This window comes from Streptomyces sp. NPDC058051 (assembly GCF_042885475.1).
Taxonomy (GTDB): Bacteria; Actinomycetota; Actinomycetes; order Streptomycetales; family Streptomycetaceae; genus Streptomyces.
In genome coordinates this window covers 1-57671 of sequence record NZ_JBHVRW010000014.1, presented here as the reverse complement: position 1 = coordinate 57671, position 57671 = coordinate 1, and the positions used below count along the sequence as shown (strand labels likewise).

Here is a 57671-nt window from a genome sequence, read left to right as displayed (position 1 = left end):
GGCCGTCGCTTTCGGTGGAGGGCTCCGGGGCGTCCCCGCTGTCGCCTCCGGTTCGCGTGCCGCGCTTCTTCTCACTCTCCGCGGGCCCGCCCACGGGCTCGGCCGCCGGCCCCCTCCGCGTGTTCGCGGCCTTCGTCGGCTCCTCACGGGTGGCCGAGGTGCTCGCGGCTCCCCGCTGCGGTGTCGCCGACTCGGTGGGCAGCCGAAGGAAACGTTCCTTGGTAGCGTTCCGGGGGTGCTCCGTGTCCACGGTGACAGGTGTACTTGCCGGAGCCGCGCGGGCGGGCCGCGGCGGATCTGGAGACTTCATGTGCTTCCTTTCGAGGGAGCGCGGATCCGGCCCAGTGCGGCGGATTTCAGCACACCTAAGGGGCTGTCCCGTAATCCCTGGCGGGCGCGCGACGACAGCTACGGCACCTCGCCGCGTTGTCGGAACGTCCTCATACATCCAGTGTGCGGACGTCCCTCCGCCTTGCGACGCACCGCATCCGACGCCGTGCGCTGATCCACCCACGGATGACGGGACAGCCCTTACTTCCGCGTGTGCGTAGCGGATCCGAGTGTCGCAGCGTACAACACGTGTGAATTGTGACTTGCCTGCGGCGGCCCAGCCGTCCTGCGCGGTGTGAACCGGCGGGCGCAGCCGAGCATTTCCCTCGACATCGCAACCGAAGCACGGGCCGGCCCTCAGCCGGATTCGTTGTGAACTCGATCAATGTATTCATACGTATAGTCAGTGGAGGGTTCTGTTGTGCGCGAGGTGTCGCGCGCCGGGCCTGCGACCGTGCCGACGGTCGCCGATCGACGAGCATGCACAGGTGGGAAGTTGTGACTGAGGAGCCCTGGTACAACCCGATCGTGGTCTTCATCGCGGGTATGTCGGTGCCCCTGGGATCATCGGAGCGCATGCATGACGAGGTGCAGGTTCCTCACCTCGAACTGGTGAGGTTCCTGGACGACTTCCAGAACCTGATCGCGCAGGTCACCGGGGGCACCGCCGAGGGTGCGAGCGGTGACTGGCCCGAGGAGTACGTCCGGGCGATGATGACGTTCGTGTCCGGGGACGGTGCGGACTACGTCACTTCGCTCAAGGACACTGCGACTCAACTCGCTGACGAGGCACATGAGTTCGGCTATCAGCTGGACTACACCAACGTGATGATCGCGCTTCAGGTGGCGGTGTTCCTGCTGGAGTGGGCGCTGACCCTGATCACGATGGAGTGGAACCCGATCGGGGCGTTCATCGAGCAGACCTTTCTGAAGGTGCTTTTCAAGTACCTTTTCCGCACCACGCTGAGACGTTTCGCCATGCATGCCGCGATGACCATGGTGACGAACGTCGCGCTGTCGTCCGCGCTTGACGGACTGGCGCGGTGGATCCTGGCGCTGCGCGGGGAGCACACCTCCCAGGGCGCGCAGTACGCCAAGAGCGCGGCTGTCTCCGGTGCCGTTCAGGGTGCGATCGGTACGGTGGTGCCGCTGGTGACAGGTCCGATCAACAAGCTGTTCTCCAAGGCGTTCTCGCCCGGCGCGAGCAAGTCGATACAGGAGTCGGTCGAGGACGCGCTGCACCACGCCACCACCTCCACCTCGGCTCCGGTCAAGTCGGGGACGACCGGCCTGGCCGGGCCCGCCACGACCGCGGGGGCCGGGGCGGAGCGGAATCTGCTGGACACCTTGCCGAACAAGGACCTCGCCGATCTCAGTGGCTGGTTCGGCTCCGGCCTTGCCAACCTGATCGTCCCGATGCGGATCTCCCTCACGCACGACGTGGTCGACGTCGTGGCGCGCAACGACTTCCGCACCGCGGTGAGTGACCAGTTCGAGCGGGCCTTCGCTCCCCGGCTGGGCTCGGACGCGGCACGTGAGATGGGCGCCGACTGGGCCAATGCCTTCATGGCGCACGTCGACAGGCCGGCTCTCTCCGCCGCTCTGAAGGACGCTCTGGGCCCGATGGACAAGCTGGGGGCGTCCCACGACCCGCTCCGCTCGGCTCTGTCGGACGGGGTGGCGAAGGCGATGCCGTCACCGTGGAAGGACAAGCCGGTACATCTGATCGTGGAGACGGCGTTCGGAACGGCGCACCAGAACGTGTCCGAGGCGTTCGTCAACCTTCTGGAGACGGGCGAGTTCACCACGTCCAAGGAGACCACGCTGGGCGGAATCGGCGGCGGGCTGCTCGGCGGCGCCGGACACTACTTCGCGATACCGGTGCACAAGGCCATCCATGGCGCGTTCCACCTGGACCTCAACCTGTCTGACCTGAACCTGACGCCGGGGCAGTACAACACGCTCCCTGCCGATGGCTTCGCCGCGGCGCCCGCCGCGCACAGCGTCGGAATCGGGATCGACGGCGGCTCCACCGGCGCGGGGGAGTTCGTAACCCCGGTCACCTACGGTACTTACGGTGCGGCGCCCGGGAACACGGTGGTGCCGCAGTCGTTCACCTTCCCGTCCGCCGGCCTCTCCTTTGTCGGGAAGTCCGAAGGATTCGACGGGACCGGGGCGCGGCTCGGCCCCGACGGTCTCGCCGGACACATGGCGTCCACGGGTTCGCAGCTGCCCACGACGAGTTCGGGCGCCGGTTCCGGTACGACGTCCGGGACCGGCGGCACGCCTGCCGGTCCCGGCGTGCCGGGTGCGGGTACGAGGGCTTCGGGCGCGGGTACCGGCATGTCGCGTACCGGCTCCGGTACCGGGGTCGAGCAGTCCGCAGCGGGTGGGCCGACACGAGGCTCCGGCGACGCGCGGCCGGCTGACCGGACGTCGCCGTCCACCTCGTCCCGCCTCACCACCACGAGCGCGGCCGGCGGTGGCCGGGCCCCCTCGGAGGCGCCGGGGAACACCGACCGGCCGTCCTTCGGCGCCGCACGCCCGGCGACTCTCGGCGAAGGGTCCGCCCCCACCCAACCCGAGCGCGTGTCCACCGCCTTCAGCGGCACGACGGGAGCCGGGCGCCAGGAGACGGACAGCGCCGCGGCGCACGCGACCGCCGGCCCGCACGAGGACGTCGAGAAGGCGGTTCGCGAGTGGCGGTTGCCGACGGCTCTCCACAGCACGGACATGCGGGGACCGGACAGCGTTACGCCGTTGTCCCACGAGGTCTCGGCGGCGGCGCACGAAGCCGTCGAGCACCTGGAGGCGCTGGCGAGCCGGGCCGGCGTTCCGGAATCGGTACGCCACGATTTCCTGCGCGACGTGGACCGGGCGGTGACGCACGGCGACTGGCCGCGGGTCGCGACCGGTCTTGAGGACTTCCACGACACGCTCCGGTCGTCGGTGAACGCCCACGTGCAGAGCGCTGCCGCGTCCGTCCACTCTCCCGTCCGGACTCGGTCCCCTTCGCCGGTGGCACAGGAGCCGGCCCAGGACGGTTCGGGACGAGCGGACGACACGGCGGCGCCCGCCCCGCTCTCCCACCCGGCGACGACGGGGACGGACACGTCGCGTTCGGTGGACAAGGACAAGGACAAGGACAAGGACAAGGACAAGGACAAGGACAAGGACAAGGGCAAGGGCAAGGACAAGGGCAAGGGCCGAGAGGTCGGGCCCGAGAGGGTGTTGTCGCAGGCGGCGGCTGTTTCGGGTGATGGTGTGAGGTTGTTGTCGCCGGAGCAGGCGGATCAGGTGCATGCGCAGTTGGAGGAGACACTCGACAGGGACACGTACCGTCGGATCGTTACGCAGGCGTCCGGGATTGTCGGTTCTGTGATTGACGTGCCACTGCGGATCGGCGGGTCCTTGTCCGACATCGATCCTGCCGCCTACTCGGTTTTGACCGATGTGGTGGAGCTTCTTGCTCACCACAGCGATCCCGCTGCCGCGGCCGGTCAGGCATGGGCCCATGCCGTTGCGGTCCGTGACGAGTTGGACCTGCCTCACGCTCCTGCGAAGGGTCTGGCCGGTGGTCCGGTCGATGAGGGAGACGACGGTGTTGTCGCTGGGGTCGGTGCTGGGGGGACCGGGGATCAGGTGGGACCTTCGCGCGCGGCGGTGCAGCGGCAGAGTGTCCAGGATGAGGTGGCCGCCTCGCTGGTGGGGCCGGATCCCGGTGAAGAACCGGGCGGGCCGGCTGTGTTGTCGGAGATGGTGGGGGAGGGGGATGTGTGGCGGATTTACGTCCCTGCGAGTCAACACGATGCTGTGTATGCGAGGTGGTATCGGGGAGGGAGGCAGGGTGATCCGGGTGATCACTATCACGACGTGCCCGGTTATAAGCAGCGCATGCTGGATGTTTACGCTGAGGTGCTGGAGGAGCCGGAGGCTGTGGCCAGGCCTCTGGATTTCGGGGAGTACGCCCGGCTTTACTCGCTCGTCATGGGCCTGGGTGACAAAGACCGGATTCCGTGGTCCGAGCAGGGCGTGGACAGCCGGCCTCTGCAGTCGGGCCATGTGAGTTCCGATCTTCTGGAAGAGACGCTGCTGGGACGGCAGCTGATCACCAGGACAACGGGTTCGGCTTCGTCCGACACGATTGATTCTCTTCTGAGGGTTGTCAGTACCGGGGAGGGGACTTTCGCTGTTTCTCATTATCGTCGCGATGAGATTCCGGGCCTGGTTGACGCGGTCTTTGCCCGGCACTATCAGGAGATTCAGGCTGCCACCGCAAAGCAGGATGATTTCGGGGTTCTGGCGGCGGTAGCCCGTACGGTGCGGGCACTTACCGTTCTCGGTCTCACCCAGGAGACCGAGACTCTTCATAACCATCTTGTTCTGCCCAAGCTTCTGCTTGAACAGGGGTTCCCGCCGACTGCGTCGGTGGAACTGGAAGGTATGTTCCGTGGTGACCACACGGTGGCGGAGATCACTCGGGCGATCGTCAGGGATCTGGGCGACGGTGAAGAGCAGGGAACCGATTCTTCCGAATCCGGGATGGAAGTGAAGCCGGTACTGCTGTCCGATCACATGCCGGAAAAGGACTGGTGGCGGCTCTATATCGACCCGGCATCGCACGATGGCGCGTTGCGTGCCGCTCGCGAGAACCCGAAACTCCTAGGCGATCCCGGCCTGTATTTCGACATGGGTTCCGAATCCATGAAGGGATCCCCGGGCTATCAGCGGAACATGATTCGCGCCTATCGGGAGGTTCTGGGGGACAGGGGATCTCTTGACAGGCGCATGGACGCCAATGAGCAGCTCAGGCTCCATGGAATTCTCACCAGAGGAATTGAAGGAAAATTCAAATGGTCATTGAATAAAACGCGGTTCCCTCTGCGGCAAATTATCCGCGACGAGAAGGGCCGGAACAAGGGGTTCGGCGATCTCAGTGCGGACATACGTGACGAGGAGTTGCTCGGTCGGCGGTTGGCCGAACCGTTCAATGCGGATGTGAGCCCGCATGACCAGGCCATCACCGTTTATTTCAAGGGTGATGGGACACTGAATACAAATCATAAGGTGGGGAGAGTACCGGAGCTGGTCGACGCCATCTACGACCGGTACTACAGCGAGATCGAGCAGGTCGGAAATGACCGGATCGGTACTCTCAAAGCCATCGCACGCACTGTTCGCGCCCTTATGGTGATCCACGCTTTCACCGATGCCAACAGCCGGTTGAACATCCGCCTTGTTCTGCCGAAACTTCTCCTCCAACGTGGCCTGCCGCCCGTCTACCACGAAGAATTCCATGTTCTCTTCCAGGGCGGGTACTCGGTAGAAACCATCAGTCAGACCCTTGACACCCTCATCAACGAAAGACTCGGCCACTCCACCCCCCAGCCACACACGGAAACACCCCACCCCACGGACCAGGACAAGGGCCGAGAGGTCGGGCCCGACAGGGTGTTGCCGCAGATGGAAGCGCTGGCCCCTGGCCCGGCTGACGCGCTTTCGGTACCCGAGCACGCCGAGACGGTTCACGAGCAAGCGCGGGGGGATCTCGGAGGCAGCCTCGCTGCCACGGCGCTGACGCAGAGCCGGACCGGGGTGATCGAAGCAGCCGGCAACCATCACGCTGGTCCCTCACCCGCCACACCGGGCGCCGACACCGACCTGTCGGCACATTCCATGCGTGATGTCGGTACGGGTGGCGCAGCCGAACATGGCGGCCCTCAAGCGGTCGACGATGAAGCGTCGACCGGTACCCCTGCAGCGATGACCAGCGACCCGGCCGACGAAGAAGTGTCTCTCGGACCGCTGATGCTCGCGGAGCAGGACTGGTGGAAGTTCTATATCGATATCGGTGACCACAGGGCTGCGGAGGCTGCGCCGACCGATGGCACACCGAAACGTGATCCCGGACGACATTACGAGGACCGTTACCCCGGCTATCAAGCGGGCATGATGGAGGTCTACAGGGAAGCCTTGAACAGCGAGTCTGCTCTCGCGCAACGCCTGGACGCCCGTGAGTACGAGCGTCTTTACGGAATTATTACGGCACGCATGCGCGGAACTTTCGAATGGTCGGATCATACCGCGGATCCCTCTCGCGTCGATTCGTTCCGCTTCGACTCCGAATTGTTCAAGGAAAGGCTGCTCGGCCGCAGGCTCGTCGCGCCATGGGCTGACGAGCAGGCGTTGGCCAACAAGAACAATCTGCCGATCATGATTTTCGACAATTCTGCAGGCCCTATAGACACCAGGAGAGTCTATAGTCGTAACGACGCACCAGTGCTGGTAGATGCCGCATTCAGCCGCTACTACCGGACCATCGACAACCTGGACGCCAGTGACGAGCGCCGGATCCTTGAGGCCATCGTCCGGACCGTGCGCACCCTTGTGGTCATCCAGCCGTTCAGCAGCGGCAACGACTGGATAAACGTTCGGGTGGTCTTGTTCAGGCTGCTGCTTGAGCGGGGATTTCCGCCTGTTCTCTCACCGAAACTGGCCGAGCTATTTAGCGGCGCGAACTCCGTGCAGACAATGGTGAGTAAGATGGAGGAGTCTCTCGTCACATACTGGGGATTCGAGTTCCTCGAATCAGAACCCGTACCTTCGGCTGATCTGCTGGAGCGCCCGACACGGATGGCGGCGGACCTGGCGGCAGTACGCTATTCCGAAGCGGCCGCCATTTTCGAAAAGAAACTGGGCATCTACCTGCTCCAACGCCCCGAGTCGCTTGAGGCGACCCGAAATGTGGCACTGGCCGTCTGGGATTTCCTGGCCGAAAAGGCCCCCAGGCGACTGTCCGAACTGGGAGTCGAGGGCCCCGGATTGGCCGGCGGCGTCGGAAGCAACCCGAACGTCCTGCATAAAATTGCGCAATCCGGCAATATTCGTGAACTGGGCGCGCTGCTTTTCAACGCTTCCGCCAACCAAGTATTGCGCGGTTACATCGAACCGCCCACTTACAGAGACTTCCCGGCGATCAAGCACGAACGTCCCTGGCGGCGAGAATTTCCGTCCTACAGTATCTCGATGCGCCCCGAGGACCTGGTGCCGCCGCTCAGTGAGGCAGAGCGAGCCTTCTCGGTGAAGCGCGACAAGTCCGGCCGTGAGTTCGTGCAGTGGCTCAGGGCCGTCGACAAGAACCACCTGCCCGTCGAGGCGCCCTTGCACATGGAGGGTCAGGGCACGGGAGCCCTCGTTACCACAGGTACCTCCGGTTCGATGGCCTTGATCCTGGAAACGGCCTGGCGCCTTGGGCAGGTGACCAACCAGACCTTCGACCTGGACGGACTGCGTCTCGGGCTACTGGGACACAACCTCTTGCTGGAGCACCACACGCTGCACGAGCTCATGAGATCAGCCGAGATATGGGACGCGGCACACGACGCCCCTCTCGGCATCCGTTACGAGGACGGGTGGAGCAGGTACCGGCATCTCGCGCCGCTGACCGAGCAGGAACTGCGCGAGCACGTCGCCGAGAACGGCCTGTTCCCCGACGAGATCGCCCTGGGCGTACGCGATCCCCGCGTCGACGACCCATCCATCGCCGACGGCGAGGCGATCCTCCACGCACTCAAGATCGACTCACAGCGGTGGGCCACCGAACTCGAACTCGACGGAGACGGCAACCGGTTGCCCGCGTGGCATCCGGAAACCGTCGACGCGCAGACCACGCGTCTGGGCACCTGGTCGCAGTACCTGCGTGCGCGACATGCCTTGGATATCGCCGTGGAGCAGGAGAACATCCTGCGTTCCCACGGACAGGATGCCACCGCCGAGGCCGCTTCGGACGGCCGGGGCGGGCAGGAATGGCAGCAGGCTGCCGCCCTGGTGGAGGAGTACGTCCACCAGCTGGAGTCGTTTGAGCAGGCACTGAAGGCCACGGGCCATGACCCCGAAGAACTCAAGACACGCTTCTCCGCATGGCTTCCCCAACACCTGGGGAAGACGGGCACGCCACCATCCGATCCAGCCATCCACGGAGCACAGGACGACCTGAACGAAGCCACGTCCGATCCTGTGCGGGAAACGCGTGAGACGCATCAGGGCTTCGCCGGAACGCTCGGCAACGACGCCACCGGGCCGGTGCAGCAGCAGAGAGTCCAGAATGCGGTGGCCGCCTCGCTGGTGGGGTCGGATCCCGGTGAGGTGCTGGGTGGGCCGGCCGCGTTGCCCGAGAGGGATTCTGAGCTGTCCCGTGATTTTCTGGACCCGGGTACCGATCTGAAGTCGGCATACGCCGCTGAGGGCAAAGGCCGGGCGGGCGAGCCCGAGGTGCCGTCGCCGCGCGGGGACACCGAACTGCTGTCCCCGGACGAGGTGGAAGCGATCCACGAACGCCTCAGACAGGCGCTGGGCGACGAAGACTACAAGGAAATCGTTCGGCAGGCCGTCAGCATCGGCGGCTCCGTCATCGACATGCCGCTGAGCCTGGACGGCGGAGTGGCCGAGACCAACCCTGCCGCGGCTACCGCCCTGACCGACGTGGCACTCCTTCTTGCGCGCGGCAAAGGCGACCGCGCGGTGGCGGTCGACCTGGCCCGCGCTCACGTCGAAGCCCTGCGCGAGCGACTGGACCTGCCCCGGGCAGAGCCGAAGTCCCGTGACGGCGACCCCGCGCACCTCGGACACGACACCAGCCCCGACACAACCAGTCAGGCCGGGCCCTCCCGCACGGCCGCCCAGCCTCAGATCGCGCCGCCCGCCGGCACGGTGGGCCGGGGCATCAGCGATTCGGTCTTCTCCGCCCTCACTCTGGAGGGTCACACCTCCCACGCCGGTGCCCGCCCCGCCGAGGACGTGGCAGACGGTAGTGTGCGGCCGCCCCGAAGCACGTCCGAGGCGGTGACGGATGGCGGCGCCGGGCCAGTCCGGCCCCAACTCGTCTGATCCCTGGGCCCGTACGGCCAACAGGAACCGGCTTTGACGGCACCGGCACCGGCTTTGACGGCACCGGCACCGGCTTTGACGGCACCGGCACCGGCTTTGACGGCACCGGCACCGGCTTTGACGGCACCGGCACACACGAGCGAAGGGCTCGTCCCGGCGTCGGCAGGCGCCGATGTCGTCATCGGTGCGACACAGTCGCCCACTGCCGACGACGCCTCCGCCGACTTCTTCCGGACCGCGACAGCCAACCTCCTCACCGCGGCCGAGGCGGCCGGTGTCCAGCACGCGGTTCTGCTGTCCATCGTCGGCGTGGACCAGGTGCCCGACCTCGGCCACTACCGGGCCAAGGTCCTCCAGGAGGAGCTGTTCAAGGCCGGACCGGTCCCCTGCTCCATCGTCCGGGCCACCCAGTTCTTCGAGTACCTCGAAGTCATCATGTCCTGGACCACTGAGGGTGACACCGTTCGGCTGCCCACCACCGCGCTGCAGCCCATCGCCGCCACCGGTATCCCCCTCGACGTCGTCGCCGAATCGGGCCGTGTGCTCGACGAGGTCCGGCGCAGGCCCGGCGGTCGCCGCCGTCGCCCCGGGCCTTGGCGATGGGTGGTCCTCCTCAGGCGGCGCCGAGCCGGTTGATGTCCGGGGTGCGAAGGACGAAGGGGCCGCCGTCGTCCAGCAGGACGGCGGCGAGCATCGCGCGGCCCACCGTGTCGGTCGTGGTGACGTAACCGGGCGCGATGCGGCGCAAGGCCGGATACAGCCATGCCGTGACCCCGTAGATCACCCGATACAGCCGTGTCCTGGGGGCGGCTCCGTTCACGGGCTGGATGTAGGCGGGGCGGAACATGTACGCGCGAAACGGCATGGCCAGCAGTTCGTTCTCGGTACGGCCCTTGACCCGCGCCCACATGGCCCGGCCCTGTTCTGTGCTGTCGGTGCCCTCCCCGGACACGTAGAGGAAGGCCGGCGAAGCGCCGGCGGCGCTCACCGCCCGGGCGGCGGCGAGCGTGTAGTCGTGGGTGATCCGGGTGTACTCCTCTTCGCTGTGCCCAGCAGCGGAAACGCCCAGACAGAAGAAGCAGGCGTCCAGACCCTTCAACTCGTCCAGGATCGCCGTGTACTCGGTGAAGTCCGTGTGGATGATCTCCCGAACCTTCGGATGGTCTACGTTCAGGGGCCTGCGGGTGACGACCAGGACCTCCTCGACCCGCTCGTCGAGGAGGCAGGCGCGCAGCGCACCGTGCCCCACCATGCCTGACGCACCGAAGATGACCACGCGCATGACCGCTCCAGTCGAAGAAGGAAAGGTACAGGGAAGATGGGTACCGTGGTCAGGGCGCGGTGCGAGTGAAGGTATCGGCGACGTGGGTCGCCGGCGCCTCGACCCACGTAGGGACGAATCTTATACTACGACCTAAATATGTATGGACACGTATGTCTTCATGCGGTGGCTTTCGACGTCATCGACGGCTGCGGGCGACTGGGGCGCCTACGCCGCCATGGATGCGAGCGCGGTGTCCACGGAGGCGACGAGGCGCCGCGGGTCAGGGTCTGCCTTCACCAGCACCTGTAGCCCTTCCAGCAACATCGTCAGCATGACCGCGCACGAGGGCAGGGCCAGATCGTCGGAGATCTCTCCGTTTCGGGCTGCTGCTCGTAGGCCCTGAAGGAATCCGTTGATCCGCGCACTCGGCTACCCGGCGGACCGGAGTACGTCTCGCGCCGCCTGCCGCCCGCACCTCTCGCGCCGGCCTGTACGAGCTCGTACCCGGCCTCCGCACCACCCGCGCCGCTCGATGGCCGGCCGCCGGGTCGGAAAACTCGCCCTTCTCGTCGGCCTGTTCGCGCTGCTGCTCGGCGGGCTCACCGCGTGCGAGGCGAGAGTGACCGGGACGCCCCACAGCGGGATCACGGCGCCCGAGGTGTTCTACCTGAGCCCGCACGGCGACAAGAGCGGCCCGGCGAACAAGGCGCCGTTCCACCTGGTGGCCAAAGACATCCGGGTGCGCGACAACACCGGATCGGGCGATCACCGGCTGACGATCGACCTGCGCGGGGCCGGCGGATCGGTACGGCTGTGGATCAAGAGCGGGCGGAACTGCGAGGGCACCGACACCCACGTCGTGTGCCGCCTCCAGGGGTGGTACGACAGCTGGGTCCAGTCGGACCGCGTGTACCCGACGGCCACGAAGAAGGGCAAGGCCGGTGACTCGGCGACGGTCGACTTCACCTTCTCCGCGAAGGACGGGAAGAAGATCACCGGCCACACCCGGGTCGTGGTCGGCGAACCCGTCGTGCAACTACAGGTCCAGAAGGCCATCAAGGGCGCGGAGCCCGGGGCCGGCGTCAGTACGGCCGTGGCCGTGCGCAACACCGGCGAGGTCCCGGTGCGCGGGCTCGGCCTCCTGATCCACGCCGGCGACTCCAGCTTCCGGCAGCGCTACTCCAACTGCCGCTACCCGCCCCAGATGAAGGGCCGCGAAGCCATCTGCGCCTTCCCCGACCTGCGCATCGAACCGGGTGAGACGGTCCTGGTCAGACCCACGCTGCCGCTGCGCACGGGGAAGGTCAAGATCTTCAGCGAAATACGGCAGGAGGCCTGGCCGCTGGACGTGGGACCGGCGAAGGACAGCGCGGTCCCGGACAACGGCGACAAGGGGGCCGGACCGGCGCTGGAGGCGACGGCGGCGCCGAAGGGCACGGGCGGCACCTTCGCCGGAGGCGTCCAGCGCGTGCCCGTGAGCCTGGACCTCCGCTCCGACTACCAGGTGACCGCGAGCGAACTGCACGTCGGCGAGAAGCGCGAACTGCACCTGACGGTCCGCGACAACGGCCCCGGCGACCCTGGCGGCATCGGGCACCTGCTGTTCACCCCGCCGCCCGGCGCCGTGGTGCGCGAGCAGCCGATGGAGGAGATCGACGACGGCGTCTACGAGCCCGGCTGCGATCTGAAGGACGGCACCTACGAGTGCGACCGCGTCCTGAGCTATGTCTCCCCGGGAAACAGCCGCGTCCTCGACTTCACCTTGGACCTGCCCCAGCCGGGCACAGGCCATGTCGCTTTCCGGATGGAGACATTGGAGACCGGCGGCCTGGACCCGAACCTGGACGACAACTCGGCCGAGGTGATCGTCCTGCCGTGACCGTCGACCGGATCGGACAGGTGGCCGGTTGCAGCTCCGGGAACCTGATGGGCTCTGCTGGGGTGATCCTGCGGGGAGAGATCACAGATCCGGCGGACCCGGGACGACCGGTCAACCTGTACATGCCGCTGGAGGAAGCCGGGCAGCGGGCAGCGACGGTGATCCGGGATGCGAACACAGCGGGGGCTCGCGGCCACCGCGGACCAGTCGAATGACGTAGACGTCCTGTCGAGGTGTTCGCCCGCACGGCCGCGTACGGCAAAACGTCTGCTGGGCGGGGCGCTTCGGGTCGTTTCGTACATCTGGACGACCCGAGGCAGGTGGGTATGTCCCACCGTCATCTGACGGATGTGCGGCGGTGGCGGGCGGATGAGAGTGGCACTGTCGTCCCCACGCCACGGAAGGGCAAGCCTCATGAGTAGCAGCACATCCGGAGCGCAGGCTCACCATGCCACGTCGCGCGGCGAGGTGGTACTGAGCCTGGACATCGATCGGATCCTGGAGGACGGGGGTGCCCGGCAGACGGTCCCGGCCGAGTTCCGGTACACCCCGGACTCCCCTCTCGTGGTGACGGTTGTGTTCCTCGTCGAAGGCATTTCGGACATCGTCTGGCGTATCGGCCGCGACCTGCTGCACCAGGGCATGTCGTCGCTGAGCGGTGTCGGGGACGTGCAGATGTGGCCCGCTCGCCTGGAGGCGCGGCCGACAGCCTGGCTACGGTTGGCGTCGCCCGGCATGGTGGCTCTGTTCGCGCTGCCCGTACTGCCGCTGACCAGGTGGCTCGAAGACACGTATGGGCTCGTGCCCGCCGGGACGGAGACGCACGGGCTGGACTGGGACGCCGTCACGACGGGTCTGCTCAAGGGCCCCGAAATGCCGTCCAATTGATGCCGGCTGTCACGAAACTGTCATGGATGTGTGCAGCGGTGGCCTGCGACGACCGGGAGCACGTGCGCTCCGCACATGAACCGCGGCAGCTCGGCGAACAACATTTCGACACAGGGGCTCGGTGAACAGCGGCCCCGTCGTCACAACAGGTCACGGAGAAATTTCATGATCAACAGGCGCACTTTCAGCAAGGCGATGGGCGTGGGCACGGGGGCGGCAGCGGTGTCACTCGCCGGCCTGCCGACCGCTTCCGCGAACTCGGGGCTCTCGTCCGCGAACGGAGGAAGGGCGCCGCAGGTGCCGCAGCTCACCCCGGGCACACACACCTCGTTCAACGAGATCAAGCAGGTGAAGGCCGGAGTCCTCGACGTCGGCTACGCGGAGGCCGGACCGGCACACGGTCCCGTGGTGATCTGCCTGCACGGCTGGCCGTACGACATCCACAGCTACGTCGACGTCGCCCCGCTCCTCGCGGAGCAGGGCTACCGCGTCATCGTCCCCTACCTGCGCGGCCACGGCACGACCCGATTCCTCTCTTCCCGCACCGTCCGTAACGCACAGCAGTCCGCGGTCGCCCTCGACATCATCGCCCTCATGGATGCCCTCAAGATCGAGAAGGCTGTTCTCGCCGGCTTCGACTGGGGCTCGCGCACCGCCGACATCATTGCCGCGCTGTGGCCCCAGCGCGTCAAGGCACTCGTCTCCGTCAGCGGATACCTCATCACCGACGTCAAGGCCCAGCAGAACCCGCTGCCGGCAGCGGGCGAACACACCTGGTGGTACCAGTACTACTTCGCCACCGAGCGCGGCCGCCGCGCCATGGAGGGCACCGACACGCGCAACGACCTCACCCGTCTCGTCTGGGACCTGGTCTCTCCGACCTGGGACTTCGACGACGCCACCTTCGAACGCACCACTGCCGCCTTCACCAACCCCGACTATGCGGCCATCGTCATCCACAACTACCGCTGGCGTCTCGGCCTCGCCGACGGCGAATCCCGCTATGACCGCTACGAGACCCTGCTCGCCGCGCGTCCCACCATCCACACCCCCACCATCACCCTCGACCCCGAACGCGACCCCTTCACCGCCCCCGGTGACGGCGTCGGCTACCGCTCCTTCTTCATCGGCCCGTACAGCCACCGCACCCTGACCGGCATCGGCCACAACCTCCCCCAGGAAGCACCCACCGCCTTCGCCCAGGCCGTCGTCGACGCCGACCGGCTCTGAGCACGAGGCGCCACCTCACCTGACCACCCACCGGCGCCCCGGTCCCTTCGGTCCCTGCCCGAGCCCGACGAGGTGCCGGCAGGCGCGGATGTCGCCCCAAGGCCGCAGAGCGGACGCACCTGAGGACCGAACGGACCACACGTCCCAGGATCGCGGCCGGCCCCGCGCTGCGCCGTGCCTCAACCCCGGCCTCCGGTGGCGCTGTCCGTGCCGTCCACGAAACGGCACGGCCGGCGCCACCGGTCACACACGGAGGCACCCCGCGTCATCCGATGGCCCGGGCAGCCGCGGACGACCCCGGAGCAGCCGGGGGAGGGGCCGCCCTCATGTCTGTGCCGGGGACATGGAGATGGGTGCCGCAGAGGCGATCCCGAAGTCTACTGCCGGGCCGGGCGCGCTCCGGGGCCATGTACGTGCACCGGCCTTCTCGGCACCGAGCGGCGCCCACGCGGACCGCGGCACACACTCGACGAGCCCGACGCGTTCAGACGAGAGGGACAGCACACCGTGGACTGCGACCGCTACGACGACCTCCCGGCCCGCCGGCTCCGCCGCGTCCGCATCCCCGGCACTGTGGCCGTCCCGGCCGACGGTCCGCTGCCCCGGCGCTGTCCCGGTACCGACACCGCCGAACCGCCTCCCGCGGACACCTCCCCGACCGCCGACGGGACGGGGCCTGAGGAACCTCCGCGTCAGATCGTGCGCTGAGCCTTCTCCGAGTCGATGTACGCACGGCCCAACCTCACGTACTTCGGACGCCGGGGCGGCGCGACTGGCCGAACCTGATCAACGATCAGGCGGCCGGGCTCGGCGGGAAGGTTGTGGCCGGCACCCCGCGCGACTCGCTGTATGCGCTGGATGTGCTCTACGACCGCGACGGCGGCAGGCGCCCGGAGATGATCGTCACCGACACGCCTCATGCGGCGACATCGTCTTCGGACTCCTGACCTGCCCGGCGGCCTGCGGCCCCTGCACGACCCGGACCGGGCGGGGCGGGACTGAGCGGCCGGGCCGGGTCGGCGCCGTCGGTGGCCGGCAGCCATCAGTGCAGCACTGCTTGGGCGAGGTCCCACAGGCGGTCGGCGTTGCCGGGGTCCAGAGCGTGCGCGGCGACGCCGCCCCCGTCGCCGTCGGCGGTGACGGGCGATTCCTGGTTGTCTTCGAAGTAGCGGCCGCTGACGCTGTCCAGGAGGGGCGAGGCGGCCAGGAGGACGTTCGTGGCCGCTCCCTGCCGGAGGTTCTTGAAGTAGGGCTGGTCGATGCGGTTGCCGTCCTCGTCGGCGGCTCCCATCGCCTTGAGGGCCTGGAGGTCGAGGTGGCGCTGCAGGCCGGAGGCGATCCAGCTGGGCATGAGCGCGTTGGCGGTGATGCCGTCGTCGGCCCACCTGCGGGCGATGCCCACGGCCATCAGCACGTCGGCGGCCTTGGAGCGGCCATAGGCGGCCCAGCGGTCGTGGACGGTGCGCTCGAACTGGGGGTCGTCGAAATCGACCGGGTGCCGCCGGTGGGCGCCGGAGCTCACGGCGACGACCCGCGCAGGACCGGCCTGTCGCAGGGCGGGCAGGAGGGCGGTGGCGAGGGCGAAGTGCCCGAGGTAGTTGGTCGCCAGTTGCATCTCCCATCCTTCGGCGCTGCGGGCGAGGCCGGGCAGGGCCATGATGCCCGCGTTGGCCACCAGTGCGTGCAGGGGCCCCTCCCAGGCGCGGGCCAGGTCGCGGACGGTGGCGAGGTCTGCCAGGTCGAGTCGGCAAGCCCGGACCTGCCCGGTCCACTCCTCCCGGTGCGCGCGGTCCGTGAGCGCGTCGGCGGCCGCGGGATCACGGACCGCGACGGTCACCTCGGCGCCGGCTCGGGCCAGGGCGGCGGCGGTCTCGGCCCCGATCCCCGAGGCGCCGCCGGTGACCAACATCCTCCGGCCGGCCAGATCGATCCCGGCCAGGACCTCATCGGCGGTGGCCTTCGGCCCGAACGGGGTGTGCAGGAGCTCAGGCACCGGTCGCACCTGCCGTCCGGGACCGCTGGTCCAGGTGCTGGATGACGGCGCGCATCTCGGCCGGGAGGTCGCTGGGCTTGCGGGCGGTGAAGAACGGGCCGTCGTGGACGACGGCCTCGTTGACCCAGGTGCCGCCCGCGGCCTCGATCTCCGCGGCGATGCCGTACCAGGAGGTCAACCGCCGCCCCTCGGCCAGTCCCGCGCTGACCAGGACCTGCGGGCCGTGGCAGACCAGTCCGACCGGTTTGTCGGCCGCGGCGAACGCCGATCGTGTTTCGTCACCGCCGAAATCATGACAAACCAGTTCACTGGACAGGCCCCCCGCCGGGTTACCACCACACGCGGGGCAGGCGCGCAGATCTACCCGCCGCTACTTGACCAGATAAAGACGGTCGGTCATATTAACTGTGAGGCGGGATTCGCATCCCGACAAATGGGCCTCGGGCCGACCTGGTGACGGCCGATGAGACGGCCGAAACCTGTCCGAGCTGTGGAGTGTTCGCCTGGTGAGGAGGCACTGAAGATGAGGCCGGCCGATGCCGGTCCACATGGCAGACGTGTCTCGCTCCGCTTCCTCGCCCCACACCCTTGGGGCAGGGCGCCTTCACCACTCTCCTCAAGCAAAATCAGGACAGTCTCATATGAGGGAACGGAGCCGTCGTGACGCCTGAAAGTCATCAAAGGGGAGACGGAATCTATCTTGTTGCGCTCTTGGTGGAGACCGAGGTCATCCATTGGGGGTTCAGGTCGATTCTCTCTGAGCTCCCGGAGGTGAAACTCGTGACCGAAAGCGAGCTATTTGAATGCGCGGAGGTTGAATCGGCCGGGTGCGCACGCATCGTGCTGGCCACGCCGCCTCAGTGGCGGAAGCTGGACGCCAGAAATTTCTCACAGGAGCACCGCCCATTTGTCGTCCTCGTGGGTGACGAGATCCAGAGTCGCGGAATCAACCTCCACGGAGATGTTCCCTGCGACGGTGTCATATCTCTGGCTGATGCGAGTGCAGCGTCCATGAAAGCACTTCTGCACCGGGTCGTCTCAGGTGAGTTTCCTATGCCGGCCAAGTTGGCGCGACAGCTGCTGGCCACAGGCCACGGACGGGTCCTGGGTGCGAGTGCGGGTACCGTGGACGCTTTCACAGCACGGGAACAGGAAACTCTGGAATTGCTTGCCCGGGGGTTCAGTAACAAGCAGATAGCGAAAGCACTGGCGATCTCTCCCCATGGCGTGAAGCGTCTCGTCGGGGCAGTGATGTTGAAGTTGGGCGCACCCAACCGGACTACCGCCGTGATTATCGCCATCAATGAGGGTTTCGTCTGATGAGACTCGCCCGCGGGTACCCGTTCCTCGACACGCGCCTCACGTGCGGCCTCCCGTCTGCGGCCTGCGGCCTGCGGCCTGCGGTCCCGCATGTCGCGGCGGGAGACAAGTCCTTCACGGAGCTCGGCACGCGCCGAGCTCCGTGAATACGTAGGGAAGCCGGCCGGAGCCTCGGCTCGGGATGCAGGCCGACAGGTGATCGTCGACCTGGACGGCTTCCCGGACGGCGAGGACGGCACGTTGAGTGACACGGTCCATGCGTATCGCCTTCCTGGCGCCGAGCAGCGTCTCGCCGTGGACCCGGGAACGCGGCAGGAGAGACGCGCGGGGCAGCCGTCAAGCGTCGGACCGGCGGCCGACTGTGGGTCTTCCGTGTATGACATGTTCCCAGCTCGGGCCGACACCGATCCCGTCAGGTGTGACGAGACCGTGACCGGTCCCCACTGCGTCGGTGGCGCCCATCAGACGTTCGCGCTCCGTTCTTCCACGAGACGGGCGAGGTCTCCCAGAGTGGTTGCGGCAAATATCTCGTCCTCACTGATGGAAACCTGCAGTTGTTGCTCCACGGCCAGGCACAGTTCGACGATGGCCAGAGAGTCCAGCGCGGTGTCCTCCAGGGTCGCTGTGGGCTGGACCGCCTCGGGATCAACTTTGAGGTCGGCGACCAGGATGTTTTTGAGCTCTTCGAACATGGTGAGTCTCCTTCTTTTGCGGTCGTACGGTGTCTGCTTCGCGGTCAGAGCGCGGGAAGATCCGGCCATCCGATGGTGGTCGCGCCCCAGGACAGACCTCCGCCGAAGGCGGTGAGCAGGACCTTGTGGCCGGCAGCCAGACGACCGGTGTCCGCTGACTGGGCCAGCAGAAGGGCGAGGGAGGCGGCCCCGGTGTTTCCTACATGCTTGATGTTGGACAGGCGCCGCTCCGGTGGTATCTCCAGGTGTGTGGCGACCGAGTCGAGGATGCGGGCATTGGCCTGGTGGGCTGCAAACCGGTCGATGTCCTCGATATTCCAACCGGCCAGGCGGACCGCCTCACGGGATGCCTCGGTCATGCGGGTCACCGCGTGCCGGTAGGTTTCGCGTCCCTGCATTCGGAAGAAGAAGTCCTCCGCAGGCGCCGCCACCCCGGACGCGCGCTGTCGTGCTCCGCCGGCGGGCACCTCGATCAGGTCGCTGTGTGCGCCGTCGCTGTACAGCACCGTCGGTCCTATCGCGCCCGGGTCGTCGGCGTTGCCGGCCCGCAGCACCACCGCTCCTGCGCCGTCGCCGAAGATGACGGCGGTGGAGCGGTCCGCGGGATTGACGATGGTGGAGAAGGTGTCGGCTGCCACCAGGAGGACCCGCTCGGCGAAACCGGAGGCGATGAGCCCCGATGCCGTGGCCAGGCCGTACAGGAAGCCGGAACATACCGCGGCGACATCGAAGGCCGCGACCTCGTGCAGTCCCAGCCGGGCAGCCACGTCGGGAGCTGTGGCCGGGCAGGTCCTGTCCGGCGTGGTGGTGGCGAGGACCACGGCGTCGACCTCGCGGGAGCCGGCTGACTTCAGGGCCCGCGAGGCGGCCTCGACGGCGAGGTCCGACGTCGCCACGCCCTGCTGCGCTACGTGCCGTGTGGCGATGCCCGTGCGGGTGCGGATCCATTCATCGCTGGTGTCGAGTCCACCGGCGATCAAGTCCGCGTTGGTGACACGGTTCGCAGGCACATAGCCCCCGATGCCGGCGAGCACTGCGGCGTGGTTCGGCGAGCGGTTCACGGAAGTGTCCTCATATAGGCAGGTGGCGAGCGCTGTGGGAGACCCTGCCGACGTACGTCGCGCGGGGCGACGACACGTGACATGAGCGAGGTGTCTCAGAGGCCGCTCGGGAGGGGACTTGCATCGGAGGCCGGCAGCCGCGGCACGGCAATGCTGTGCATCGTGTGGCGCGGACCTTCCTCGCTCTGTACGGATAGTCGCCGCCTGACCGCACTGGTCTCCGTCGGGTCGGTGGTTGTCATCCTCAAAAATGACGTGGATGCGGTGTGATTGCCAACACCGAGAGTTCGCCTGAAAGACCTGGAAAAAGCGTCAGGCCCGAAGCGGTCGATTGTCGAGCTTCGACGGTCAGATCTACCTTGGCCGGGTGGATTCTTGTGACCAGGTGGAGATCTGGACCATCGAATTGAACCCGGCGGGAATCGACGCACGCGAGTTCACGGAACTGCTGAGCGATACGGAGCGAAATCGCTGGAACCATATCGCCGATCAGCGGGACCGCAGGCGCTATGCGGTGGCTCACGGAGCCACCCGGCTCATCCTGGCCGACCGCCTCGATGTGCCACCCCGTTCCCTGACCTGGCGCAGGGGCAGTCATGGAAAGCCCCACCTCGTCGGTTTCTCCGATTGCGTGCACACCAGCCTGACGCACTCGGGCGAGCTGGCCCTGCTCGCGGTCGCCGGTCGCGAAGTCGGTGTCGACGCCGAGCGCATGGCCGCCAGATGGAGCACGGCTCCTCCGGCACGGTTGTTTCCCGCGGCAGAGGCCGCCGCCGTCGCTGCGGCGCCGCCCGCCGAACGTGCCGCCATGTTTGTGCGGTTGCTCACCCGCAAGGAGGCGTGTGTGAAGGCCGGCGGCGGCGCTCTGCTGCCGCACGGCATCCGACTGAGCACCGCGGGCGGGTCTCCTCTGGTGGTGACCAGCCCCTTTCAGGAGCGGTGGTGTGTACGGGACGTGCCAGTCGCCGAAGGGTACGGAGCCTCCGTCGCGCTCACCGGGCCAGAGGATTTCGAAGTCCGGTTACGACACTGGTCACCCCCCGGGCCGGCCAGGCAAGGGACGGCGTAGCGACGTTGCACCCCAGCAGCCGTTGTGGCCGCGCTGGCGCGTGCTCAGCCGCTCTTCCGCGGCGTTGTGCGCCGCATGTGCCACAGGGCGTAGACCGGGACCGCGATGCCCATGAAATTGCAGTAGGCCACTATGTCGAAGAAGCCGACGGCCCCACCCAGGGAGTCGGCGAGCGTGGAACTGGCCAGGACGATCACGCCGAAGTAGATGACGTTCAGCAGGATCGCCCGAACGCCGGCACCGGTCTCCTCCAGCGCGGTGAGCGCGGCCAGCACGGGCCCTTGGAACACGTAGGTGAGCCCGACGGTGCTCAGGTAGGAACCCGCCACCGCGGACACGCTCGCCTCACTGCTGAGCAGATGTGCCACCGGATGGGCAACCGACCACAGGCCCACGGCGATGACCACATAGACCATGGCCGAAACCTCTAATCCGCCGCGTAGCGAGTCGTATGCGCGGCTTCCCTCACCGGCGCCCCGCTGCTGGTTGATGACGATGGCCGTCGCCGTTCCGATGACGGTGCCCGGCAGCAGGACGAAGTTCTGCAGTGTCATGGCGACCGAGAAACCGGCCACGGTGTCCGCGCCATAACGTGTCAGTACCGCCAGGACCGCGAAGTTGTACCCGGAGATGACCAACAGGGACGCGGCCACCGGCAGCCCTATCCTCCTCAGCCCGGAGAACGCGTCGTCGAGCGCCCTCGGGGCCGCGGCACGCGGATGCCACAGCTCGGTGCGCCGCAACATGCCGCACCCCACGGCCAGTCCTCCGATCGCCGCGGCGCCCTGTCCGAGGGGAACAGCCGAGACGCCGATCCCCGTGCCGAGCCCGAGACCCGCTACGCATCCCACTTGCAGCGTCGCGGTGCACAGGGTGAGGACGGTGGCCAGTCGTGCATGGTTGTGACCACGCAGGCTGGCGGCGCACAGCTCCGGGCCAATGCCCAGCACACCCACGATGCTGGTCCAGCGCAGGAACGAGACGAATACCGGCCGGATCCCCGGGGCGACGTCGAGTACGTCGGCCAGCCATGGGGCGGCGGCGGCGAGTGCGACGCATATGACTGTCACACAGGTCAACCAGATCCGGGCCAGAGCCGCGGCGTGTGCCATGACCTCGTCCGGCCTGCGCCTGCCCCTGCTGGTCGCGGCGGCGGCCTGGTGGGTGACGGCGAACGCCACGGTGAGAGCCAGCAAGAGGTAACTGATGGGCTGGTACAGGGATCTCACGTAGACAGCGTCTTGCCCCATGCGGCCCAGAATCGCCACCACGCTCAGCTGGGCCAGGAAGTTCGTGGCCTGGGACGCGAAGAAGGGAAGCGCCATGGTGACCACATCCCGCCGTGCCTGCGCTCTCTCGGTAGGAGAGGGACTGCGCACATCTTCCTCCTGTGTCGTACGTCCAGAGGCGGTCCTGAACGCCGCTGGCAAGTACCGTGCGACCGGCGAGGGGAGCCGGGTGCCTGGCGGCTGTGCCGCTCCAGGACCGGCTCCGGCTCCGCGCGACGCCGGTTCCGCACGACGCCATTCACACATGTTCTCGGGTACCACGGCCCGGTCCAATCCCTATCGGCCGGTCGAAGCGGCTGCCCGCATGGGCACATCCGAACAGGCAGGGCGCAGTGGACCGACGTGGGAGCAAGTGGTTTTGGACGCCTCGTCCGATGCGCGGTCCAAGGTGCCGAACAACCTGGCCGAAGGTTTAGGTAATTGGACCGCCTTTGGGGTGCTACCGAGTCCGGAGGACTTCACGGATCCTGTCAAGGGGCGCGTGCCTATGACAACAGGAGGTATCAGTGACATCCCTGGCCGCGGTATCGGCCTATCTGCCTGCCCATGCTGAGCCGGTGGTGGAGTACCTCAAGGGCTTCGGGCTCAGCGAGCGGGAAATAAAGATCTACAAGCAGTACTACGGCTTCGGTGAGGTCCATCTCGATCAGGAGGTCGGCCTGGCCGGTCAACTGATCGCGGCGGGACGGTCCTTGCCGGAACTGCAGGGCCGGCAGCATCTTGTGCGCTACATCGTGCAGGCCAGGACCATGCCCGTGATCGCGCCCTATCCGATCAATCCGCTGCACGAGGCGCGGGAGGCACTGGGACTGACGCACGCGCAGGCCTTCGCGCTCAGCCAGCAGGCGTGCGCGTCGGTGCTGATGTCCGTGGAACTAGCCGGCCGGATGCTCGCAGAGGACGGAGACCCGGACGCCTTGGCCCTCGTCTTCGTAGGGGAGAAGACGTTCACCGACGATGCCCAGGTCCTCGGCGTGACCGCGGTCATGGGCGAGGGGGTAGCGGCAATCCTCGTGAGGGCCGGCGGCGACCGGGACCGGGTGCTGGGCTTCGCCACCCGCACTCACGGCAAGTACCACCGTGGCCCGAAGATGACGCCCGAAGACCACAGCGATTGGGGGGCGGCCTACACCTCCGGACTGACCGAGGTCATCGGGGCCGCGTTGGACCGGGCCGGGCTCGACATCGACGAGATCGACTATCTGCTGCCGCACCACGTGAACCGCCTGTCGTGGCTGAAGGTGCTTGCGGCACTCGGGATGAAGGACCGGGGACGGCTCGTCATGGAGAACCTTCCACTGGTCGGACACTGCTTCGGCGCGGACCCCTTCATGAACTACCACACCCTTCGCTCCGACGGCCGTCTGAAGCCGGGCCACCGTTACCTGATGACCGCGGTGGGACTGGGTGCCACGTTCTCCGCCATGGTCTTCGAGCACTGACCGGAAGGAAGCTGCAGACGTGTACATCGGACCGAGGCCGGACGATGAACGTGCCGGACTGCGTCTGGCCCGCGTGGACCACCTGACCTTTGCCGAGCGTGGCCCATTCGACGAAGTTGATCGCCAATGGGCCAAAGACCTGTGGGAACTCTACGGCTTCAGCTGGGACGACTCGTATCTCGAAGGGGGTCGTGTTTCGTTCCTGGACATGGTGAAGGCCATGGCGGACCACTTGGGCCCGCTGGCCGAGAACCTGGACGTGGCGGTGCTCGCCAACTCGACCACTGACGCGGAGACCACCTTCGCGCTGCCCTACCTCGAACAAGCGGCGGGGGGCATCGGCACGGTCTTCGGGGTTTCGGACCAGGGCAGCGCCGCGCCCTTCACGAGCCTGCGACTGCTGACGTCCACGCTGTCTCAGGGCAGCAGCGGCCGCGGTCTGGTCCTTGTCATGGACCAGACCGCCCTGCTGGCGGGGCCCCCGGTCCCCCCCGACCTGAGGCCGGAGAGAGACACGGCGGTGGCACTGCTTCTGGAACGGGACGGCACGCTTGGAGCGCCGGACATCCGGCAGCACGTCACCAAGTCCGCGGGCGACGTCGTCGACCGGTTCCGCGAGGCCGCCGAGAACACCGACGGCCAGTCCGTCATCGTGATCTGTCGGGCTCACGTCGCCCCCTACTGGGCCAAGACAGGAGTGAAGGAGACGGAGATGCTGGTGGCACCCGAAGGGCAACCGTGCACAGCGCTCTGGTCAACACTCGCCGACTACTACGAGCAGCGGCTGCCGGGGGGCGACCAGCACATCCTTCTCGCCGACTACGACGAGCGTCTGGGATATGTGAGCAGCTGCCTTCTGAACACCGGGGGTGCACGGTGACGACCCATGTGAGCGAGGAACCGAACAACGTCGACCACCCGGCCGACTACGGCAACTGGACCTGGGACGGTGTCGGCCGCGACGAGGCGGAGAGCGGCCCGATCCGAGACCTGGCCGCCTTTCACCGCCGCCGGGCCGGCGACGATTCCGCACTGTGCGGGCCCGGCGGCCATGCCTTGGTGCCTGCCACGATGCTCGGCACGATCGGCCATGTGCAGACCGGGAGCAGACGCGTGGCGCGCGAAAGTGCCGCCGAGACGGTCAGGGTCCTGCCCGTACTGGACGATGTCGCCGTGATACGGCTGGACGCGGCGGCGGGAGCCGGTGCCCCAACGGATCTCCGGAGCATCGCGGAGCTGGGCAGGTTGCGGCACGCCTGGTCACGGAAGCTCCACGAAGCGGTCGTCGCACATTTGTCCGGACGCAGCAACAGCAGCGGGCGCCTGCTGGACCAGCAGTTGGTGAAGGGCACCTTGGCCGACGCCACTATCGGGCACTGGGAGGCGGAGTGCGTGTTGAACGCAGCCGGTGCCGACCTCGGTGACGTGGAGTGGCTGCACGTCAAGATCACTGAGATCGACCGCGTCCTCCTCAGGCTGCTCGGAGCCCATGGCTTCACTGTGGCGAGTCCGGGACGAACCGCACACCTCTCGGAACTGCTCGCCGATACCTATGTGGGAAAGGCTGATCACGATGGAACTTGACGCCCGTTTGGAGGCGCTGCGCGGACGTGGCCGCGAGTTCGCCGAAGCGATCCGCCCGTACGGGCTCGACCTCGACCGGGATCCGTCATTGATTCACAAGGACCTCGGCGTACCGATGCTCCGCGAACTGATGACGTTGCATGCGCCCCCCGCCTATCGTCCTGCACCATTGGTCGTGGGGAAGCATCGCTTCGACTTCGAGACGACGGTGGAGAAGGTCGTCTTCTTCACGGAGGCGGCACGTGGTGACGCCGGCTTCGTCCTCAGCGCTCCCGGCGCCTCCCTCTCCGGCCCCATCGTCGCTGCGCTCGGGGACGATCACCAACAGGAGTGGTTCTTCGGGCGCTTGGCCGCAGCACCGACCTGGACGTTCTTCGCGCTGACGGAGCCGCGCGGCGGCTCCGACGCCAGCGGCATGACGACCCGCCTCACCGCTGACACCGAGCGTGGCGGGCACGTGCTCAACGGCGTGAAGCGGTACATCGGGAACGGGGCACGTGCACAGATCGGCGTGACGTTCGCCATGCGTGGCCGCGGCCCCCTCTCGGCGAGCGCGGTGCTCATCGACGCCGCCGATCCCGGATTCCACGCTGTTCCCCTTTCCACGATCGGTCTGCGAGGGGCTCAACTGAGCCAGCTCACCTTCGATTCGGTGCATGTCGCGCCGGAACGACTGCTCGGCGCCCATCTGCCCGCCACACGTGGCGGCCTGTGGGGGTGGCTGCGCGTCTTCAACCTGTTCCGTCCCCTCGTGGCCGGCCTCGGCCTTGGGGTGGCCCGAGCCGCGTACGACTACGTGGTCGAGCACCGAAAGGAACTGAGCCCGGCGCGCAGGGACGGACTGCGGTGGGCACGGCAGGAGATCGATTCGGTAGGGCGCTTGACCCTGAGCGCTGCCGCCGCGGTGGACCAGGATCCGTCCCGCGGCCACCTGGGCTCGGCGGCAAAGGTCCGAGCCGCAGCGCTGGCCGAACGCATGGCCCTGTATGCGGCCGGCTGTTTCGGTCCAGGCGGACTCCTGGACCACCCCTACCTTGAGAAGCTCGTCCGGGACTCCCGCGCCATCGAGTTCATGGAAGGCACCAGCAACGTTCAGCGCATGAACATCATCAGTGCCACACAGAGGCGGTAGGAGACACGGCCCGGGGCGGGCGGTTCAGCGGAGCCCACGCATCGCTCAGGGGCACAGAGGCGCGTCCGCGGAACGGAGCTTCAGGACCTGTGAAGGGGGAGACCCGCCCCCGCCGACACCACGGCATGACGGACGTCCACCGCTGTGCCCGCGATCCCGCAATGCCGGCTTCCGGCCGGCCGCCATAGAAAAAACTCCATGCCCAAAGCGACTGATTGCCACAGAGGAATCAATTCCATTATCGTTCTGCACATGCGTGATAGAGAGTCTGGATTCCTCGTCCGTCTGCGCACACTTCTCGGTGTGGCACCCACTGCCCCGCTGGTGTTCCTCGGGAATTTCGAAGTGGAACGCCAATGGGGAGAAAATGAACCAGGCATACCCACTTTCAACTTTCCGTCATCCGATGTGCTGGTCAACAGGATGGACGAGTTCACGCTGAATTTGGCCGGGCCGGATGACATCGTCGTTCTGAAGCGGCATCCGGATGCGGACTATCTCGCGTATCTGGAGAAGCTCGGCCGGCGGCTGCCTCGAATCCTGACTCCGGAAGTCAGCGATCCTGGACGAGACGTCACGGCCGACGCTCTCGCCGACGGCAGGCTGCTGGCGGAACTGTCCGGTCTGCGGGCGCGGGGAGCGATGATTGTCGCCCACGGGGTGTCCGCCCGCGAGGAGCGGCTGTCCGAGTTGACCGGACTGCCGCTGGGAGCCCCCACTGCAGCGGTCTGCAAGGCCGTCAACAGCAAGGTCTACAGCAGGGAACTGGCTGACCGCCTCCAGTTGCGTCAGCCGGCAGGCCGGTGGTGCGACAGTCTGGAGACCTGGCAGGAGGCCGCGGAGTGGGCGCGCGGCCTTCTGCGGAACGGTGCCGAGGTCGCCGTCAAAGACGCCTATGGCGTCTCGGGCAAGGGCATCCTCCAGATCACCGAGGAGGCCAGGCTCGACCAGCTCAGCCGGATGTTCACCTCCAGGAGCGAGCGGCGTTCGGACAACCGGCTCGGCGTGGTGGTCGAGGAATGGGTCTCGAAGGAAACCGACCTCAACTATCAGTTCTCTGTCGGCCGTGACGGCTCCACACGCCTCGACTTCGTGAAGGAGGCCCTCACCGAGAAAGGCGTACACAAGGGACACCTCGTTCCCGCCCGTATCACCGCCGTCCACCTTGAGGAGATCAATTCCGCTGCCCGGAGTATCGGTACGGCGCTGGCTGCCGACGGTTATTTCGGAGTGGTGGGGATCGACGCGATGATCGATCCCGCAGGTGGACTGTATCCGCTGACCGAAATCAATGCGCGCAGCAACATGTCGACGTACCAGGAATCCCTCCTGGAAATGCTGGCGCCGGCAGGCTGGACCGCGCTGGCCCGGCACTACGACGTCACGCTGCGCCGGCCTCTGCCCTTCGCGGAGCTGCAGGGTGTCCTCGGGGACCTCCTTCTCGGCCCGGACAGTGACGCCGGAGGACTGATCGTCAACAACTTCGCGACGGTCGGCTCCGGACTCAGTGCGGGGGGCTCAGGGCGGCTCTACGGCATTGTGCTCGGCTCCACCTTGGATCAGGTGAACACGTTGGACAAACAGATCACGCAAGCCTTGGCGCCATGGCAGGAGGGCACAAGCGCATGAGCGGCAACACTCCCGACGTCGGGATATTCCAAGGAACGTCCGCGGCGGAACTGGCCGACCGGTTCGGCACACCACTGTACGTCTACGACGCGGACACACTCGCCGCCCAGTTCGAGGATCTCCGGTCGGTACTGGACGAGTCGGTCGAAATCTTCTTCTCCATGAAGGCCAACCCGAACATCGGTGTCTGCCAGGTGCTGCATCGGCTCGGGGTCGGCGCCGAGGTGTCGTCACTCGCGGAGTTGACCACCGCCGGCCGCGCAGGAGTGCCCGCCGACCGCATCATCTTCCTGGGTCCTGCCAAGAGTGCCGAGGAACTGGCGGCCTGTGCCCGCGGCGAGGCCGGACTGCTGATCGCCGAGTCCCTGGCGGAACTCGATCAGTACGACGCCCTGGTGGGAGAGCAGGACAGGGGACCGGCGGAGGTGTTGCTGCGGGTGAACCCCGAGTTCTCCATCAAGGGAGCCGGTCTGACCATGGGCGGCAAGCCACGCCAGTTCGGCATCGACGAGGCGGAACTGAGGGCTTGCGGACCAGTGGGCGACCGGTGGCGACACCTGAGGGTTGTCGGGATCCAGGTGTACATGGGCACCCGCATCCTGGACGAGTCCGTGATCACCGCGAACACCGAGCGCATCCTCGAACTCGCCGAGCAGCTGACCGAGCGACTGGGCTGCCCCCTGGAGATCGTCGACATCGGCGGCGGCCTCGGCGTCGCCTACTTCGAAGGCGAGCGGGACCTTGAGACCAAGGTGCTCGCCGAGCAGCTCAACCCGGTCGTACGGGCGTTCCGCGACCGCCACCCCGACACTCGTGTGCTGATGGAACTCGGCCGATACCTCACGGCCACGGCCGGGACCTACATCGTCAAGGTCAGGTACGTCAAGGAGTCCTTCGGCGAGCCGTTCGCCGTGGCCGACGGCGGTACCAACCACCACATGGCAGCTGTCGGCACGGGCTCGTTCGTCAAGCGCAACTTCCCCGTGGCGCTGCTGAACCGGTCGGCGGAACTCGATGACCGTCACTGGCATGTCTCCGGGCCGCTGTGCACTCCCAACGACCTCCTGGTCAAGAAAGCGGCACTGCCCCGGCTCAAGCCCGGTGACCTCATCGGCATCACCAGGTCCGGCGCCTACGGCCCCTCCGCATCGCCCGGGCTCTTCCTCAGCCACGGGTATCCCGCGGAGGTCGTCGTGCTGGAGGGCACCGCTCATCTCGTGCGGCGGCGCGACACCGTCGACGATCTGCTGGACAAGCAAAAAGCGATACGGATCCCTTGAGAAGGAGTGGAAATGGTACAGGAGCAGGACATCATCAAGGTGCTTGAGCAGGTCCTCAACAAGGAGCTGCCCGATGCCACCGCGGACACCCGGCTGTTCGAGGACCTGAGCCTCGACTCGACTGCCGCGCTGGAGGTTCTGATGGGGGTCGAGGAGAGCCTGGGAATCGCCTTCGAACCCGAGTCCCTGGAGCCGGAGCACCTTCAGACCGTTGGTCGTCTCACCGCGTTCGTCCGCTCTCAGAAGTGACCGGTCGGGCATCGCCGACCGGCCCCGACCAGACAGATCCCCCGCGCCGAACGGGCCTTGCCCTGAGCTGGGCCGACACAACCCCGCCGTTCTTCGACGCGCCAACCGATCCGAGAAAGGGATGGCAGTGCAGCGCAAACCCCGGCTCGGCGTCGTCTACGACGTCGGATCCGCGCACCCACGGGAGATCTTCCTCGCAAGCCGTCGCCTGTGTGAACCTGTCTTCCTGGTCCACCACGACACGGCCGGACCCGGCACGACGGAGATACCCACCGGTGCTGTCGACCTCACGGGTGCGAGCCCCGCGCAGGCAGCGGGGATACTGCGGGATCTGGACATCGAGCACATCACGACGTTCAGTGACCGGCAGCTCGTCCGTACCGCGGAGATCGCCGAAGCGGCCGGCCTGCGTTTTCTGTCCGTCGAGGCGGCTGTCGCCTGCACGGACAAGCTCGTACAGCGCCGCACACTGGCCGAGGCCGGTATCGACACGATACGTATGGCGCCGTTCACCGCCGCAGGCGCGTTCCCGATGGATGTCGGACTGCCCTTGATCGTCAAACCCCGGTACGGCGCGGGCAGCGTGGACACTCTCCAGATCAACTCTCCGGCCGAGGCACAGCAGTGGGCCGGGGAGATGGCGGAGCGGAGCAGAACTGTTCCGGGAACATATAGCGAATTCATCGTCGAGGAGTTGCTCCAGGGCGACAGCAACTGGGCGGGACCGGATTTCGGGGACTTCGTGTCCGTCGAATCGATGGTCGAGGCCGGACGTGTCCGTCACCTGTGCGTGACCGGAAAGTTCCCGCTCGCCGCGCCGTTTCGGGAAGCCGGCATGCTGGTGCCGAGCACGGTCTCCGCCGAAGTGGAGCAACACTGCCGTGACCTGGCCGAGGCTGCTCTGCGGGCACTCGGAGTCGACAACGTGATCACCCACACAGAGATGAAACTGACCTCGACGGGTCCCAGGATCATCGAGGTGAACGGTCGTCCTCCGGGCTACACCTCGGAGCTGCTGCGCCGTGCCACCGGGGGCCGGTTCGACATGGTGGGAGCTGCCCTCCGGATCGCCCTCGGGCTGCCGGCGGGTGACTTGCCCGTCCTGTCGGACCAGGTCACCTACGTCTACTTCCTGCAGCCGCCGCTGGACGCCATCCGGCTGATCGCCATGAATGAGCCCGGAGCGGTCTCCTCAGTCCGAGGCGGTGTACGCCGCTTCGATCCATATGTCCGCCCGGGGGCGAGCCTCGACTGGCGCTGGGGCACAAGTGGACACATCGGACTGATCCTCGGTGAGGCGGCCGACCATCAAACCGCCCTCGCCGAAATCGACGCAGCGATACGCGCGCTGGACGTCACCTATGAACTGGGAAAGGTATCTCGCATGCATGACGAGCTCCCTCAGGACAGCTCGACCCGGGCTGCACCGGGGTACGAGGAATACGAAGAGGTTCTTCGCCGGAACCTGCCGTACGCGAAGGACAAGTCGCTCACCGGTGACAGTTCGTTGCAGGATCTCGGACTCGATTCCCTGGGGACCGTGCGTCTGCTGGCCGATCTGGAGGAGACCTTCGACTGCGAGTTGCCGGATGAGGCGCTGGAGGAGTCCACATTCGCGAGCGTCGACTCGTTGTGGCAGGCGTTCCGTAACGCCACCGTTCCGGCATGAGCGGCCGGTGAGTCAGGTAGCCGGGCGTGCCGTCGGCCGGTCGCACAGTGTCGCCAAGGAGGAAGCCGAAACATGCCCATCGTGTGCGCGGCACATGAACTCATCGACAGCGACGTGTACGTCGACCTGCAGCCTCTGCTGGGGCGCAGGATGTACATGAAGTGCGATGGCTTCAACTTCGGCGGTTCCGTCAAGATGCGAGCCGCCGTCGCCATGGTTGAGGCCGCCGAACGAAGTGGACGCATCAAGGACGACACGGTCCTGGTGGAGTCTTCGTCGGGGAATCTCGGCGTCGCGCTGAGCGTGGTGGCCGCGGGAAGGGGACTACGTCTCCGCTGCGTGACGGATCCCCGGTGCAACGAGGCATCCATCAAGATGATGCGTGCGCTCGGCACGGAGGTCGTGGTCGTGGAGGACATGCATGCCTCGGGAGGCTATCTGCGGACCCGCAAGGACTACATCCGCAGGCTGTGTGCCCAGGATCACCGGTTCCTGTGGCTCGATCAGTACACCAACGAGGCGCACTGGAAGGCTCACTACGAGACGACGGCTCCGGAGATCGCCAAGCAGTTTCCCGAGCTGGACGTGCTGTTCGTGGGCGTGGGGACCGGCGGAACAGTCATGGGCTGTGCCCGATACTTCCGCGACAACGACGCTTCCGTGCGCGTCGTCGGCGTGGACGCCGTGGGCTCCGTCACGTTCGGCCTGCCGCCGGCCACCCGCTTCATACCCGGCCTGGGTGCCAGCGACCGGCCGCCGCTCGTCGACCGGTCCCTGCTCGACGACGTCGTGCATGTCACGGAGGCCGAAACGGTCCGGACCTGTCGCATGTTGTCCCGGCACGGCTATGTCTTCGGCGGATCCACCGGAACAGTGTTGAGCGGCGCGTTGGGCTGGTTGCGGCGCAGCGATCCCGACAGACGGCTGACTGCCATGATGATCGCCCCCGACATGGGCGACAGATACCTGGACACGATCTACAACGACATGTGGGTACGCGACCACATCGGCGACAACGTACTGGATGCCGTCGGCCCGGAAGAGGAACTCATTCGATGAGCGATCGAGAAGCACCGTCTTTCGCAGTGGTGCCGGGAACATCGGTGCGGCGGATTCTCGCCGGCCAGGAGCGCAAGGTCATCGACCTCATCGAATCGGCGTATCTGCTCCACGGAGCCGGCGACACGATCAATCCCCCTTCCTACTTCCTGCGTTTCCCGGAGCGGCCCAACGCCCGTATCATCGCGCTCCCCGCCAGTGTGGGCGGTGACGTGGGGACCTCGGGGCTGAAGTGGATCGCCAGCTTTCCGGACAACGTCGGCGCGGGTCTGCCCAGGGCCTCCGCCGTTCTGCTGCTCAATGACGCCGAAACCGGCTACCCATACGCTTGCCTGGAGAGTTCCGTGATCAGCGCGAGTCGCACAGCCGCTTCGGCTGCACTCGCCGCCGATGTCCTGGGGCGTGGCCGCAGATCCCGTGGCCGGGTCGGTTTCATCGGCACCGGTTTGATAGCCCGCTACATCCACACCTTTCTCGCATCCGCCGACTGGCCCTTCGAACAGATCCGGGTGTACGACACCTCTGCCGAGCGGGCGGGCGTCTTCGCCGGGCGACTGGATGACATCACGGACATTCCCGCGCTGGTGTCCACCAGTGCGGAGGAATTGATCCGCGAGAGCGACGTCATCGTGTTCGCGACCACGGCCGGCACTCCCTACGTCACCGACCCCGCCTGGTTCGGACACGCGCCGCTGGTCCTGCATGTCTCGCTGCGCGACGTGTCACCGGAGGTGGTGCTCGCCTCGACGAACATCGTCGATGACGTAGAGCACTGCCTGAAGGCGAACACCTCGGTCCACCTGGCTGAACAGCTGACGGGCAACCGCGACTTCGTCCATGGGACGCTCCACGACGTTCTCACGGGCGCGCTCAAGGTACCCACCGACGAGACGGTGCTGTTCTCGCCCTTCGGCCTCGGCGTGCTGGACCTGGTCCTGGGCTCGTACGTCTACCAGGAGTGCCGGCGTACCGGTGATCTCACGATGGTCGACGGCTTCTTCAGCGAGCTGGACACGCTCACCTCCGTCAGCCGCCACACGACGGAAGGCGTTGACGCCCCGTGACCGGAGAGGCGGCAGCACCGCACACGTCCCGTGTGCGCGATCTCGTTCCCGCGCTCGGCACTCTGCGGATCTCCCCTGCCGAAGCGCACCTGGCCGTGCGACTGAGCCTACGGCGCGGCCGTCCGCACGACATGCCGATCGACGCCGCGGACACCGTTGTCGGCCATGTGCTGAAGTGGGCCGACCGCACCCCCGAGGCCCTGGCGATCACCGGGGCGAGCGGGGACATCACCTATGGGGACCTGGCCCGCAGGGTGGCAGCCGTATGCGTCCACCTGACACAGAGCGGTCTTCGCCAGGGCGGTGCGGCCGTGGTCGCCGGGCCCCGAAGCGCGGACTCCGTGATCACGTTCCTGGCGTTGGAGAGCCTGGGCATCGTCTACGTCCCCCTGGACGCGAACTGGCCATCCGACAGGATGACCGACGTGATCCGGCGCAGCGGCGCCGACCACCTCATTTCCTACCACCGCGACGCCTCGGCCCAGGAACTCGCCCGTGCCACGGCCCGGGCAGCCGACGTCACCGGGGTGCCGCTCGTGAAACTGCCGGATGCAGGTGACCTGATCCGGACGGAGAAACCGTCCGGGCTGCGGACACGCTGCGAGGACCCCACCGAGCCGCGATACGCGTTCTTCACCTCCGGCACCACCGGCACGCCGAAGGGTGCCCTGATGGAGCACCAGGGCATGCTGAACCACCTGTGGGCGAAAGTCGTGGATCTTCAATTGGAGCAGCGGGACGCGGTGGCTCTGACCGCGCCGCTGACTTTTGACATCGCCATCTGGCAGATGACGGCGCCTTTGCTGGTCGGCGGACGCATCTCGGTGTTCGACGACCAGGACCTGGCCTTCCCCCGTTCTCTCGCAAGGCGTCTGCGGGAACAGGAGGTCACCGTTGTGGAGTTGGTGCCGACCGTCCTGGAATGGCTTGTGAAGGCGGCCGGTGTCAAAGGGGCCGAATCTCTGCGTCTGGTGCGCCGCATCGTCTCCACCGGCGAGGAACTGACTCCGCAGCTGGCGGAGCAACTGCTGGCCAAGCTGCCGCAGGCGCAGGTGGTCAACGCTTATGGTTTCACCGAGACCTCCGACGACGTGACGCATCATGTGGTGGGGGTGGCCGATCTCGCCGCCGCGCGGCTGCCGGTGGGTTCGCCCGTGATCGACTCGGTGTTGTACGTGCTGGTCGCCCTCGACGGGCAAGAACACGGCTGGCGTGCCGCACGCCACGGCGAGAGCGGCGAACTGTTCGTCGGTGGACTGCCTCCGGGGATCGGATACCTGGGTGATGCCCCAGCGACCGAGGCCGCGTTCTTCCACGACGTGTTCGACCCTCACTCGCCGACCGGACGTCTGTACCGAAGCGGCGACGGCGTCATCGTGGAGAACGGGTGCGTGCGGTATCTGGGCAGGCTGGACCGCCAGGTCAAGGTGGCTGGGGTCCGTATGGAACTTGGTGAGATCGAGGCCGCACTGCGCCGCCACGCAGCTGTCGCAGACTGCGCAGTCGTCGCTGTGGCCGACAGAACCCGTGGCACGGGGAAGGAACTGGTCGGGCACCTCGTCCTGCGGGAAGATCCGCCGCCGGTGGAGGAACTGCACGCCTACCTCTTGGCGACGCTGCCTTCCGCGATGGTTCCGCGTCATTGGCGAACGCACACCGCACTGCCTGTCACCGGCAACGGGAAGACCGATCACCGAAGCCTCGCCAGGCTCTCGGAGGCACGATGAGTGACTGTGTAACGGCGTCCGACGGATGCCGACTGTGGACGGCTTCCGAGGGCACGGGCCCGCCGATCGTCTTCGTGCACGGCGGACCAGGTCTGTGGGACATGTTCGGCGACCTGGCGAAGACTCTTTCCTCCTCGTTCACCACCCACCGCTGGGACCAGCGCGGCTGCGGCCGCTCCCCGTGGCCGGGCCCATACAGCCTGGAGCGGACCCTGGAGGACCTCGACGAGGTGCGCCGGCGCTTTGGCCACGAGCGGATCACTCTGATCGGCCACTCCTGGGGCGCCAACCTGGCGCTGCGCTACGCCCTGCTCCGTCCGGAGCGCGTGTCCCGCCTCGTCTACCTGTCCGGCACCGGCATGGGGCGGCCGAAGGACACCGACTGGCGGCGGATGCGCAACATCATGAGCCCCCATCTGGCCCGCATCGACGATGTGCTGCGTTCCGACCCGTCGCCGGAGCGCGACCGGCAACTGCTGGCGTGGCGGCTGTCGTTCGGGTTTGCCGATCAGGAGGCCGGTCGGCGCCTCGCCGCCCGGCTGACCGACCCGTGCTTCACGTTCAACCGCGCGTACGAAAGGGCACTGGCGGGGGAGACGGCTCAGCTCACCGAAGAGCAGGGGGTGGAGGCGTGCTCCGCCCTGCGGGTGCCGACGCTGGTGCTGCACGGCACGCGCGACAGCCAGCCCCCGGCGGTGACCGACAGCCTGGTCGAGGCGCTGCCGCTGGTACGGCGAGAGCTGATAGACGACGCCGGGCACTACCCGTGGGTGGAACAACCGTCGGTGACCGAGAAGGCATTGCGGTCCTTCCTGACAGAGGACCACGCTGCCGGCTCCTCCACGACGTCCGGGCGCACCTGACCGGCCGCATGACTCTCTCACCTGCCCGGCCTCGGTCTTTCCTGAGGTCCGCCGACCAAGTCGGCGGGCCGTTTCGCGTTCGGCGGCCGACCGCCGCCGCGGTCACCTCCGTCCGCGGCGTCGGCGAGGACACCTCGCGCCCCTGCCTCCGGATTCCGCCGGGTCTCAGCCCTTGGACCACTTCTGGTTGTCGTCGCCGGAGCAGGACCACAGCTGGAGCCGGGTGCCGTTCGCCGTGCCGTTGTCCCGTACGTCCACACACTTGTCGGCGAGGCCGCTGACCAAGTCGTGGCTGGAATTCAGCACGAACCGCTGGGCCGAACCGGCGTCACAGGCCGCCAGTTCGAGGTCCGTGCCGTCGGCGGTCGAGGAGCCGGTGAGCCGCACGCACATGCCGAGGGCGCGCATGGTCCCGTCCGCCGCGAACGTCCAGTGCTGCGAGGCGGAAGCCGAGCAGTCCCAGATCATCAGCGGTGCGCCCCGCACGGCTTTGCCGCCGACTACGTCGATGCAGCGACGCGAGGCATGGCTGAACACGGCCACCCCCGGTGCCGCGGCCTGCGCGTTCGCCTCGGCCTTGGCCGGCTCCTTCGGTGCGGTGATGGCCTGCTCGCCGGAGGATACGGGTTCCTCGCTCGACGCACTGCCCGTGGGCGAGGCGGACGTGTGCTTCGCCGGACTGTCGGACTTCTTGCCGGACTTGCCGCCGGACACACTCACCGAGGGCGTCGCCGGCCCGCCCAGCTCGTCGATGGCATCCATGCCGTGGCCGTCGGAGTCGATGACCACCGACGCACCGTCACGCTTGTGGTCGTTGTCTCCGTTGACCAGGCCGAGGGTCAGCCAGACACTGCCCGCGGACAGCAGCCCCACGATGGCCACGACGGCCAGGGCACCACTGAATCCCTCGCGCCGGGCCTTGCGGCCCGCGGGCCTGCCCGCCGGTGCGAGCGGTACGACGATGTCCGAAGCGTGGTTCCGGCCGGCGTCACCGCGACGTCCGAAGCTCCCGCCGGGCCGGTCACCGGCGGCGGTGTCCACCCGGCCGCCGGCCCCCGAGGACACGGATGCTGCCACGGGGCCGCGGTCGGTGTTCCCTCGCGACCCGAGCGACGAGAACTGGGTGAGCCGGGGCAGCGAGGTGCCTTCCCCGGCCACGACGGGTGCCCGGTCTCCGCTTTCGGGCACGGTCGGTTCCCCGTCGTCGGCCGCGGTGCCGTCCTGGGCGGGTCTGGAAGCGGAACTGATGGATCTGGCGCTGCCCGGAACTCTCTTGGGGAGATCCCGCGCCGACCGGGGCGTGTGCGGAGACTTCATGTGTTCCTTTCGAACGAGGCGCGGGCCACGGGCCGGCCGTGGAGCGGGTTGTTTCCGATCGGCCCTCTGGGCGGTCCGGCCCTGCCACACACGCAGCGGATCCGCCGCATATCAGGTTCACCCTTACGACATGCGACTCATACCGGCTTGCGAGTGAGGACTCGAACCGGCGCACCGGACTCTGCGGCCGACTCGCGGTATTGCCGGTCGGGGCGGGAATCCGTGGAAGACGCCGTCCGTTCCGGCCGCGTCGTGCGAAGAGCCTGCCGGGACGCCTCGTCGGAGAAGTCGGCGCGGATCAGCGGGGTGGTGTCGGTCTGCGGCAGGGTCTTCACGGACGGATCTCCTGGAAAGGGCGGGCGGAGCCCAGGGGGCACGACCCGGCACACATAGTGCGCGCATGCTAGCGGATTCACCCACTTACACCCATCAGGTCATCACCTTCTTGACAGGTGATGGATGGGAGGCGGGCCGACACGGCGCCGCCCGCGGGGCGCAGGGGTCCGGGTTCCGGCAGTCATCCGACCGGGAAACCGAAGGCATCCGGAGCCGGTGACGCAGTCATTCGACTGATGTATGCGCAAGGTCGGCTCCAGGAGGCTGGGTGAACCCCAGCACCCGCGGATCCCCGCCACAGTTAGGTACGTATCTCTGATGACATGTGTGTCGCATGGCGCACCTGAAACGCTCGGTCAAGACGATTGAGCAACATAATAGTTGTCTTAAGTAACGATATTGGGTCATATGTGGCCGCGCAGGCCCTGTGTGAGGAGGTGATGCGCCGGCTCAGTGTCATCGGATCCGTGCGCCGGGTGCTGGGCCGGATCCTCCCGGACGGCCTCTCCAGCGGATCCGCCGCCGGGCTCGCGGCGTTCGACCGCCACGGCGAATACGCGTCGGCAGGCTCACGGAGCTGCTCGCTGTCGGGCAGGTCGGTCACCAGCCGCCACGTTGCGCACCTGGCCGCGCGGGCTTGACCGACCGCAGCCCCGATCCCGCCGACCGGCGCTCACGCATCCTGCGCCTGACCCCCGGGAGCCGGGCCCGGCTCGCCGAACTGTCCGAACGCATCCCCGGATGCTCGCTGGACGGCTGGAGCGACGAGGACGTCCGCCGGCTGACGTGGCTCATGCCCGGCTCCTGGCGCCACCGACGCCCCGTGGACCGGACAGGACCCACGTGCCGGGCCGCCCGGAAACACCACGTCCCCCATACACCCCGCTGCCACCACGTAAGGAAAGAAATCCCATGACCACCACCCCGAGCGCCGGTGTGCGGGCTCACACCCACCACGCAGGAGGGTCTCCCCACGCGCCGATGACGCACGCGCAGATCATGCGCGCGCTGTCGGGACTGCTGCTCGGCCTGTTCGCCGCCATCCTGTCCTCGACCGTCGTCACCAACGCGCTGCCGAGGATCATCAGCGACCTCGGCGGCGGCCAGAGCGCCTACACCTGGGTCGTCACCGCCTCCCTGCTGGCGGTGACCGCGTCGACCCCCCTGTGGGGCAAGCTCGCGGACCAGTTCAGCAAGAAGATCCTGGTCCAGTCGGCGCTGGTCGTCTACGTCGCCGGTTCCCTGGTGGCCGGCCTGGCGCAGAACCCCGCGACACTGATCAGCGCCCGCGTCATCCAGGGCCTGGGCGGCGGCGGTCTGTCCGCGCTGGCGCAGGTCGTCCTGGCCGCGATGGTCTCCCCGCGCGAGCGCGGGCGTTACTCCGGCTACCTCGGTGCGACCTTCGCCGTGGCCACGGTCGGCGGCCCGCTGCTCGGCGGTGTCATCACCGACACCAGTTGGCTCGGCTGGCGCTGGTGCCTCTTCGTCGGCATCCCCTTCGCGCTCGTCGCGCTGGTCGTGCTGCAGCGGACGCTGAACCTTCCGGTGCTCAGGCGCCAGGTCAAGGTCGACTGGGCCGGCGCCTTCTTCGTCACCGCCGCCGTCTGCGTCCTGCTGGTCTGGGTCACCTTCGCCGACGACAAGTACGACTGGCTGTCCTGGCAGACGTCCACGCTGGTCGGCGCGTCGATCGTGCTGACAGCCGTCTTCCTGTTCGTCGAGACGAAGGTCGGCGAACCGGTCATCCCGCTGCGGCTGTTCCGCAACCGCACCATCGTCCTCGCCTCGGCCGCCTCGCTGTTCGTCGGCATCGTGCTGTTCGCGGGCACCGTCTTCTTCAGCCAGTACTTCCAGCTGGCGCGCGGCGACTCCCCGACGAAGTCCGGCGTCATGACGATCCCCTTCATCGCCGGCCTGTTCGTCTCCTCCACGCTCTCCGGCCGGATCATCACCCGCACCGGCAAGTGGAAGGGCTGGCTGCTGGCTGGCGGTGTCCTGCTGACGGCGGGCCTCGCCCTGCTGGGCATGCTCCGCTACGACACCCCGTACCTGTTCATCGCTCTGTGCATGACGCTGATGGGCCTCGGAGTCGGCATGACCCTGCAGAACCTCGTGCTGTGCACCCAGAATCAGGTGGCCCCGGACGACCTGGGCGTCGCGTCCTCCACAGTCACCTTCTTCCGGTCCCTCGGCGGCGCCGTGGGCGTCTCGGTGCTCGGTTCCGTCCTCACCACCCGGATCGGGCACTACGCGCGGGAGACCATCACCCGGCTCCGTCCCGAGGACCGGGCGAACGCCGCGAAGGCCCCGGGCGGCGGCGAACTGCCGGATCTGAACCTCCTGCCCGCCCCGGTCCGTACCTGGCTGGAGAGCGCCTACGGGCACGGCATCGGCGACATCTTCATGTACGTCGCCCCGATCGCCCTGATCGCCTTCCTGCTGACGGTGTTCATCAAGGAGGCCCCGCTGAACGCCTCCAGCGGCCTGGCCCAGGCCGCTCAGGCGACACACGAGGTGCGGAACACCGAGGCCGCCGCCGCAACGCCCGTACCGGCACCGGCAGTCGAAGCCCAGGCCCAGGCCCCCGCTTCCGACGGCATCCCGGTCCGCGGCCGGGTACGCGGGGCCAGGAGCGCGCCGGTGCCGCAGGGCGCGGTCACACTGACCTCCCTGGAAGGCGACCAGCTGAGCCGGTCGGCGATCCAGGGCGACGGCTCCTACACGCTGGACGCCCCGGGCAGCGGACCGTACGTCCTGAGCGCCTTCGCCGACGGCTACGACGCGCACAGGTCCACGATCGTCGTGGACGAGCAGGCGGTCGTCCACGACGTCCTGCTGACGGCACCGGTTGGCTGACCGAGCCGGGCACGCCGGTGCCGGTGCCCGGACCGAGCCGGGCACCGGCGTGCCCGCGGCGGGCCCCTGCCGCCGCGCATCTGCTCGCCGCTGTGACCGGTGACGGGCCGACCGTCACGCAGCTTCGAGTACCGGACAGGACGAATGGAATCACCCGCTTCGCCGGGCTGTCGGCCCCGTTCGACATGACCGGGGTGGCCGTGACGGCCGATGCCCTGCACGCACAGCGTGGCCACGCCCGCTTCCGGGGCGAGGACAAGAAGGCGCACCACGCGCTGTGCGTGAAGAAGAACCAGGCCGGCCTCTACGAACGGCTGCACCCGCTGCCCTGCGGCCGGGGAAGAGGCGTGTGCCTTCGCGGGGCCGGTGCCGCCGGAGCGGGACGCTTCGTGGTCGCGGCGGCCGGTGGCCGAAGGCAGCGATCCCCAGAGGCCGGTGATCGATCGCCGAGCCCGCCTGCCGCGAGCCGCCGCCGCGGTATCCGAAGGGGCCGCGGCCGGCTCTCCCTTCGGATCAGGGGGTGGCGGCGCCCGCCTCGGGCTGCTGAGGCAGGCGGGCGTCGTACGGGTTCAGCGACAGGGCCTCGCGCGGAACGCCGGCTGGCAGGATGGTCCGCGGGTCGGGGATGCGGGGCACATACACCGGGGCGTCGTCACGGTAGAAGAGGTCGATGTCGGCCTCCTCGCCGCCGACGACCAGGGTGTCCCAGGCGCCGCTCTCCCTGAGGGTGCGCAGGGTGGCCGGGGCGACCGCGGCGAGACGGTCGCGCAGTTCACCGTCCGTGGGCATGCCTGGCAGCCGTGGCGCCAGACGCTCACGGATCGTGCCCATCCGCTCCAGCAGTTCGTCGAGGTCGGAGCGGTGCGACGCGGGGCGGCCGGCCCCGTGCACGCTGTGCCGCGCGGGCTCGGGCACGGACGCGGGGACGGTCTCGCGTCCCGGCTTCGCGCTGTGGGCGATGATGTCCTTGATGGCGCGGGTGACGCCCTGTTCGTCGGTGGTGACCATGGCGTTCCAGGCGCGGCTCTTGTGCCGGTACTGGAGCATGGACATCGCCGCCTCGTGCCTGATGAAGTCCGCGTCCCGCAACGGCTTGCCGCGCCAGGCACGGCCGAGGGAGCGGGCGAGGGACGTGGCGGAGGCCAGACCGCTGTTGAGGCCGCGGCCCGGCCAGAAGTGGATGGCGTTGGCCGCGTCGCCGAGCAGGAAGCCGTACGTTCCCGGGCTCGTCGCGGTCGGGCGGTCGAGCTGGGCCGTGAACCGAGGGCGTTGCACCATGTCCAGCCGGAACGAGGTGATCGCGGACAGGTCGTCCTCCGCCACGTCGAACAGGTTCAGCCCCTGGAGGATCTCCTTCCACAGGGGCGAACCGCGCAGCAGGGCGGGCAGGAAGAGGGTTCCGTGGGTGGGGCAGCGGAACTCGTTGCCCTCCTCCCGGGTCATCAGGCAGGGACGGGCCGCGACGCACTCCTCGAAGACCTGGCGAACCGGGTCGATCCCGACGACGCTCTTGGCCTCCTCACGGGTCAGCCGCATGTTCAAGAAGCCCTCGCCGCGCAGCGAGTTGAGCAGGAACCGGTTCTGGGAGACGGTCAGCAGCACGCTCATCGGGTCCGGCAGCTTCGACTTCACCCGCAGGCCCAGCACGAAGTCATGCAGGTGCTCGCCGTCGAGGGAGTAGATCGAGGCGTCGGCGGTGCCGAAGCGGTCGGCGTAGAACTCGCGGGTGCGTGAGCGTCCGCCCTCGCAGATCACCAGGACGTGTTCCCGGCCGAGCTGCCGTGCCTGCTCCTCGGGGTCGAAGCGCCCGGGCACCAGCCGGATGGCCGCCCTTCGGTTCGCCAGTTCCAGGAGCCGGTCCTCGATGCAGGCGATACGGATGTTGCGGGGCGGCCGACCGTCGACGGAGTCCGGTCCGACCGGCCACATCTCGGAGAAGTCCGCGGGGTCGTCGAACAGAGCCGCCCGCACCTCCTCGGACAGTGCCAGGTACTGCCGGCTCTGGACGGTCACCACCTGCTGGCGGCGGACGTTGCCGTCGGCCTCGCCCTTCCAGACGACTGTGGAGTCCTTCCGCGTCCAGCGCCCGTCGTGGACGGTGATGGCGACCCGGCCGCGCAGCGTCTCCTCCAGCGACAGCGCGAACGCCAGCCCCACCGGACCGCCGCCGGTGACGGTGACCCGCAGGACGCCGGGATCGGTGGCGTCCATACGGGGCGAGTCGAGCGGGGAGAGGTCCATGACCGTCTCCAGAGCCTCCTGCGACTCGTACAGGAAGGTCTCCTCACCGATACGTATGCATTCGTTGGCGCGCAATACGTGCCGTGTGATCCGCTTGTCGTCGACGAAGGTGCCGTTGCGGCTGTCACGGTCGTACAGGACGTGGGAGCCGTTCTCCTCGACGATCTCGGCGTGCAGCCGGGAGGCCCGCTGGCTCACGATCACCACACCGCTGTCGCTCTGGCGCCCGAAGGTGAGGGGAGCACCGTCCAGAACCACGCTCTGCCCCGCGAAGGGACCCGTGCGCCCCATAATGACCGATGACACTCCACACACCTTTCGAAAATTCCCGACTCGGGAATCAGGCCCGTCGCCCGTGGTCGGCCTTGCCCACACACGGACACGTATGAGACAACACGTTCAAGGTATACGGTTCGGTTTCGACCGGGTGTGACGGCCGGGTGATCCGGCAACTTCGTTGCGGGACGGGAAGCTTCCTCGCGGCCGACGCAACCGTGGTACCGAGCCCGAACGTGCTGTTCGAAGCGTGCCGCCCGCCCACCGCTGGACACACCACGAGAAGAGAGAACCGCCCCGATGCACAACGAACGGACCGCGCTGGGAGATTCCGGAGGCGAACGGCTGGTCGCCGGCCGTTACCGCCTGCTGTCGCGCCTCGGTGAGGGCGGCATGGGAACGGTGTGGCGTGCCCACGATGAGACCCTGCGTCGGGAGGTCGCGGTCAAGGAGGTGCGCGCGCCCGCCGGTGTGAGCGAGCCCGACATCGCCCGGATGTACCAGCGGATGGAGCGAGAGGCATGGGCGGCGGCACGGATCAGCGACCGCAATGTGGTGACGATCCACGACGTGGCCATGGACGACGGCCGTCCCTGGATCGTGATGGAACTGGTCCGCGGACAGTCGCTCGGCGATCTGCTGAGGGCCGAGGGATCGATCGACCCGCGACGTGCCGCGCGGATCGGCATCGAGGTACTGACCGCGCTGCGCGCGGCGCACACGGTCGGGGTCGAGCACCGGGACGTGAAACCGGCCAACGTCCTGCTCGCCGACGACGGACGGGTGGTGCTCAGCGACTTCGGCATCGCCACGGTCGAGGGCAGTACGGGGCTGACCATGACCGGCGAACTGGTCGGCTCCCCCGAGTGCCTTCCGCCTGAACGGGCGCTGGGCCGCCCTTCCGGTCCCGAGTCGGACCTGTGGTCCCTCGGCGTGCTGCTGTACGCCGCGGTCGAGGGCACCTCGCCCTTCCGCCGCGACACGCTGCTGAACACCCTGCGCGCGGTTGTCGACGCCGAACTCCCCGCCCCACGCCGTGCCGGGCCGCTCGCCCCGGTCCTCGAAGGGCTGCTCCGCAAGGAGCCCGGCGAACGGATGTCGGCTGAGCTCGTCGCGGCGGCACTGAGGGACGTCGCCCGGGACGTCGCGCCGGGGGTGGACGGCTCGGCGTGGGTTCCGACGGAGGTATCGGCGGAGGTCCTGCCACAGGACCCGAGGGTGGCAACACAGCTGGGCTCGGACGCCACGCTCGACGCAACGCTGCCGACGGCTCCTGCGAAGACCTCGGCGGCTGCGCGGGCTTCGGGACTTTCGGAGACCTTCGCTCCGACCGGTGGCGATCTGGAGACGGGCGCCGTGACGACGTCGGCGGCGACGGAGGTGGGGACGACTGCGGCCGTGACGGAGGCCGGGAGCACGGCCGGCGTGTCTTTGGAGCCCACCGTCCCGGCCGCTCCGGCCGTCGCGGCCGTTGCGCCGTCCACCCTCCCGACAGCCTCTGCGTTCCTGACGCCTCCTCTCGCACCGTCCGTCCCGGTGAGCTCCGATCCCGGCCCGGGCCCCGCTCGCCGCAGGCCGCGTCTGGCTCTCGTCGTGTCGGCGTCTGTCGCCGCGGGAGTCCTGATCGCGGGCGTGGTGACATATGCGCTGGTCTACCGTGATGGCGGCACCGGCGACGACCAGGACCGCGCCGGGAGCGGACAGGGGCTGCGCGTCTCCGTGTCGGGTTCGAACGCGACGTACTCGGGTGCCTGCCCGCCGCCCGCCGAGCGGGCACCGACGTTCACCGCCACGTTCACCGCGGGCGAGCCGACGCAGGTCTCCTACCGCTGGGTGTCCGAGGACGGCTCGGTGGTCGATCCGCACTGGCGTGTGCTGACGCTCGGGAAGGGCGACGCCGGCACCGGACGGGACACGGTGCGGCTGACGGCGTACTCGGAGGCCGGGACGCTGGACAGCAGGATCGGGGTGGAGATCAGACAGCCGCTCGCCGGCACGTCCAACACGGTGCCCTTCACCGTGACGTGCGAAAACTGACGACGGCGGCGCTGTGAGCGGGGCGGCCCGTTCTGCGCGCCGTTGACGGTGAAGGTACCGGTACGGATCCGGCGGGCGGTCTCCAGGCCGTGCTCCGGGCCGGCCGTCCACACGCCGCCGCTGAGGCCGGGGACGGAGTCGTTCGCGACGCGGGCGGCGTCCTCCTCGTGCGGCGACACGGCTGGCCCGTTGTCATGGTTCCCGAGGACGAGGTCGGCCCGGGCTTCGCCCACACGATCCGTCTGCCGCACATCCACGGCACACCTGAGCAGGTCATGTCCGGGCTCGATGGGCACTCCATGCACCGCATGAATCAGCGACACCATGAGTCACAGCCGCAACTGGGCTGCCACCCGACCAACACCCCGTCGGGATCTGGACCGCCGAACTCCGACACCGGACGGCTGCGAGTTTGGCGCTGCGGTTCACGGCACGTTAGATGGTGTTTTGTGTGGTGAGTTGGGGGTGTTGTTTGTAGTGGCGCCGGGCGAGGCGGTGGAGTTCGTCGCCCGGCAGGTACAGGTGCCCGTGTCCGAGCTGGACGGATACGAGTGGAGCGGCCGGACGGTCGAGTACCACCGTGCGCAGATCCGCGGGCACCTGGGTTTCCGTGAGTGCAGTGTCGCGGACGCGGAGAAGCTGACGGCCTGGCTGGCCGAGCACGTCGCGTGCAAGGAGCGGCGGCCGGAGCAGGTGCGGGTGGAGCTGCTGGCCCGTTGTCGTACGGAGTGCATCGAGCCGCCAACGGCGGGGCGGTGCGACCGGATCGTGGGGGCGGCGCTGCGGGTCGCCGAGGAGACGTTGACGGCGCGGCTCTCGGCGCGGCTCACGGTGGAGAGCATCGAGCGGATCGTGGCCCTGGTCGCCGGCGCCGACCAGGAGGGCGACGCCGAACCCGGTGACGCTGGGACTGGTGAGGGCGAGGACGGGCCGCCGGTTCTGGGGAAGATCAAGGAAGCGCCGGGCAACGTCAGCCCGGAGACGATGCTCACCGAGATCGACAAGCTGCTGGCGGTCCGCGCGATCGGGCTCCCGCCGGATCTGTTCGCGGACGTCGTACCGAAGGTGGTGGCCGGATGGCGGGCGCGGGCCGCGGTGGAGTCCCCCTCGCATCTGCGCACGCACCCGCTGCCGTTGCGGGTGACGCTGCTGGCCGCACTGCTGCACGAGCGGGAGCGGGAGATCACGGACACGCTGGTGGAACTGCTGATCTCCACGGTGCACCGGATCGGAGCGCGGGCGGAGAAGAAGGTCACCGAGCAGCTGGTCAACGCGTTCAAGAAGGTGTCGGGCAAGGAGAACATCCTCTTCAAGCTCGCCGAGGCGTCGATCGGCGAGCCGGAGGGTACGGTCCGCGAGGTCGTCTACCCGGCCGTGTCGGGCGGTGAGCAGACGCTGCGGGAGCTGGTGCACGAGTTCAAGACCCGTGGCCCGGTCTACCGGCGCACGGTGCAGACCACGTTGAAGGCGTCCTACACCAACCACTACCGGCGCGGGCTGATCAAGCTGCTGGACGTGCTGGAGTTCCGTTCGTCCAACCACACCCACCGGCCGGTGGTCGAGGCTCTGGCGCTGGTGGCCCGGTACGCGGCGGCGGGCAACACCACGTACTACCCGCTGGGCGAGACGGTGCCGGTGCACAAGGCGATGGGCGGGGACTGGGCGGAGGTCGTGCACCGCACCGACAAGCGGGGCCGGCGCCGGGTGGTGCGCATGGTCTATGAGGTCGTCGCCTTTCAGGCCCTGCGCGACCAGCTCAAGTGCAAGGAGATCTGGGTCGTCGGTGCTGACAAGTGGCGCAACCCCGATGAGGACCTGCCGCAGGACTTCGCCGAGCGGCGCGAGGAGAACTACCGCGAGTTGCGCAAGCCACTGGACCCGCAGGTCTTCGTCGACGAGCTGCGCGAGCAGATGACCACCGAGTTGACGCTGCTGAACGACCGGATGCCCAAGCTGAGCTGGCTGGACATCGCCGAGCGCAAGTCCGGGGCGATCCGGATCACCCCGGCCGAGGCCCAGCCCGAGCCGCGCAACCTGCGCAGGATCAAGGCCGAGGTACAGCGCCGGTGGGGCGTCGTGCCCCTGATCGACATGCTCAAGGAAGCGGTGCTGCGGACCGGCTGCCTCGATGCAGTCACCTCCGTCTCCGGCGGCGGCAGCCTCTCGGCGGAGGCGTCCGCGACATCACCCAGGCCCTGCCGCCCGAGTACGCCGACCAGCTGTTCACCGCCCGCGAGCAGGGCGCCACCGAGCAGCAGCTCCAGCAGATCGCCGCCGACGGCCTCGCCCGGATGTACTTCCGCGCAAACGACTCCCGGGCCCACGGCCTGGGCGTGGAGTTCACCGACGTGGAACGGCTCGACATCGAGCTGTAATTACCGAGTGGGCGCTTGAGTTGGCGGAGTGAGTGGTGTGGCTGGCGGTGCGTGCCGCGTTCCTGCTCGAATCATTTCTTTTCATGAGGAACCAGCACCAGTCGGCCGCGTATCCCGCCCGCCGCGAGCCGATTGTGTGCCTCGGCCGCACGCTCAAGCGGGAGAACGTCGGCGACCCGCAGAGTCAGACCCATGGCGGCCAGCTCGGCCAGCGCGGCACCGTCGGCACTGATCCAGTGCTGGTGGATTCGGATGCCGCGCAACGGGAGCGGGGCCGAACCGCCGACCACCGTGGCAAAGGCGCCTCCGGTGCGGACGGCGGCCAGGGCGCGGATTCCGAGTCCCGCCGTGTCGAGCGCGCCGTCGCTGCCGCCGGGGACCAGGTGGCGGACATCGGCTGCGAGGTCGGCGGCGTCACGGTCGACGGTCCATTCGGCGCCGATGCTTCGAGCGAATTCCTCGTCGGCGGCGCCGACCTGGGCGATGACGCGCAGGCCGCGTCGCGCCGCCAACTCCACGGCGAAGCCGCCGACCGCCCCGGTGGCCCCAGTCACCAGCACAGTGTCGCCCGTGGCCAGATCGAGCAGGTCGAGGGCCTGGAAGGCGGTGAGACCGTTCAGCGGCAGCGTCGCCGCGGCCGGGGCGCAGACGCCGGGAGGCGCGGGTGCGACTGCCGTGGCGTCCAGGACCAGGTACTCGGCGTATGCGCCCAACGACACATCAAGCAGGTCGCGCAGCCCGATCACCCGCTGCCCTGGGGCGAACGCCGTCACGCCCGCGCCGAGCCTGTCGACCACCCCGGCGGCGTCCCATCCGATACCTGTGAACTCGCGGGCGGCCATCAGCCCGGCCTCGACGAGCGCGCCGGAACGGGTGACCAGGTCAACGGGGTTGACCGTCGCCGCTTCGACTCTGATCCGCACCTGCCCGGGCCCGGGTACCGGCGGCCGAACCGTCACCAGTTCGAGCATCTCGGGTCCGCCGTAACCGCGGGCGGCCACCGCCCGCATCTTCTCTTCAACGGTCATGTTGCCCACCGTAGGCACTGCTACTCTCCATCGGGAAGTGCACACTTCGAGGTGCGTACCGCACCGGGAGGAGAGCCATGCCCACTCGCACCGCAGCCCAGAGCCGGGCCGACGCGAGCATCGCCTACGACGCCTACCTCGCCCAGTGCCCAGCCCGGCAACTGCTGGACCGCATCGCCGACAAGTGGGTAAGCCTCGCCGTCAACGCGCTTGCCGACGGGCCACAACGGTACTCCGACCTGCAACGCAGGCTGGCGAGCGTGAGCCAGAAGATGCTCACACAGACTCTGCGTCATCTGGAACGCGACGGGCTGGTATCGCGGACCGTGATCCCCGCCGTTCCGGTCCGCGTCGAATACGAACTGACCCCGCTAGGCCGCTCATTGCTACCGGTCATGCGCGCGATCAAGGACTGGGCGGAGGAGCACATGAACGAAGTGCGCACCGCCCGCGAGCACTATGACGTCCCAAGCTGACGGCGCGGGAGCACGTTCCTGGGTACGGCGACGAGTCAACGCTCGACTCGCCAACTGAAGCACTCCGGCACATGTGGTCGCGGCCCCTGCCATACGCCGCCGGGTCAGCTCGTGGCAGCCTGACAATCGGCGACGCACCAAGCAATCGGACGGACCGGGCCGGACAGATGGTGTGCCTACTGCGGGCCCGTCTCACCCGGGGCAGCCGCACGCCGGGAACGCCGGCGAATGACGTCCGGCAGCTGGCGGGAGCAGGCGGCCGGGAGGAAGAACAGCCCGACCATGCCGAGCCCGGTCACAGTGGCGCTCAACAGGCCAACCGACACCGAAGGTTCGTCCGCCGAAGCCACCCCGCAGCACACCGACGTGACGGCGACGAACACCAGCGTCGTAACAATCCACGGTTCCCGCAGCGGCGAGCGGGTGCCGGCCACCACAGCGCCCCACCACACCCAGCCCGCCGCCACGCAGAACAGGACGGCCGCCGGCGGGAGCAGCATGGGCGGCGCCCACCGGGCGATGTCACCGCGGGGGAGTTGCTGCCCGGCCTGGTAGCCGACCCGGACCAGCCACACCAGGTACCCCGGCACCTCGACGGCGATCACCACCCACACCCTCTCGGTCATCAGGTCAGGGGGAACGTACTGGTTGGGCGGCCCCGCCACCAGGGCGCCGTCACCCGTAGGGGTGGAGATCAGCCGCCGTCGATGTGGTCGAAGCCGCGCAGCACGGGGTCCAGCTCCTGCGCTGCGCCGTACAGGGAGCAAAGGCGGGTGCCGGGCTGCTCCGCGACGTCCAGTGCCCGCTCCAGGCGCAGCAGCGGCGCGTTCTGCGGGGCCTCGGTGCAGTCGACGGCGTGGAGCACGGCGCCGCCGGGCCCGCGGCCGCCGGCCTTCTGCAGCACCCAGCCCGAGGGTCGGCGGGGCCCCAGCACCTGGCGCACCGACGACGGGGGCGGCAGCCGTTCGGTGGGCACAGCGTCGTAGGAGACGCCGTCGACCGGCCGTACGTGCTCGGGGGCGCGCACCCACACCCTGTACTCCGCGGCCTGGACGTCGCCGTCCTTGGTGTTGCGGTACGCGGGCAGCCCCACCTCGTACAGCCAGCCGCGCGGCGTCTCGCGCCGGGCCCACAGGCGGGCGGTGAGCTCCTGGCCGTCAGGGCAGGACCACCAGCACCGGCGCGGGGGCGGCCGGGCCGTCCGAGGGCGTCGTCGTCATGCCGACCACGGTAGGCCGCCCCGGCCGCGCCCGGCGTTCGGCGGATTGCTCCCCGGACGCTGGCCTCTGTCCACAGGACCGAGGCTGTGGACTCCCTTCATGACTGAGGAAGAGAAGGCAGCGCAGGCCGCCAGGACGCGCGCCAAGATCATGGAGGGCCTCGCCCGCGCGGAGCGGGCCCTGTTTACCCGGCCCGCGCCGAAATCCGCGCGAGCGCAGATCAAATTCCTTCGCACGCGAGAGAAGGGTTCCACCAAGTCCCTGGCCGCGCGCCTGGGCATCTCCCGCAAGACGGTGCAGCGCTACCTCTCGGGTGCCTCCACCAAGCCGAACAAGCGCCTCCAGGCCGCTCTGGTGCAGGAGACCGAATCGGAGTGGCAACCGCAGGTCAGGGCACAGGCCAGGCAGCGCGCGGCGTCCTCGGGCGGGCTGGCCATCTCCTGCCGGGCGTACTTCGGATTCGGTCCGGAGGGCACCTCGGACGCGGGCCGGGTGCGGGACATCACCGTGGCCGTCACCCCCTCCCACGCGGCCGCCATCATCGCGGCGCAGGAGGAGGGTGCGACGCAGAGCGATCTACATGACGCGGTCGCGGAGGCCATCGCGGACGCCTATTTCCGTCAAGCCGGTGGCGGCCGCGCGGGCCTGGAGGTGAAATTCGCCGACGTGGAATGGTTGAACATCGCGTTTTAGCAGCGCGCAATTCGAGCGTGTTGTAGACCTGGGGAAGAGCCGAAGCGCGGTAGTTGTCACATAGGCAGTCTTGTTGTCACCTGCGAGTGCGGCGCCGGAAGGTCCTCCTCTCAGCTCTTGACGGCCTCTGCGATCTGCTGGGCGGCCTGGGCGGGAGTGAGGTGCGTGGTGTCGACGACCTCGGCCTCGGCGTGCAGCCATGTGCGGGCCGCCTCGGCGTAGGGCTCGAGGTATTGGAGCCGGAAAGGGGAGTTGGGGCCGAGAACGGTGTCGCCCGCGATGCGAGCGCGGAGGGTGTCCTGGTCGGCGTGTAGGACGAAGTGCCGGACCTGAATGTCGTGCTCGGCAAGGCCCGAGCTGATCTCGCGCCAGTACTGCTCGACCAGGATGGTCATGGGCATCACCAGGGTTCCGCCGGTGTAGTCGAGGACGCGTCGGGCGGTCTCGACCACGAGCGGTCGCCATGGCGGCCAGTGCTGGAAGTTGTCCGTCGCGGGCAGTCCTGGCTTGATGTCCATGAGTGTCTCGCCGACTTTCTCGGCGTCGAACACCCGTGAGTCCGGGATCAGCTGCTGGACGAGCGCACTGGTCGTCGTCTTGCCCGCGCCGTGAGTGCCGTTGAGCCATACGATCATGGACCTGACGCTAGCGTCTGCGGGCTGCTGGGACAGGAAGAGTGGAAGATCCGGTGCGGTCGATCGCCTTGGCCAGGAGCCTGGCGTGGTCTTCGAGCAGTGGTTTGAGGGCGCCGTAGTAGGGCTGATAGTCCGTTGTGCGGAGCCAGTGGAAGACGTTGTGCCGCTCTCGGAGCCAGACAGCACGTAGCGCTGGGTCGTGTGCGATGTGCGGCGGGCAGGGGACGAAATCGGGCTCGCCTTCGGTGGCGCGGGTCCAGATGTAGGCGCTGACGGCCAGGCGTCTGCGGTCGTCGCTGATGGGCTTTCGATGGCTTGTGAGGACCGGGAGCTGGGCGAGGATGTGCTGCCAGCTCTCGGGACTCAGGGTCCAGGTGGCGAGGACCTCGCGCCGGTGCTGGTAGTCGATGGTGGGGCCCGCGAGGAGTTCGGCAGTGATGGCGTCGAGGGACTGCTCGAAGTCGCGGGCTGTGCCGCTGGTGCGGAGGTGGCGGTTCAGCAGTTGTGTGTAGCCGTTCCGCTTGCCCTGGGGGTTGATCCCGAGGAACTGGGCGGCTTCGTCGAGGCTGCCGCCGCGGGCGCGCCGGACGAGGAAGACCGAGGCACTGCGTCGGCGCATCTTGGGGGCGATGGCGGAGAGGAAGCCGAGGTGATGGTCGGCGAGGGCTTGGGGCAGGAACGCGGGGATGTGTTCGGGTCGCAGGCCGACGCCGGTGGAGGGGAGGCGGAGTCCGCCTTTGCCGGTGCGCCGGAAGGTGGGAACGATCGTGTCGGCGGCGTCCTGGAAGCGCTCGGAGCAGGCGCTGCGCTGCTTTTTGAAGGTTCTGTCCCAGATCAGGTGCCGTGTGGGCGGGATTCCGCTGCGATTGCGGTTCTCCTCGGGGGCGAGCGCGGCGAGTGCTTCGCGCAGGTCGTCTGCGGCCAGGAGGCGATCGGTGACCTGGAGGAGGCCGGCGCAAACGAACGCGTCGACGGGCGCCCCGGTGGATCGGTAGAGACGGGAGTCGGTTCCTTCGTGGATGGCGAGATGCTGGGCCACGGCTTCGGCGAGTTGGCGGGTGGTTCCGACTGCCTGGACGCGCGGCCAACAGATCATGACCAGGCCGGCGAGCAGGATGAGCTCGGTGAAGTACTGCTGGGCCGGCTGCTTCGGACCGCCCGGCCGGAGCAGGCGAAGAATCTTGCGCTGGAGCGCGAGCAGGCCGGGCCCGGGCCGGTGATGGTGCAGTGGGTCGTGCGCGAGCGATGCCCCGCAGGGGTCGTCGTGCCGGCCGGTCTTGGTGTCCCGAACCGTGGAAGTCCGGCAGTGGGCGGGGTGGACTCCGGAGGCGGCGGGACGGGGAAACAACTGGGCCCGGTTGCTGAAGTTGACCGGCTTTTGGCAGCGAGGGCAGAGGTGTTCCAGGAAGACCTCGTGGCGCGGGCAGGCGAAGACGATGGGAAGGCGCCAGAGGATCTGCCAGGGACCGCCGTGGGCGTGCTGGACGTCGGAGCCGTCGCCGGCGAGACAGCGAGGACAGTAGCGGGCGGTGGTGGGGAACAGCCATCGGTCCGCGTGCATGGAGTAGACGTTGCCGGCCCGGACGTTGGCGACGCCGCGGGCCGCCGGCGGGTAGCGGGAGGCGAGGGGTTCCAGTGTCATCGCGCGGACCTCGCGGGGGTCCAGGCGGGTGGTGGCGGCGAAGTTCTTGATCTCGGCCGGTGTCAGCCGCGTCGAGAGTGACGCGCGGGCCCGACCGAGCCGGTCCTGTTCGGTCAGGCCGGTCAGCCGGGCGAGCTCGTGGGGCGAGATGTGCAGGCGGTGGGACAGACGCAGGGCGAAACCGGCCAGCGACTCGCCCTCCAGGGGGTCGAGGCTGAGTCCGAAGGGCCGCAGCCCGGCGCTCCTGGTCGGGTCAGTCACCGGCGGCCGGCCCAACCCCGAACTGCGCGTCGAACAGAAACTTCTCTACGAGACCTACGGACGCTGGTGCTCCGACGAAGGGATCAGACCCTCGACCAGCCGGGCCTTCGCCAGCCGCATCAGACAGGAACTCGGGCTCGCCTCCCCCTCCGAAATGATCAAGAACAACGCCACAAAGATGTACCCCGGCCTGGCACTCCTCCCGGATGACGGCGACACCGACGGGGAGAGAGCCTCGTGACCAGCAACTGCACTCTGGGATCCCCAGCAGACCGACCGTACGATGGACGGTGCTCCGCCGAACGGCTCTGCACAGTCCAACAGAGGCGAAGCCGTATGACCGCCACACCTGCCGGCCGACGCCCGGTGGCAGACCAACAGGAGGACCAATGAGCGCGATGCCGAAAGAAGGCGATCTCGCCCAGGAAGCCGAGGTCGTGTGGCTGGAGAACACGGAAGGCCTCGACTACGTTCGCCAGGCCCTGGACAAGGTCAACACCCGCAAGGGAAAACCGCGCTACGAACGCGACGGCCGCCTCGTCGGCTACACCAACCTCGCGCCGACCGCACCGCGACGCCCCGACAGCGGCCTCTTCGTGCGCCGTACGTTCTACCTGCTGCCGCATGACCGCCCCAACCAGCCCGACGACCCCGAGTGCCCCTACAAGGTGGGCTCGCCACTCGAAGCCGTCGACCCCCGCACCATCGAACCAGGAAAGGCCGGAGAGAAAACCCCACGCTCCCAGGCCACCGCGGAGATGGCTCCTGCCGCCAGCTGAGACGAAACTCATGTGCGGCGGACCGGCCCCGGACGCACTGTCACGACGAAGTGCTGAGGTTTCCGGTACGACTTCACACCCGCGCGGTTGACACCTGCCGGACAGCAACGATTCTTCGCTGATCACAGTAGGAACGTGATCCGTCATCTGTGCCGCACCGCGCTCCTCTCTGCTGTTTTGGGCCTGCACGCACTCGCGGCGGTTGCGACCTGCGCGACCGCCGCCGCACCATACCGGCGGGCCTCCCAACGCGATGCCACCGCAGTGTAGAAGGTGACCGCGATACACGGGCCTACGGCCTTTGAGCGGGTGGTGCCTGAATTCACGCCGTGGCTGCTTGGTTCTCTACGTGATTGCGGGCAGACGCTTGGAGCTGAACGCGTTGAGCCCAGCTGACAGTGAGAGGTGCGGCAAGACCTGCCAGGAGGAACATGGCCCCTACGACGTACCAGCCCGGGCGTCCCCAGGTGATGCAGAGCGAGATGAGCAGGGCAGGCCCGACGGCTTCGGCCAGGCCGGCGCCGAGTCCGAACACTCCCAGGTACTGGCCGGTGGCGTGCTCGGGAGCGAGAGCGAACGAGACCTCGAAGCCAGCCGCAGAGTGCCACAGTTCACCGATGGTGTGAACGACGACGGCGGCGAGGATGAGGGATGCCGCGGCCCAGGCCGGTAGCCCGGCGGATATCGAGATCAGCGCGCAGGCCATGAGAAAGGCAACGCCGGAGCGGCGGTAAGCCGATGCACCGGCGGTCGGGTTGTTGATGTTACGGCTGGCGCGTATCTGGAAGCCGATGACGAGGAGCGTGTTGAGGAGCATTGTGCCGGAGACGAGCCAGTGGGGAGCCTCGGTGCGGGTGACCAGCCACAGGGGGATGGCTACGGTGAGCACTTTGAACTGGATGGCCATGACGCCGTCCAGGACGGTGAGCACGAGATAGGGCCGGTCCCGCAGAGCTATCCAGCGCGGCCCCTTCGTCGCTGGTAGCACCGGCGTGACCTTCGGCAGGAGGAACATAACGATCCCGGACGCGGCGAAGGCGACGGCGTTGCCGACGACAAGCAACTGGTAGGAAGTGTGGGTGCCGACTTGGACGGCCCAGCCCGCCAGTACGGCACCGAGGGAAATACCGATGTTGCTCACAGCCCGCAGGTAGGCACGGAACTCTTGCGGGCGCTCACCTCCGTGGTGCCGGATGAGAGGACTACGGGCGGCTAGACCCGCTCCCTTGGCGCCGGTCGCCGCGCAGACCGCGATCACGAACGGCCAGAAGCTGTCGGCCAGTACAAAGGCAGCTGTAGCCATGGCCTGGATGGTGAGGGTGACGACGTAGACGCCGCGTGCGCCGTGCCGGTCTGCGAGGTGACCGGCTGCGACACCGGCGGCCAGAGCGAGGGAGCCGGCGATGGCAAGGCCGAGTCCCACTTGGCCTGCTGGGAGATGAACCGCTTGGGTGAAGTACAGCACTCCTGCGGTCAGGTAGAGACCGCTGCCGACGGTGTAGACGAAGTTCGAAGCGGCGAGGATGCGCTGTGGTCTCGTGTCCGGCAGCAGGTGGGGCATGGATGGGCTCCGTAGCCTTGACGGTAGTAAGGGCTGAAACGGCAGCTCGTAACTTACATGTTTGATCGAGTGTTGGGGAGACCGCAAAGGTGACCTTGCCCAGCCGTTGTCTGGGTCTTGCCCAAGAGAATTTGGCCGATTAGGAAGAAGTTCAGGTCGCTGACGAGAGCTGGGGCCTTGACCCCGAATCCTGGACACGGGTTATGCGGCTTGGGCGAGCGTAGTTGGTGTGAGGTGGAGGGCGTTCTCGAAGGCGATTGGTGATCGTTGTCCGAGGCGGGAGTGTCTGCGTCGGGTGTTGTAGTGGTGGAGCCATCGGAAGGCGTCGAGTCGGGCCTCGCGCTCGTTGGGCCAGGTCTTTCGTCCCTGCAGGGTCTCGCGTTTGAAGGTCGCGTTGAAGGACTCGGCGAGTGCGTTGTCCGCGCTGGACCCGACCGTGCTCATGCTTCGCCGGACCCCTGCTGACCTGCAGGCTTGGGCGAACGCCCTGCTCGTGTACTGGGCTCCGTGGTCGGTGTGCATGGTCGATCCGGCGAGGCTGCCGCGGGTGCGGATCGCCGCGGCCAGGGCTTTGGTGACGAGGTCCGCGCGCGTGTGGTCGGCGATCGCCCAGCCGGCCAGACGGCGCGAGGCGAGGTCGATGACGGTCGCCAGGTAGCAGAACTTCCCGTCATCGATGGGCAGGTAGGTGATGTCACCGACGTACTTCGTGTTCGGCTTGCCCGCGGTGAAGTCGCGGCCGATCTGGTCCGGGGCCTTGGCCGCAGCCGGATCTGGGGGTGGTGCGGTGCCGGCGGCGCATCCGGACTCCTTCGATCCCGGATGCCCGCATGATCCTGGCGACGCGTTTGTGGTTGACCGCCTCACCGCTCGTCTCGCGGAGCTCGGCGGTGATCCTTGGGGCTCCGTAGGTGCCGTCCGATTCCTGGTGCACCGCCCGTATCCGGGCGGCCAGCCTCGCGTCGGCTGCCTGCCGGGCGGCCCGGTCCGCGGCCGTCCGACGCCAGTAGTAGAAGCTCGAGCGAGCGACGCCGAGGATGCTGCAGAGCCGCTTCACGCCGTAGCGGCGCTGGTGGTCGGCGACGCACTGGAAGCGGTTCACCAGCGCGTCTCCCCGGCGAAATACTTGGCGGCCTTCCGCAGGATCTCGCGTTCCTCCTCGAGCTCGCGGACCTTCTTCCGCAGAGCCGCGTTCTCCGCCTCCAGCGGTGCCGGCGGCTGGGCCGGTTCCTGCGTCCGGCGTCCCCGTGGACGGCTTGCTCCGGCAGCCGGACCCAGTTTCGCAGGGTCTCCGGATTGATCCCCAGATCAGCGGCGACCGACCTGATCGTCGCATCAGGCCGCGACTCGTACAGCGCGACCGCGTCCGCCTTGGATTCCGGCGGGTAGTTCTTCATGACCACGAGATGTCCGTTCTCAGATCCTCAGGATCCAGTGTCTCGTGTGTCCAACATCAGGGGTCAAGGCCCGTCCAGCCGCACAAGGTCCGTCCGCTCACACTGCCTCACGTCCGCAAGATGTACGGACAGTTCAGCGGCCCCAGCCGACCGGCCGCCACGCCGCCCCCAGACGCGGTCCGCGATGCCCACCAGGACCTCGCTCACGGCCATCACGCCGTCATCCCACGCGTCTGCGGACCCCTCGCCCTGAGAGGCCGGCGCCATACGGTCCAGCTCGACTACCTCGCGCTGCGCCCCGGCGAGCGCTCCGGCCTCCAGCGCGGCCACCAGGTCGTCCGCCTCACTCGCGGGCACGCCCTGCGCCTCCAAGAGCGCGAACAGCCTCAACCGGGCGTTCGCGCCCGCTGTCTGGTACTGCGTCACCCGGCGCACAGAATCGCTGCTCAGCGCGGGATCGGGGCCAGTAGATTCGTAGTAACCGGTCATCTACGGTTGTTCCTCTCGGAATTCCAGGGCGATTGGAGGGTGTCCCGTGTTTCCGCCAACGGTACATGCAGCGGTACATGTGCATCAACCTGATGCACCCACTGCACTGAAACCCGACACGAACGAGCACCCCCACCCCTCATAGCCAGCCCGGCCCGCGTCAGCGGGCCCCAAGGTTCTGGAGGCGCAGCCGGAAGGACCGTCAGGCGGGGGAGCGCAGCGGACCCGCCCAGGAGTGCAACGCGCTCCCTAACTCCCCTACAAAAGGCATCACTAGGCGCACCAGACACCCCATCAACAGCCCAGCCGCGCATCGCGCGGCTGACGGTTGCGCAGCGACCGGACCCCCTCAACTCCTGAAGCGCAGCGGAGGGAGTTGGCCCGTGCTCCGCACGGGCAGCGGGAGCGCAGCGACCGCCCCCCTTGCATATCGCGCAGCGATATGGTACCCGC

General features: G+C 68.0%; 43 protein-coding genes and 5 pseudogenes (1 of these 48 running past the window's edge). 29 read left to right on the top strand and 19 right to left on the bottom strand.

Features of this window, described 5'->3' with window-relative positions:
- Positions 1-250 carry the start of a ricin-type beta-trefoil lectin domain protein gene (locus ACFVUT_RS22365; protein ID WP_389653552.1) on the bottom strand. 1079 nt of this gene lie to the left of the window's left edge, so the window shows 250 of its 1329 coding nt (coding positions 1-250); the start codon lies at positions 248-250; its stop codon lies off the left edge, out of view.
- A 578-nt stretch (positions 251-828) separates the two neighbouring features.
- Between ACFVUT_RS22365 and ACFVUT_RS22360 the strand changes: the two genes are divergently transcribed.
- Positions 829-9216, top strand: a complete 8388-nt coding sequence (locus ACFVUT_RS22360) for a hypothetical protein (protein ID WP_389653549.1) — start codon at positions 829-831, stop codon at positions 9214-9216.
- Positions 9217-9351: 135 nt separating this feature from the next.
- Positions 9352-9747: pseudogene (locus tag ACFVUT_RS22355) on the top strand (SDR family oxidoreductase); the annotation flags it as partial.
- Positions 9748-9829: 82 nt separating this feature from the next.
- On the opposite strand, the gene ACFVUT_RS22350 reads toward ACFVUT_RS22355, so the two are convergent.
- Entirely contained in the window at positions 9830-10498 is a 669-nt protein-coding gene (locus ACFVUT_RS22350; RefSeq protein ID WP_389653546.1) for an NAD-dependent epimerase/dehydratase family protein, read from the bottom strand.
- 394 nt (positions 10499-10892) lie between these two features.
- On the opposite strand from ACFVUT_RS22350, the gene ACFVUT_RS22345 reads away from it, so the two are divergent.
- The 4 genes and pseudogenes from ACFVUT_RS22345 to ACFVUT_RS22330 all read left to right on the top strand — a co-directional run.
- Entirely contained in the window at positions 10893-12359 is a 1467-nt protein-coding gene (locus ACFVUT_RS22345; RefSeq protein WP_389653543.1) for a hypothetical protein, read from the top strand.
- Between the two features lie 414 nt (positions 12360-12773).
- The gene (locus ACFVUT_RS22340) at positions 12774-13247 is read left to right on the top strand and encodes an SsgA family sporulation/cell division regulator (protein ID WP_389653540.1); all 474 of its coding nucleotides are present in this window, start codon (positions 12774-12776) and stop codon (positions 13245-13247) included.
- A 165-nt stretch (positions 13248-13412) separates the two neighbouring features.
- On the top strand, positions 13413-14477 hold the full coding sequence (locus ACFVUT_RS22335; RefSeq protein WP_389653537.1) for an alpha/beta fold hydrolase: 1065 nt from the start codon (positions 13413-13415) through the stop codon (positions 14475-14477).
- Positions 14478-15197: 720 nt separating this feature from the next.
- A pseudogene (locus ACFVUT_RS22330) lies at positions 15198-15426 on the top strand (Tn3 family transposase); the annotation flags it as partial.
- A 93-nt stretch (positions 15427-15519) separates the two neighbouring features.
- Here the strand turns inward: ACFVUT_RS22330 and ACFVUT_RS22325 are convergent.
- Together ACFVUT_RS22325 and ACFVUT_RS22320 are read right to left on the bottom strand one after the other, a co-directional pair.
- The gene (locus tag ACFVUT_RS22325; RefSeq protein ID WP_389653535.1) at positions 15520-16479 is read right to left on the bottom strand and encodes an SDR family NAD(P)-dependent oxidoreductase; all 960 of its coding nucleotides are present in this window, start codon (positions 16477-16479) and stop codon (positions 15520-15522) included.
- Positions 16463-16774: a DJ-1/PfpI family protein gene (locus ACFVUT_RS22320; protein ID WP_389653814.1), complete on the bottom strand. Its 312-nt coding sequence runs from the start codon at positions 16772-16774 to the stop codon at positions 16463-16465. Before ACFVUT_RS22320 ends, ACFVUT_RS22325 begins: the two co-directional genes overlap by 17 nt.
- A 476-nt stretch (positions 16775-17250) precedes the next feature.
- Here ACFVUT_RS22320 and ACFVUT_RS22315 point away from each other — a divergent pair, with 476 nt between their 5' ends.
- Positions 17251-17790, top strand: coding sequence for a response regulator transcription factor (locus ACFVUT_RS22315; RefSeq protein ID WP_389653532.1), 540 nt, complete (start codon positions 17251-17253; stop codon positions 17788-17790).
- Positions 17791-18251: 461 nt separating this feature from the next.
- On the opposite strand, the gene ACFVUT_RS22310 is transcribed toward ACFVUT_RS22315, so the two are convergent.
- Both ACFVUT_RS22310 and ACFVUT_RS22305 read right to left on the bottom strand, forming a co-directional pair.
- Positions 18252-18482: an acyl carrier protein gene (locus ACFVUT_RS22310; RefSeq protein ID WP_389653529.1), complete on the bottom strand. Its 231-nt coding sequence runs from the start codon at positions 18480-18482 to the stop codon at positions 18252-18254.
- 44 nt (positions 18483-18526) lie between these two features.
- Complete coding sequence (locus ACFVUT_RS22305; protein ID WP_389653526.1) at positions 18527-19543, bottom strand: beta-ketoacyl-ACP synthase III; 1017 nt, start codon at positions 19541-19543, stop codon at positions 18527-18529.
- A 367-nt stretch (positions 19544-19910) separates the two neighbouring features.
- Here ACFVUT_RS22305 and ACFVUT_RS22300 point away from each other — a divergent pair, with 367 nt between their 5' ends.
- Positions 19911-20612: a 4'-phosphopantetheinyl transferase family protein gene (locus ACFVUT_RS22300; RefSeq protein WP_389653523.1), complete on the top strand. Its 702-nt coding sequence runs from the start codon at positions 19911-19913 to the stop codon at positions 20610-20612.
- Between the two features lie 44 nt (positions 20613-20656).
- On the opposite strand, the gene ACFVUT_RS22295 is transcribed toward ACFVUT_RS22300, so the two are convergent.
- Positions 20657-21937 (bottom strand): MATE family efflux transporter, encoded by a 1281-nt coding sequence (locus tag ACFVUT_RS22295; RefSeq protein WP_389653521.1) that lies wholly within the window; start codon positions 21935-21937, stop codon positions 20657-20659.
- A gap of 470 nt (positions 21938-22407) precedes the next feature.
- Here ACFVUT_RS22295 and ACFVUT_RS22290 point away from each other — a divergent pair, with 470 nt between their 5' ends.
- The 12 genes from ACFVUT_RS22290 to ACFVUT_RS22235 all read left to right on the top strand — a co-directional run bounded on the left by ACFVUT_RS22290 (position 22408) and on the right by ACFVUT_RS22235 (position 35599).
- On the top strand, positions 22408-23343 hold the full coding sequence (locus tag ACFVUT_RS22290; RefSeq protein WP_389653518.1) for a 3-oxoacyl-[acyl-carrier-protein] synthase III C-terminal domain-containing protein: 936 nt from the start codon (positions 22408-22410) through the stop codon (positions 23341-23343).
- Between the two features lie 19 nt (positions 23344-23362).
- Positions 23363-24223 (top strand): hypothetical protein, encoded by an 861-nt coding sequence (locus ACFVUT_RS22285; protein WP_389653515.1) that lies wholly within the window; start codon positions 23363-23365, stop codon positions 24221-24223.
- A gap of 8 nt (positions 24224-24231) precedes the next feature.
- Complete coding sequence (locus ACFVUT_RS22280; RefSeq protein WP_389653513.1) at positions 24232-24927, top strand: hypothetical protein; 696 nt, start codon at positions 24232-24234, stop codon at positions 24925-24927.
- Positions 24917-26059, top strand: a complete 1143-nt coding sequence (locus ACFVUT_RS22275) for an acyl-CoA dehydrogenase family protein (RefSeq protein ID WP_389653510.1) — start codon at positions 24917-24919, stop codon at positions 26057-26059. Before ACFVUT_RS22280 ends, ACFVUT_RS22275 begins: the two co-directional genes overlap by 11 nt.
- A gap of 303 nt (positions 26060-26362) precedes the next feature.
- Complete coding sequence (locus tag ACFVUT_RS22270; RefSeq protein WP_389653506.1) at positions 26363-27688, top strand: ATP-grasp domain-containing protein; 1326 nt, start codon at positions 26363-26365, stop codon at positions 27686-27688.
- Entirely contained in the window at positions 27685-28968 is a 1284-nt protein-coding gene (locus ACFVUT_RS22265; protein WP_389653504.1) for a type III PLP-dependent enzyme, read from the top strand. The genes ACFVUT_RS22270 and ACFVUT_RS22265 overlap by 4 nt, the downstream gene beginning before the upstream one ends.
- A 12-nt stretch (positions 28969-28980) precedes the next feature.
- Entirely contained in the window at positions 28981-29217 is a 237-nt protein-coding gene (locus ACFVUT_RS22260; RefSeq protein WP_389653501.1) for an acyl carrier protein, read from the top strand.
- Between the two features lie 127 nt (positions 29218-29344).
- Entirely contained in the window at positions 29345-30886 is a 1542-nt protein-coding gene (locus ACFVUT_RS22255) for an ATP-grasp domain-containing protein (protein WP_389653499.1), read from the top strand.
- 72 nt (positions 30887-30958) lie between these two features.
- Entirely contained in the window at positions 30959-31945 is a 987-nt protein-coding gene (gene sbnA, locus ACFVUT_RS22250; protein ID WP_389653496.1) for a 2,3-diaminopropionate biosynthesis protein SbnA, read from the top strand.
- Positions 31942-33009: a 2,3-diaminopropionate biosynthesis protein SbnB gene (sbnB, locus tag ACFVUT_RS22245; RefSeq protein WP_389653493.1), complete on the top strand. Its 1068-nt coding sequence runs from the start codon at positions 31942-31944 to the stop codon at positions 33007-33009. The genes sbnA and sbnB overlap by 4 nt, the downstream gene beginning before the upstream one ends.
- 32 nt (positions 33010-33041) lie before the next feature.
- Positions 33042-34736, top strand: a complete 1695-nt coding sequence (locus ACFVUT_RS22240; RefSeq protein WP_389653490.1) for an AMP-binding protein — start codon at positions 33042-33044, stop codon at positions 34734-34736.
- Entirely contained in the window at positions 34733-35599 is an 867-nt protein-coding gene (locus ACFVUT_RS22235; RefSeq protein WP_389653487.1) for an alpha/beta fold hydrolase, read from the top strand. The genes ACFVUT_RS22240 and ACFVUT_RS22235 overlap by 4 nt, the downstream gene beginning before the upstream one ends.
- A 165-nt stretch (positions 35600-35764) precedes the next feature.
- Here ACFVUT_RS22235 and ACFVUT_RS22230 read toward each other — a convergent pair whose 3' ends face one another.
- Both ACFVUT_RS22230 and ACFVUT_RS22225 read right to left on the bottom strand, forming a co-directional pair.
- Entirely contained in the window at positions 35765-36787 is a 1023-nt protein-coding gene (locus tag ACFVUT_RS22230) for a ricin-type beta-trefoil lectin domain protein (protein ID WP_389653484.1), read from the bottom strand.
- Between the two features lie 266 nt (positions 36788-37053).
- Positions 37054-37251, bottom strand: coding sequence for a hypothetical protein (locus tag ACFVUT_RS22225; protein WP_389653481.1), 198 nt, complete (start codon positions 37249-37251; stop codon positions 37054-37056).
- 441 nt (positions 37252-37692) lie between these two features.
- Here ACFVUT_RS22225 and ACFVUT_RS22220 point away from each other — a divergent pair, with 441 nt between their 5' ends.
- Positions 37693-37893 (top strand): hypothetical protein, encoded by a 201-nt coding sequence (locus ACFVUT_RS22220; RefSeq protein ID WP_389653478.1) that lies wholly within the window; start codon positions 37693-37695, stop codon positions 37891-37893.
- 271 nt (positions 37894-38164) lie between these two features.
- Positions 38165-40108, top strand: a complete 1944-nt coding sequence (locus tag ACFVUT_RS22215) for an MFS transporter (protein ID WP_389653475.1) — start codon at positions 38165-38167, stop codon at positions 40106-40108.
- A gap of 513 nt (positions 40109-40621) precedes the next feature.
- Here ACFVUT_RS22215 and ACFVUT_RS22210 read toward each other — a convergent pair.
- Positions 40622-42655 (bottom strand): FHA domain-containing protein, encoded by a 2034-nt coding sequence (locus ACFVUT_RS22210; RefSeq protein WP_389653472.1) that lies wholly within the window; start codon positions 42653-42655, stop codon positions 40622-40624.
- 270 nt (positions 42656-42925) lie between these two features.
- On the opposite strand from ACFVUT_RS22210, the gene ACFVUT_RS22205 reads away from it, so the two are divergent.
- Positions 42926-44662, top strand: coding sequence for a protein kinase (locus ACFVUT_RS22205; RefSeq protein WP_389653469.1), 1737 nt, complete (start codon positions 42926-42928; stop codon positions 44660-44662).
- Positions 44663-44697: 35 nt separating this feature from the next.
- On the opposite strand, the pseudogene ACFVUT_RS22200 reads toward ACFVUT_RS22205, so the two are convergent.
- Positions 44698-44829 (bottom strand): annotated as a pseudogene (locus tag ACFVUT_RS22200) (aldehyde dehydrogenase family protein); the annotation flags it as partial.
- A 27-nt stretch (positions 44830-44856) separates the two neighbouring features.
- On the opposite strand from ACFVUT_RS22200, the gene ACFVUT_RS22195 reads away from it, so the two are divergent.
- Positions 44857-45120: a hypothetical protein gene (locus tag ACFVUT_RS22195; protein ID WP_389653466.1), complete on the top strand. Its 264-nt coding sequence runs from the start codon at positions 44857-44859 to the stop codon at positions 45118-45120.
- Positions 45121-45127: 7 nt separating this feature from the next.
- The gene (locus ACFVUT_RS22190; RefSeq protein ID WP_389653463.1) at positions 45128-47056 is read left to right on the top strand and encodes a DUF4158 domain-containing protein; all 1929 of its coding nucleotides are present in this window, start codon (positions 45128-45130) and stop codon (positions 47054-47056) included.
- A 52-nt stretch (positions 47057-47108) separates the two neighbouring features.
- Here the strand turns inward: ACFVUT_RS22190 and ACFVUT_RS22185 are convergent, their stop codons facing one another.
- On the bottom strand, positions 47109-48065 hold the full coding sequence (locus tag ACFVUT_RS22185; protein ID WP_389653460.1) for an NADP-dependent oxidoreductase: 957 nt from the start codon (positions 48063-48065) through the stop codon (positions 47109-47111).
- A gap of 77 nt (positions 48066-48142) precedes the next feature.
- Here ACFVUT_RS22185 and ACFVUT_RS22180 point away from each other — a divergent pair, with 77 nt between their 5' ends.
- Entirely contained in the window at positions 48143-48541 is a 399-nt protein-coding gene (locus ACFVUT_RS22180) for a winged helix-turn-helix transcriptional regulator (RefSeq protein WP_389653457.1), read from the top strand.
- A 176-nt stretch (positions 48542-48717) separates the two neighbouring features.
- On the opposite strand, the gene ACFVUT_RS22175 is transcribed toward ACFVUT_RS22180, so the two are convergent.
- Both ACFVUT_RS22175 and ACFVUT_RS22170 read right to left on the bottom strand, forming a co-directional pair.
- Entirely contained in the window at positions 48718-49167 is a 450-nt protein-coding gene (locus ACFVUT_RS22175) for a hypothetical protein (protein WP_389653454.1), read from the bottom strand.
- 68 nt (positions 49168-49235) lie between these two features.
- Complete coding sequence (locus ACFVUT_RS22170) at positions 49236-49634, bottom strand: DUF6233 domain-containing protein (protein WP_389653450.1); 399 nt, start codon at positions 49632-49634, stop codon at positions 49236-49238.
- 226 nt (positions 49635-49860) lie between these two features.
- On the opposite strand from ACFVUT_RS22170, the gene tpg reads away from it, so the two are divergent.
- Positions 49861-50454 (top strand): telomere-protecting terminal protein Tpg, encoded by a 594-nt coding sequence (tpg, locus tag ACFVUT_RS22165; protein ID WP_389653447.1) that lies wholly within the window; start codon positions 49861-49863, stop codon positions 50452-50454.
- Positions 50455-50564: 110 nt separating this feature from the next.
- Here tpg and ACFVUT_RS22160 read toward each other — a convergent pair whose 3' ends face one another.
- Positions 50565-51089: an AAA family ATPase gene (locus ACFVUT_RS22160; protein WP_007504155.1), complete on the bottom strand. Its 525-nt coding sequence runs from the start codon at positions 51087-51089 to the stop codon at positions 50565-50567.
- A gap of 10 nt (positions 51090-51099) precedes the next feature.
- Positions 51100-52992: a TniQ family protein gene (locus ACFVUT_RS22155; RefSeq protein WP_389653444.1), complete on the bottom strand. Its 1893-nt coding sequence runs from the start codon at positions 52990-52992 to the stop codon at positions 51100-51102.
- A 13-nt stretch (positions 52993-53005) separates the two neighbouring features.
- On the opposite strand from ACFVUT_RS22155, the pseudogene ACFVUT_RS22150 reads away from it, so the two are divergent.
- Positions 53006-53233 (top strand): annotated as a pseudogene (locus ACFVUT_RS22150) (DNA primase); the annotation flags it as partial.
- A 148-nt stretch (positions 53234-53381) separates the two neighbouring features.
- A complete protein-coding gene (locus ACFVUT_RS22145; RefSeq protein WP_389653441.1) occupies positions 53382-53771 on the top strand; it encodes a DUF6009 family protein in 390 nt (129 codons plus the stop codon).
- A 322-nt stretch (positions 53772-54093) separates the two neighbouring features.
- On the opposite strand, the gene ACFVUT_RS22140 is transcribed toward ACFVUT_RS22145, so the two are convergent.
- From ACFVUT_RS22140 to ACFVUT_RS22130, 3 genes and pseudogenes are all read right to left on the bottom strand, one after another.
- A complete protein-coding gene (locus tag ACFVUT_RS22140) occupies positions 54094-55332 on the bottom strand; it encodes an MFS transporter (RefSeq protein WP_389653438.1) in 1239 nt (412 codons plus the stop codon).
- 201 nt (positions 55333-55533) lie between these two features.
- A pseudogene (locus ACFVUT_RS22135) lies at positions 55534-56735 on the bottom strand (IS3 family transposase).
- Positions 56736-56792: 57 nt separating this feature from the next.
- Positions 56793-57218 (bottom strand): hypothetical protein, encoded by a 426-nt coding sequence (locus ACFVUT_RS22130; protein WP_389653435.1) that lies wholly within the window; start codon positions 57216-57218, stop codon positions 56793-56795.
- Positions 57219-57671: the final 453 nt, after the last annotated feature.

Excerpts from the sequence above, each read along its gene's own strand:
- ACFVUT_RS22350 (WP_389653546.1), bottom strand. The coding sequence starts at position 10,498 with ATGCGCGTGGTCATCTTCGGTGCGTCAGGCATGGTGGGGCACGGTGCG.
- ACFVUT_RS22340 (WP_389653540.1), top strand. The coding sequence starts at position 12,774 with ATGAGTAGCAGCACATCCGGAGCGCAGGCTCACCATGCCACGTCGCGC.
- ACFVUT_RS22335 (WP_389653537.1), top strand. The coding sequence starts at position 13,413 with ATGATCAACAGGCGCACTTTCAGCAAGGCGATGGGCGTGGGCACGGGG.
- ACFVUT_RS22310 (WP_389653529.1), bottom strand. The coding sequence starts at position 18,482 with ATGTTCGAAGAGCTCAAAAACATCCTGGTCGCCGACCTCAAAGTTGAT.
- ACFVUT_RS22295 (WP_389653521.1), bottom strand. The coding sequence starts at position 21,937 with ATGGCGCTTCCCTTCTTCGCGTCCCAGGCCACGAACTTCCTGGCCCAG.
- ACFVUT_RS22275 (WP_389653510.1), top strand. The coding sequence starts at position 24,917 with ATGGAACTTGACGCCCGTTTGGAGGCGCTGCGCGGACGTGGCCGCGAG.
- ACFVUT_RS22265 (WP_389653504.1), top strand. The coding sequence starts at position 27,685 with ATGAGCGGCAACACTCCCGACGTCGGGATATTCCAAGGAACGTCCGCG.
- ACFVUT_RS22260 (WP_389653501.1), top strand. The coding sequence starts at position 28,981 with ATGGTACAGGAGCAGGACATCATCAAGGTGCTTGAGCAGGTCCTCAAC.
- sbnA (WP_389653496.1), top strand. The coding sequence starts at position 30,959 with ATGCCCATCGTGTGCGCGGCACATGAACTCATCGACAGCGACGTGTAC.
- sbnB (WP_389653493.1), top strand. The coding sequence starts at position 31,942 with ATGAGCGATCGAGAAGCACCGTCTTTCGCAGTGGTGCCGGGAACATCG.
- ACFVUT_RS22235 (WP_389653487.1), top strand. The coding sequence starts at position 34,733 with ATGAGTGACTGTGTAACGGCGTCCGACGGATGCCGACTGTGGACGGCT.
- ACFVUT_RS22220 (WP_389653478.1), top strand. The coding sequence starts at position 37,693 with ATGCGCCGGCTCAGTGTCATCGGATCCGTGCGCCGGGTGCTGGGCCGG.
- ACFVUT_RS22215 (WP_389653475.1), top strand. The coding sequence starts at position 38,165 with ATGACCACCACCCCGAGCGCCGGTGTGCGGGCTCACACCCACCACGCA.
- ACFVUT_RS22205 (WP_389653469.1), top strand. The coding sequence starts at position 42,926 with ATGCACAACGAACGGACCGCGCTGGGAGATTCCGGAGGCGAACGGCTG.
- ACFVUT_RS22195 (WP_389653466.1), top strand. The coding sequence starts at position 44,857 with ATGGTTCCCGAGGACGAGGTCGGCCCGGGCTTCGCCCACACGATCCGT.
- ACFVUT_RS22185 (WP_389653460.1), bottom strand. The coding sequence starts at position 48,065 with ATGACCGTTGAAGAGAAGATGCGGGCGGTGGCCGCCCGCGGTTACGGC.
- ACFVUT_RS22180 (WP_389653457.1), top strand. The coding sequence starts at position 48,143 with ATGCCCACTCGCACCGCAGCCCAGAGCCGGGCCGACGCGAGCATCGCC.
- ACFVUT_RS22175 (WP_389653454.1), bottom strand. The coding sequence starts at position 49,167 with ATGACCGAGAGGGTGTGGGTGGTGATCGCCGTCGAGGTGCCGGGGTAC.
- tpg (WP_389653447.1), top strand. The coding sequence starts at position 49,861 with ATGACTGAGGAAGAGAAGGCAGCGCAGGCCGCCAGGACGCGCGCCAAG.
- ACFVUT_RS22160 (WP_007504155.1), bottom strand. The coding sequence starts at position 51,089 with ATGATCGTATGGCTCAACGGCACTCACGGCGCGGGCAAGACGACGACC.
- ACFVUT_RS22145 (WP_389653441.1), top strand. The coding sequence starts at position 53,382 with ATGAGCGCGATGCCGAAAGAAGGCGATCTCGCCCAGGAAGCCGAGGTC.
- ACFVUT_RS22140 (WP_389653438.1), bottom strand. The coding sequence starts at position 55,332 with ATGCCCCACCTGCTGCCGGACACGAGACCACAGCGCATCCTCGCCGCT.
- ACFVUT_RS22130 (WP_389653435.1), bottom strand. The coding sequence starts at position 57,218 with ATGACCGGTTACTACGAATCTACTGGCCCCGATCCCGCGCTGAGCAGC.